The 57,327-nt window shown below is 45.9% G+C and carries 58 protein-coding genes and 3 pseudogenes (2 of these 61 running past the window's edge); 20 read left to right on the top strand and 41 right to left on the bottom strand.

Annotated elements, in window-relative coordinates; all coding sequences use genetic code 11:
* The 3 genes from MST20_RS00655 to MST20_RS00645 all read right to left on the bottom strand — a co-directional run.
* Positions 1-232: the start of an NAD-dependent protein deacylase gene (locus MST20_RS00655; RefSeq protein WP_279599727.1), read on the bottom strand. The gene continues 518 nt to the left of window position 1, outside the view; only the first 232 of its 750 coding nucleotides appear in the window; the start codon lies at positions 230-232; the stop codon falls past the left edge of the window.
* Positions 233-261: 29 nt separating this feature from the next.
* Positions 262-1,338: a mechanosensitive ion channel family protein gene (locus MST20_RS00650; protein ID WP_165426521.1), complete on the bottom strand. Its 1,077-nt coding sequence runs from the start codon at positions 1,336-1,338 to the stop codon at positions 262-264.
* A 182-nt stretch (positions 1,339-1,520) separates the two neighbouring features.
* Complete coding sequence (locus MST20_RS00645) at positions 1,521-1,628, bottom strand: YhdX family protein (protein ID WP_003180159.1); 108 nt, start codon at positions 1,626-1,628, stop codon at positions 1,521-1,523.
* Between the two features lie 158 nt (positions 1,629-1,786).
* Here MST20_RS00645 and MST20_RS00640 point away from each other — a divergent pair, with 158 nt between their 5' ends.
* The 3 genes from MST20_RS00640 to crcB are packed head-to-tail and all read left to right on the top strand — an operon-like array spanning position 1,787 to position 3,294.
* Positions 1,787-2,524, top strand: coding sequence for a glycerophosphodiester phosphodiesterase (locus MST20_RS00640; protein WP_243939361.1), 738 nt, complete (start codon positions 1,787-1,789; stop codon positions 2,522-2,524).
* A 15-nt stretch (positions 2,525-2,539) separates the two neighbouring features.
* Positions 2,540-2,941 carry a fluoride efflux transporter FluC gene (locus MST20_RS00635; RefSeq protein WP_243939359.1) on the top strand — a complete coding sequence of 134 codons (402 nt, stop codon included), beginning with the start codon at positions 2,540-2,542 and terminating at the stop codon, positions 2,939-2,941.
* A complete protein-coding gene (gene crcB, locus MST20_RS00630) occupies positions 2,938-3,294 on the top strand; it encodes a fluoride efflux transporter CrcB (RefSeq protein ID WP_146875162.1) in 357 nt (118 codons plus the stop codon). Before MST20_RS00635 ends, crcB begins: the two co-directional genes overlap by 4 nt.
* Before the next feature lie 184 nt (positions 3,295-3,478).
* Here crcB and MST20_RS00625 read toward each other — a convergent pair whose 3' ends face one another.
* The 4 genes from MST20_RS00625 to MST20_RS00610 form a co-directional block, all read right to left on the bottom strand.
* Positions 3,479-4,156, bottom strand: a complete 678-nt coding sequence (locus MST20_RS00625) for an N-acetylmuramoyl-L-alanine amidase family protein (protein WP_059232080.1) — start codon at positions 4,154-4,156, stop codon at positions 3,479-3,481.
* Positions 4,119-4,406 carry a hypothetical protein gene (locus tag MST20_RS00620; RefSeq protein ID WP_003180149.1) on the bottom strand — a complete coding sequence of 96 codons (288 nt, stop codon included), beginning with the start codon at positions 4,404-4,406 and terminating at the stop codon, positions 4,119-4,121. Before MST20_RS00620 ends, MST20_RS00625 begins: the two co-directional genes overlap by 38 nt.
* Positions 4,407-4,618: 212 nt before the next feature.
* Positions 4,619-5,020: a hypothetical protein gene (locus MST20_RS00615; protein ID WP_020450746.1), complete on the bottom strand. Its 402-nt coding sequence runs from the start codon at positions 5,018-5,020 to the stop codon at positions 4,619-4,621.
* Positions 5,021-5,117: 97 nt separating this feature from the next.
* Entirely contained in the window at positions 5,118-6,491 is a 1,374-nt protein-coding gene (locus MST20_RS00610; protein WP_243939357.1) for a hemolysin family protein, read from the bottom strand.
* A gap of 314 nt (positions 6,492-6,805) precedes the next feature.
* On the opposite strand from MST20_RS00610, the gene MST20_RS00605 reads away from it, so the two are divergent.
* From MST20_RS00605 to MST20_RS00590, 4 genes are all read left to right on the top strand, one after another.
* Entirely contained in the window at positions 6,806-7,231 is a 426-nt protein-coding gene (locus MST20_RS00605; RefSeq protein WP_043925061.1) for a MerR family transcriptional regulator, read from the top strand.
* 60 nt (positions 7,232-7,291) lie between these two features.
* A complete protein-coding gene (locus MST20_RS00600) occupies positions 7,292-8,611 on the top strand; it encodes a hemolysin family protein (protein ID WP_059232071.1) in 1,320 nt (439 codons plus the stop codon).
* A 131-nt stretch (positions 8,612-8,742) separates the two neighbouring features.
* Positions 8,743-9,339, top strand: a complete 597-nt coding sequence (locus MST20_RS00595; RefSeq protein WP_243939355.1) for a TetR/AcrR family transcriptional regulator — start codon at positions 8,743-8,745, stop codon at positions 9,337-9,339.
* Positions 9,336-10,613: an acyl-CoA thioesterase/bile acid-CoA:amino acid N-acyltransferase family protein gene (locus MST20_RS00590; protein ID WP_243939353.1), complete on the top strand. Its 1,278-nt coding sequence runs from the start codon at positions 9,336-9,338 to the stop codon at positions 10,611-10,613. The genes MST20_RS00595 and MST20_RS00590 overlap by 4 nt, the downstream gene beginning before the upstream one ends.
* Before the next feature lie 28 nt (positions 10,614-10,641).
* Here the strand turns inward: MST20_RS00590 and MST20_RS00585 are convergent.
* The 3 genes and pseudogenes from MST20_RS00585 to MST20_RS00575 form a co-directional block, all read right to left on the bottom strand.
* Positions 10,642-11,006: pseudogene (locus MST20_RS00585) on the bottom strand (DUF805 domain-containing protein).
* Positions 11,007-11,164: 158 nt separating this feature from the next.
* Positions 11,165-11,764 carry a lysophospholipid acyltransferase family protein gene (locus MST20_RS00580; RefSeq protein ID WP_243939351.1) on the bottom strand — a complete coding sequence of 200 codons (600 nt, stop codon included), beginning with the start codon at positions 11,762-11,764 and terminating at the stop codon, positions 11,165-11,167.
* A 126-nt stretch (positions 11,765-11,890) separates the two neighbouring features.
* Positions 11,891-12,886 carry an aldo/keto reductase gene (locus MST20_RS00575; protein WP_243939349.1) on the bottom strand — a complete coding sequence of 332 codons (996 nt, stop codon included), beginning with the start codon at positions 12,884-12,886 and terminating at the stop codon, positions 11,891-11,893.
* 155 nt (positions 12,887-13,041) lie between these two features.
* On the opposite strand from MST20_RS00575, the gene MST20_RS00570 reads away from it, so the two are divergent.
* The 4 genes from MST20_RS00570 (at position 13,042) to MST20_RS00555 (ending at position 15,714) form a co-directional block, all read left to right on the top strand.
* Positions 13,042-13,584, top strand: a complete 543-nt coding sequence (locus MST20_RS00570; RefSeq protein ID WP_243939347.1) for a cupin domain-containing protein — start codon at positions 13,042-13,044, stop codon at positions 13,582-13,584.
* A gap of 297 nt (positions 13,585-13,881) precedes the next feature.
* Positions 13,882-14,373 (top strand): RNA polymerase sigma factor SigM, encoded by a 492-nt coding sequence (gene sigM, locus MST20_RS00565; protein ID WP_011197692.1) that lies wholly within the window; start codon positions 13,882-13,884, stop codon positions 14,371-14,373.
* Positions 14,366-15,436 carry an anti-sigma factor gene (locus tag MST20_RS00560; protein WP_243939345.1) on the top strand — a complete coding sequence of 357 codons (1,071 nt, stop codon included), beginning with the start codon at positions 14,366-14,368 and terminating at the stop codon, positions 15,434-15,436. Before sigM ends, MST20_RS00560 begins: the two co-directional genes overlap by 8 nt.
* A complete protein-coding gene (locus MST20_RS00555; protein WP_003180123.1) occupies positions 15,424-15,714 on the top strand; it encodes a hypothetical protein in 291 nt (96 codons plus the stop codon). The genes MST20_RS00560 and MST20_RS00555 overlap by 13 nt, the downstream gene beginning before the upstream one ends.
* A 28-nt stretch (positions 15,715-15,742) precedes the next feature.
* Here MST20_RS00555 and MST20_RS00550 read toward each other — a convergent pair whose 3' ends face one another.
* Entirely contained in the window at positions 15,743-16,177 is a 435-nt protein-coding gene (locus MST20_RS00550) for a GNAT family N-acetyltransferase (RefSeq protein ID WP_243939343.1), read from the bottom strand.
* Between the two features lie 112 nt (positions 16,178-16,289).
* Between MST20_RS00550 and pdxR the strand changes: the two genes are divergently transcribed.
* The 4 genes from pdxR to MST20_RS00530 all read left to right on the top strand — a co-directional run bounded on the left by pdxR (position 16,290) and on the right by MST20_RS00530 (position 21,402).
* Complete coding sequence (gene pdxR, locus MST20_RS00545) at positions 16,290-17,702, top strand: MocR-like pyridoxine biosynthesis transcription factor PdxR (RefSeq protein ID WP_243939341.1); 1,413 nt, start codon at positions 16,290-16,292, stop codon at positions 17,700-17,702.
* Between the two features lie 77 nt (positions 17,703-17,779).
* On the top strand, positions 17,780-18,667 hold the full coding sequence (locus tag MST20_RS00540) for an AraC family transcriptional regulator (protein WP_243939339.1): 888 nt from the start codon (positions 17,780-17,782) through the stop codon (positions 18,665-18,667).
* Positions 18,668-19,391: 724 nt separating this feature from the next.
* A complete protein-coding gene (locus MST20_RS00535; protein WP_023856520.1) occupies positions 19,392-20,981 on the top strand; it encodes a ribonuclease YeeF family protein in 1,590 nt (529 codons plus the stop codon).
* Between the two features lie 7 nt (positions 20,982-20,988).
* Entirely contained in the window at positions 20,989-21,402 is a 414-nt protein-coding gene (locus MST20_RS00530; RefSeq protein ID WP_243939337.1) for a hypothetical protein, read from the top strand.
* Positions 21,403-21,520: 118 nt separating this feature from the next.
* Here the strand turns inward: MST20_RS00530 and MST20_RS21120 are convergent, their stop codons facing one another.
* From MST20_RS21120 to MST20_RS00500, 7 genes and pseudogenes are all read right to left on the bottom strand, one after another.
* Positions 21,521-21,655 (bottom strand): hypothetical protein, encoded by a 135-nt coding sequence (locus tag MST20_RS21120; RefSeq protein WP_023856518.1) that lies wholly within the window; start codon positions 21,653-21,655, stop codon positions 21,521-21,523.
* Positions 21,628-21,824: pseudogene (locus MST20_RS00525) on the bottom strand (N-acetylmuramoyl-L-alanine amidase); the annotation flags it as partial. The gene MST20_RS21120 and the pseudogene MST20_RS00525, both read right to left, overlap by 28 nt.
* Before the next feature lie 5 nt (positions 21,825-21,829).
* Positions 21,830-23,458 carry a pyridoxal phosphate-dependent decarboxylase family protein gene (locus MST20_RS00520; protein WP_243939335.1) on the bottom strand — a complete coding sequence of 543 codons (1,629 nt, stop codon included), beginning with the start codon at positions 23,456-23,458 and terminating at the stop codon, positions 21,830-21,832.
* A gap of 21 nt (positions 23,459-23,479) precedes the next feature.
* Positions 23,480-24,838 carry a sodium-dependent transporter gene (locus MST20_RS00515; protein ID WP_165426508.1) on the bottom strand — a complete coding sequence of 453 codons (1,359 nt, stop codon included), beginning with the start codon at positions 24,836-24,838 and terminating at the stop codon, positions 23,480-23,482.
* A gap of 136 nt (positions 24,839-24,974) precedes the next feature.
* The gene (locus MST20_RS00510; RefSeq protein WP_020450727.1) at positions 24,975-25,844 is read right to left on the bottom strand and encodes an SDR family oxidoreductase; all 870 of its coding nucleotides are present in this window, start codon (positions 25,842-25,844) and stop codon (positions 24,975-24,977) included.
* Positions 25,845-25,926: 82 nt separating this feature from the next.
* On the bottom strand, positions 25,927-26,991 hold the full coding sequence (locus MST20_RS00505) for a PQQ-dependent sugar dehydrogenase (protein ID WP_243939333.1): 1,065 nt from the start codon (positions 26,989-26,991) through the stop codon (positions 25,927-25,929).
* Positions 26,992-27,113: 122 nt separating this feature from the next.
* Positions 27,114-28,205 (bottom strand): citrate synthase/methylcitrate synthase, encoded by a 1,092-nt coding sequence (locus tag MST20_RS00500; protein WP_243939331.1) that lies wholly within the window; start codon positions 28,203-28,205, stop codon positions 27,114-27,116.
* 110 nt (positions 28,206-28,315) lie between these two features.
* Between MST20_RS00500 and MST20_RS00495 the strand changes: the two genes are divergently transcribed.
* Positions 28,316-29,194: a LysR family transcriptional regulator gene (locus MST20_RS00495; protein WP_243939329.1), complete on the top strand. Its 879-nt coding sequence runs from the start codon at positions 28,316-28,318 to the stop codon at positions 29,192-29,194.
* Between the two features lie 47 nt (positions 29,195-29,241).
* Here the strand turns inward: MST20_RS00495 and MST20_RS00490 are convergent, their stop codons facing one another.
* The 3 genes from MST20_RS00490 to hmpA form a co-directional block, all read right to left on the bottom strand.
* Positions 29,242-30,069 carry a C40 family peptidase gene (locus MST20_RS00490; protein ID WP_243939327.1) on the bottom strand — a complete coding sequence of 276 codons (828 nt, stop codon included), beginning with the start codon at positions 30,067-30,069 and terminating at the stop codon, positions 29,242-29,244.
* 406 nt (positions 30,070-30,475) lie between these two features.
* Positions 30,476-31,885 carry a SpoVR family protein gene (locus MST20_RS00485; RefSeq protein ID WP_075755466.1) on the bottom strand — a complete coding sequence of 470 codons (1,410 nt, stop codon included), beginning with the start codon at positions 31,883-31,885 and terminating at the stop codon, positions 30,476-30,478.
* Positions 31,886-31,980: 95 nt separating this feature from the next.
* Positions 31,981-33,195: an NO-inducible flavohemoprotein gene (gene hmpA, locus MST20_RS00480; protein WP_243939325.1), complete on the bottom strand. Its 1,215-nt coding sequence runs from the start codon at positions 33,193-33,195 to the stop codon at positions 31,981-31,983.
* Between the two features lie 258 nt (positions 33,196-33,453).
* On the opposite strand from hmpA, the gene nsrR reads away from it, so the two are divergent.
* Positions 33,454-33,885 carry a nitric oxide-sensing transcriptional repressor NsrR gene (gene nsrR, locus MST20_RS00475; RefSeq protein WP_059230655.1) on the top strand — a complete coding sequence of 144 codons (432 nt, stop codon included), beginning with the start codon at positions 33,454-33,456 and terminating at the stop codon, positions 33,883-33,885.
* A gap of 30 nt (positions 33,886-33,915) precedes the next feature.
* Here nsrR and MST20_RS00470 read toward each other — a convergent pair whose 3' ends face one another.
* Positions 33,916-34,242, bottom strand: a complete 327-nt coding sequence (locus tag MST20_RS00470) for a YqzG/YhdC family protein (protein ID WP_377903630.1) — start codon at positions 34,240-34,242, stop codon at positions 33,916-33,918.
* A gap of 197 nt (positions 34,243-34,439) precedes the next feature.
* Between MST20_RS00470 and MST20_RS00465 the strand changes: the two genes are divergently transcribed.
* Positions 34,440-34,688 (top strand): YhdB family protein, encoded by a 249-nt coding sequence (locus MST20_RS00465; RefSeq protein ID WP_243939321.1) that lies wholly within the window; start codon positions 34,440-34,442, stop codon positions 34,686-34,688.
* Between the two features lie 25 nt (positions 34,689-34,713).
* On the opposite strand, the gene MST20_RS00460 is transcribed toward MST20_RS00465, so the two are convergent.
* The 10 genes from MST20_RS00460 to MST20_RS00415 form a co-directional block, all read right to left on the bottom strand.
* Complete coding sequence (locus MST20_RS00460; RefSeq protein ID WP_243939319.1) at positions 34,714-35,232, bottom strand: NADPH-dependent FMN reductase; 519 nt, start codon at positions 35,230-35,232, stop codon at positions 34,714-34,716.
* A 4-nt stretch (positions 35,233-35,236) separates the two neighbouring features.
* Positions 35,237-35,887 carry a response regulator transcription factor gene (locus MST20_RS00455; protein WP_279599715.1) on the bottom strand — a complete coding sequence of 217 codons (651 nt, stop codon included), beginning with the start codon at positions 35,885-35,887 and terminating at the stop codon, positions 35,237-35,239.
* Complete coding sequence (locus tag MST20_RS00450; protein WP_279599714.1) at positions 35,875-37,023, bottom strand: GAF domain-containing sensor histidine kinase; 1,149 nt, start codon at positions 37,021-37,023, stop codon at positions 35,875-35,877. The genes MST20_RS00455 and MST20_RS00450 overlap by 13 nt, the downstream gene beginning before the upstream one ends.
* Before the next feature lie 118 nt (positions 37,024-37,141).
* Positions 37,142-37,339 carry a helix-turn-helix transcriptional regulator gene (locus MST20_RS00445; protein ID WP_025811818.1) on the bottom strand — a complete coding sequence of 66 codons (198 nt, stop codon included), beginning with the start codon at positions 37,337-37,339 and terminating at the stop codon, positions 37,142-37,144.
* Positions 37,340-37,360: 21 nt separating this feature from the next.
* Positions 37,361-37,819 (bottom strand): DUF6773 family protein, encoded by a 459-nt coding sequence (locus MST20_RS00440; protein ID WP_243939310.1) that lies wholly within the window; start codon positions 37,817-37,819, stop codon positions 37,361-37,363.
* Positions 37,820-38,844: 1,025 nt separating this feature from the next.
* Positions 38,845-40,590: a phospho-sugar mutase gene (locus MST20_RS00435; protein ID WP_243939308.1), complete on the bottom strand. Its 1,746-nt coding sequence runs from the start codon at positions 40,588-40,590 to the stop codon at positions 38,845-38,847.
* Positions 40,591-40,774: 184 nt separating this feature from the next.
* The gene (gene glpD, locus MST20_RS00430) at positions 40,775-42,442 is read right to left on the bottom strand and encodes a glycerol-3-phosphate dehydrogenase (RefSeq protein ID WP_243939306.1); all 1,668 of its coding nucleotides are present in this window, start codon (positions 42,440-42,442) and stop codon (positions 40,775-40,777) included.
* A gap of 146 nt (positions 42,443-42,588) precedes the next feature.
* Entirely contained in the window at positions 42,589-44,079 is a 1,491-nt protein-coding gene (glpK, locus tag MST20_RS00425) for a glycerol kinase GlpK (protein WP_243939305.1), read from the bottom strand.
* A gap of 43 nt (positions 44,080-44,122) precedes the next feature.
* The gene (locus tag MST20_RS00420) at positions 44,123-44,938 is read right to left on the bottom strand and encodes an MIP/aquaporin family protein (protein WP_059230666.1); all 816 of its coding nucleotides are present in this window, start codon (positions 44,936-44,938) and stop codon (positions 44,123-44,125) included.
* Positions 44,939-45,164: 226 nt separating this feature from the next.
* Positions 45,165-45,722 carry a glycerol-3-phosphate responsive antiterminator gene (locus MST20_RS00415; protein WP_020450708.1) on the bottom strand — a complete coding sequence of 186 codons (558 nt, stop codon included), beginning with the start codon at positions 45,720-45,722 and terminating at the stop codon, positions 45,165-45,167.
* Between the two features lie 173 nt (positions 45,723-45,895).
* Between MST20_RS00415 and MST20_RS00410 the strand changes: the two genes are divergently transcribed.
* Positions 45,896-46,888, top strand: a complete 993-nt coding sequence (locus MST20_RS00410; RefSeq protein WP_243939297.1) for a quinone oxidoreductase family protein — start codon at positions 45,896-45,898, stop codon at positions 46,886-46,888.
* Positions 46,889-46,984: 96 nt separating this feature from the next.
* Here MST20_RS00410 and MST20_RS00405 read toward each other — a convergent pair whose 3' ends face one another.
* The 7 genes from MST20_RS00405 to MST20_RS00375 all read right to left on the bottom strand — a co-directional run bounded on the left by MST20_RS00405 (position 46,985) and on the right by MST20_RS00375 (position 54,801).
* Positions 46,985-47,896, bottom strand: a complete 912-nt coding sequence (locus tag MST20_RS00405; protein WP_243939295.1) for an AEC family transporter — start codon at positions 47,894-47,896, stop codon at positions 46,985-46,987.
* A 568-nt stretch (positions 47,897-48,464) separates the two neighbouring features.
* Complete coding sequence (locus MST20_RS00400) at positions 48,465-49,265, bottom strand: formate/nitrite transporter family protein (protein WP_243939289.1); 801 nt, start codon at positions 49,263-49,265, stop codon at positions 48,465-48,467.
* A 245-nt stretch (positions 49,266-49,510) separates the two neighbouring features.
* On the bottom strand, positions 49,511-51,139 hold the full coding sequence (gene abc-f, locus MST20_RS00395) for a ribosomal protection-like ABC-F family protein (protein WP_243939287.1): 1,629 nt from the start codon (positions 51,137-51,139) through the stop codon (positions 49,511-49,513).
* A 335-nt stretch (positions 51,140-51,474) separates the two neighbouring features.
* Entirely contained in the window at positions 51,475-53,013 is a 1,539-nt protein-coding gene (locus MST20_RS00390; RefSeq protein ID WP_020450701.1) for a bifunctional GNAT family N-acetyltransferase/carbon-nitrogen hydrolase family protein, read from the bottom strand.
* Between the two features lie 23 nt (positions 53,014-53,036).
* A complete protein-coding gene (locus MST20_RS00385) occupies positions 53,037-53,699 on the bottom strand; it encodes an HAD family hydrolase (RefSeq protein ID WP_243939285.1) in 663 nt (220 codons plus the stop codon).
* Between the two features lie 138 nt (positions 53,700-53,837).
* Positions 53,838-54,242 carry a CBS domain-containing protein gene (locus MST20_RS00380; protein WP_373368040.1) on the bottom strand — a complete coding sequence of 135 codons (405 nt, stop codon included), beginning with the start codon at positions 54,240-54,242 and terminating at the stop codon, positions 53,838-53,840.
* A 190-nt stretch (positions 54,243-54,432) separates the two neighbouring features.
* Complete coding sequence (locus tag MST20_RS00375) at positions 54,433-54,801, bottom strand: YhcU family protein (protein WP_020450698.1); 369 nt, start codon at positions 54,799-54,801, stop codon at positions 54,433-54,435.
* Between the two features lie 112 nt (positions 54,802-54,913).
* Between MST20_RS00375 and MST20_RS00370 the strand changes: the two genes are divergently transcribed.
* Positions 54,914-55,831: an RluA family pseudouridine synthase gene (locus tag MST20_RS00370; RefSeq protein WP_243939283.1), complete on the top strand. Its 918-nt coding sequence runs from the start codon at positions 54,914-54,916 to the stop codon at positions 55,829-55,831.
* 30 nt (positions 55,832-55,861) lie between these two features.
* Here the strand turns inward: MST20_RS00370 and MST20_RS00365 are convergent, their stop codons facing one another.
* Positions 55,862-56,446 carry a class D sortase gene (locus tag MST20_RS00365; protein ID WP_243939282.1) on the bottom strand — a complete coding sequence of 195 codons (585 nt, stop codon included), beginning with the start codon at positions 56,444-56,446 and terminating at the stop codon, positions 55,862-55,864.
* A pseudogene (locus MST20_RS00360) lies at positions 56,443-57,327 on the bottom strand (DUF6359 domain-containing protein) (it continues 2,732 nt past the right edge of the window). The gene MST20_RS00365 and the pseudogene MST20_RS00360 overlap by 4 nt, the downstream one beginning before the upstream one ends.

Below are 57,327 nucleotides of genomic sequence, written 5' to 3'. Positions count from 1 at the left end.
CGGTCATTTTCATTTGAAAAAGCTCTTTAAACTTCGGCCAAAACAATTTTGGATATCGTTCGTAATAATCACGGCTCATCGCTTCCATTCTCGACAGATCTTCCGTCCATATGCCGCCGGCTGAACGAAAATCGGGAATACCTGATTCCGTGCTCATACCGGCGCCTGTCAAAACGGTAATGCGCTCGGCATTTTCGATCATCTCCGCAAATCTCAGGGCTTTTTCCTCCATTTGGCTTGTCTCCCTTCCAAAACCGTTACCTAAGCATTTCCTTGCTGATCTTTCATTTTCTTTAACTCAAAGAGGCTGTGCCCCGGAGAAACAAAATCAACCTGCTCCTCTTTCATAATATCAAGAATGCGGTAGTTGACATCCTGTCTGACGTCCAAGTTTTCGGCCCAGACCGTCGTATTGGTATAGTAGTTGAAGAAGATGCTTAAATGCGTATCCTTCAGGACATCGAAATTGACCATAATGACATCCGGGTTGACCCCTTCGTGCGACTTGAGCATTTCTTTGAAACGCTCCACACATCGTTCGACTTTCTCGCGCGGGGTGGACGGATCGATTTCGAGCGTAAAGGTGACCTGACGCTTTCGCATTTTCGTCCAGTTCATGATCGCTTCGTTAGCCAGCACCGAGTTGGGGACGGTCACGAGAGCTTCTCCGGCCGTGCGGACTTTCGTGCTTCTGAACGAAATATCTTCAACAGATCCGGTGACGATATTTGTTTCAATCCAATCGCCGATTGTAAAGGGCTTCTCCATAATAATGACAATTCCGCCGAAAAAGTTGCCGACAGTGTCTTTTGCCGCAAGAGCAAAAGCGAAGCCGCCGAGCCCGAGTCCGGCAACAAATCCGTTGACATCATAATTGAACTCTCCGGCGATGACACTGATTCCGAGCGCTACAATGATGAAGCGGAGAATCTTGGACAAAAACGGCGCAAGAATATCATCCATATCAAGCTCAAGCCGCTTATTGATTTTATCGAATAAAACCGACGAAGCCGCCGTTAAGTTGTATAGGCCGCTTACAATGACCAAAATCACGGACACTCTGTACAATTTATGAACGATCGCCATATGCCCATCAAAAAACGGGGAATAAATGATGGCCAGATAAATACCGAGTATCGCAAAAAACCACCGGGCCGGCTTTTCAAACGCCAGCGCCACCTGATTGAAAAAGTCTGTTTTCGTCTTATTCGTCAATTTCAGTATTAAGTTGAACAAGTACTTCGTAAATATTTTTCGAAACGCGAAAAATAAAAGAAGGATACCGATGCTGATTCCGATATCGGCAGCGAAATCCATTGTCATATACTTTTCGAACATTGCTTTCTCTCCCTTATTTCACTCATCAAGCTTTTATTATACTAAAACGAGAAAAAAATTTCTCACTTTATTGTGCGCCAAAAATATCCGTCGACACGCATAAAAGGCTGCCGAACACTTCGGCAGCCTGATGATCATCATATTTTATTGTTCCAGAGACAACGTGATTCGGGCCAACACCGCTATTTCTTCTTCTGAGACTGTGTTTGATCAAGGAGAGTCGCTTTAAACATTTCAGCATCAGTTTCGATCTTAATCCGTTCTTCCACTTTAATTCTCCCTTTACCCATCATCTCGCCTCCTTTTGTCCATTATAAAATATCAGAATTTTTAGTGAATGATCCTTTTGTACCATTTTGCCGAAATTTGTCGCACATCTCTTTTCCCTGCCTTTTGTCCGCTTCAGTCTAATGATTTACTTGCATCGCCAAAATCGGGTATCCTTGTGATGGAAAGATTTTATCAAGAGGAGCTGACATGTTTGCATATTATCGCACATCGCGGAGCCTCGGCTTACGCCCCTGAAAATACGTTTGCCGCTTTTGAAAAAGCGGTGAAGCTCGGGGCTGATTTTATCGAACTCGACGTACAGCTGACAAAAGACGGCAGACTTGCCGTCATCCACGATGACAAAGTTGACAGAACGACAAACGGTACCGGTTTCGTTCGCGATTATACGATGAATGAGCTCGAAAAGCTTGATGCGGGAAGCTGGTTCGGCCCGGATTTTCAAGGCGAAAAAATCCCTTCACTTGAAGCTGTTCTGGGGAAGTATCACAACAAGACGGGCCTACTCATCGAAATCAAGTCGTCCAAAACCCAGCCCGGAATCGAAAAAGCGGCGGGACAACTGATCAGCCGGTTCGGCCATTCGATGAACACGATTGTCCAGTCGTTTGACGCAAACGCCATGAGGGCACTTCATCACATGTATCCTTCGATTCCGACCGCCGTTTTGATCAGGCCGCGATTCGGAATGCTGCCGCGCGGCCGGCTGCGGCAAATCGCGGAGTTTGCCCGGTACGTCAGCCTGAAAGCTACGATGGTCAGCCCTTTTCTGATCAAATCGATTCACAGCTGTGATTTGAAGGCGCTGGCCTGGACGGTCAACGGACAGAAAACGGGACGCCGCCTCAAAAGCTGGAAAATCGATGGGATCATTACCGACTACCCGGATTATTTTTGAGAAAGAAGGAAAAGTATGAAATCATCTGTTGCCGTTTTTATCGGGGGAGCCCTCGGCTCGCTGCTGCGCTACTTCGTCAATCTGCATGGCGGCACTGCCGGTTTTCCTTGGCCGACTTTTATTGAAAATGCGTCTGGAAGCCTTATCCTCGGCCTTTTGACAGGTTTTTTTGCGGCTCGGGCAAAAAAGCCGCTCGTCCAGTTATGTTTAGGAACGGGATTTTGCGGAGGGTATACGACAATGTCTGCTTTTTCTAAAGAGACCGTATTTTTGCTGCAATCGGCCGCTCCGCACATCGGAGTTCTGTACTTGATGGTGTCGCTCGCCTGCGGGGTGTGCTTCGCATTTTTGGGTATCATGATCGGCAAAAGGATCAGCGGAGCGTCAGGGAAAGAAAAGGAGCGGTATCAATCATGATGGCAGTTGGATTTATGATCGCGGGAGGAATCGGCTCCGTTTTAAGATTTTGGCTCGGCAATATGCTCATGGCGATGTTTCCGCGCCCCCGCATTCCTGTCAGCGTGATGGTGGTCAATATTGTGGGCTCATTCGCCCTCGGCATATTCGTCAGCCTCGGCATTGACAATCAAACGGTCTCTATCGTGGTCGGAACTGGATTTTTCGGAGGCTTCACAACATTTTCCACATTCAGCGTCGAAGCGGTTCAGCTTTTGGCTGCAAAGCGTGTAAAGGATTCAGCGGTTTACATGCTGCTTACAATGGCATGCTCACTCGGGGGGTTCTGGGCCGGCTGCATGCTGATTTTGTGAAAAGATGGTGTTATGATGAAACAATGATGCTCGTTCGGCTATGAACAGGCGCTCGTGTGAGTATTTCCGTTTTTTCTTGCGCCCGCCGTCACAAAAGCGGTGCCCCGCTACGTTTGATTTTAAGAAACACCACGTACACATTAAAGAATCCATTTTGAAGCATTCAAAATGGATTCTTCCCTTTTCACCCTTTTTCAATGGCCGCTGTTTGAAAGCTGTCCCAATTCGCAGAAATCACGTTCAAAACATCGTCTTTTTCTTGGTAAGCTCCAATTTGTCCCCCGTCCATCGTCACTTTATACAGGGGAAACTCATTGTGTGTCAGACCGAGGCAGAGCGCGATGCCGGCTGCATGTCCCCGCGCCGTCTGTTCGATCCAGGCGGCGCTTTTCATTTTTGCCGAATCTTCGGGATGATCGATAAAGCCGTTCTCCGTCAATATGGCGTGCATCGCTGTTTCCCGGAGAACATGAAAGTTCGCCTTCTTCATTCCCCTGTCCCTCAGTCCGTTCTGTTTAATCACTTCGCCGTGAATGATCCGTTGATAAAGAGCGGTAACGGATTCATCGGCCAAGCCGCTGTAGATATAATCTTCATACCCGTACGCCGTACCGTCAAAAGCGTTTGTATGAATGGAGACAAACAAATCGGCCCCCCACGAATTGGCATCGTCTGTGCGCTCCTGAAGCGTGACCGTTTTGTCTGTTGTTCTGCTCAGCCTTGTCTCTGCGTTATCATACTCTTTTAATAGAATCTCATTCATTTTGAGAGCAATGGCAAGCGTCACGTCCTTTTCCTGCAAACCGTTTCCCGATGCTCCCGGATCACTTCCGCCGTGTCCCGGATCCAAATAAATCTTCATGTTCAATCTCCTCCTTTGATAATGGTTTCAAGACGTTTTTTGAACCGGAGTAAAATCCAACCGATGACAATCCAAGCCAAGTTCCGATCATCATATCTTCCTTCCAGTCCCCTGCGGTAAACAAGAGAGAAATCGAGATGCCGAAGACAATTGCACAGATGGGGAGAAATCGTTTCTGAATGCCAACAAGCTTTACCGTATGCACCAATCCCGTAATCAGCGGAACGAGCGCAATTTCAGAAAAATCCATGTTCTTCCTCTCCTTTCCTGAAGCGTTTGTCTCAAACAATGACCGGCATTTGCTTCATCACATGTGTCAAACCTCCCCGCTGTTTAAAGCTTGTCTTTATCATAAAAGAAAAGCTGCACTCCCCCGTGTCATCATCGCGTCAAGAACCTGAAAAAAAACTGAAGCGGCGCAGAAAAGAAGGGCTTGTTTGAAACAAGCCCTTCCCGCATCCGTTAAATATTCGTGATCGCCGCCAAGCTGACAAGCAGCTTGTCCAGCAGCGATTTCTTCATTAAAAACAGCGTTTTTTCGCTGTAGCCGATTTCCATCGCGCATTTTCCCATGCTCCAATTGTGAATATACCGGCATTCCACCAGCTTCCGCTCGAGCTCATCCAATTCGGAGACAGCGGTTTCCATTGAATCAAGCAAAAATTGATAGAGCCTTTTTTCCGCGTCGATCTGATATTCAGCGTTTCTTTCTTTGACGGCGAGCCCGTTCTTTTGCTCCTTCTCCATCCTCCTTTCTAAATTGAGCACGGCGGCTTTGTAATTTTTCCAATTCCGCAAATGAAATTCGATCCGCTTAATATACGTTTTCCTCTCTTCCTCCGAAATGATTTCGTACCACAGCAAATCAATCACTCCTCAAACAGAACATTTGTTCCCATTATATACGAACGAATGTTCCTGTTCAAATGACTTTTTTCTTAAAATCAAAAATCACCTTGAGCTATTTTTCGCTCAAGGTGACTTCGTTAACGACGACCGGATTTGCCGGTGCCAGCTCTACATGTTCTGTTGTTTGTTCCCGCTTCACTTCGACGTGCTTAATCAGACGCCCTTCCATTTCGAGAACCGTTATCGTGTAAGAGCCGATATGCACCGCCTGGCCTTCCGCGATATCTATGTTTTCTTTCAACACAAGTCCGCCGACTGTTTCGACTTCCTCTTCTTCGAGATCGTCTTCAAACAGCTCATTGACCTGATCGATTCTCACTTTTCCATCCATGATGTATTCATGATCGGAGACTTTTTCGATGAGCGGTTTTTCGTCTTCATCGAATTCGTCCCTGATTTCTCCGACGATTTCTTCAAGAATATCCTCGGCCGTCACAAGACCCGATGTTCCCCCGTACTCATCCGTTAAGATCGCCATGTGAATCCGCTCCCGCTGCATTTTGATCAGCAGCTTTTGAACAGGCACGGTTTCAATGACTTCAATAACCGGTCGGACATAGGCTTCAAGGGACAATCGCTTTTTCTCAGCCTCTGACATCATGAGCATATCCGTAAACAGCTGTTTCGTATTGATCATGCCGATGACATGATCCTTATCGCCTTTATAGACAGGCCAGCGCGTATACTTTTCCTGCAGCATGACCGAAATGGCCTCAGCGATCGGCATATCCAGCGGGACAGAGGCGATTTCCGTACGCGGCACCATTATTTCTTTGGCGATCCGATTGTCGAATTCAAAGATTTTATTAACGTATCTATATTCAGACGGATTGATTTCTCCGCTTTTGTAGCTTTCTGATAACAGGATTCGCAGCTCTTCCTCCGAATGGGATTCATCCTTTTCCGAAGCAGGCTTCAAACCGAATAACCCGGTCAGCACTCTGGCTGAGGCATTCAGCGTCCAAATGAACGGGAACATCACAACATTGAAAAAGTGCAGAGGTCCCGCCAGCCACAGTGTCATCTGTTCGGCTTTTTGAATCGCGATGGTTTTTGGGGCAAGTTCTCCAACCACGACGTTCAGGAATGTAATCACTAAAAATGCAATGGCAACTGAAAGAGCGTGCGATACAGCGCCAGAAACATGCAAGCTTTCAAAGACCGGATGCAGCACCTTTTTAACCGTCGGTTCCCCCATCCAGCCGAGTCCAAGTGCTGTAATCGTAATGCCGAGCTGGCAAGCTGAAAGGTATTCATCCAAATCTGACACCACTTGTTTTGCGCGAACCGCCTTTTTGTTTCCTTCAGCAATCAGCTGATCAATACGGGAGCTTCTGACTCTGACAATCGCAAATTCCGATGCCACGAAAAAAGCGGTTAATGCAATCAGAATCCCGATGATTATCAGACTAACAATATCGTCCATTTAACCTTATCCTTCACAAAGGACAAGGAGTCACCTCCTGATGAATTCAAATTCCCTTAATAAGGCTGATGTGCGTTCTGTAAAAATGACTATGCAGAGGGCCCCATCTAACCACCTCCAAGCCAAATATATACTATTATCTTACTTTATTAAAAAAGAGTCAGTCAAATGTCTAAACTTTAAATCCAATAATATTTTCTCGAATATTTAGATAAATAAAGGTTTTCGCATCAATTTTACGCCTTTTTTTGATCAATTAACTTGTATAAACAGCTTCTAATATATTAAAATGTTTTATAACTATAACGTGATGGTTGAGGAGGGATGCAGATGGGGCAGAGAAATATCGCATTGGCGAATTAGCAGCTGCTGCAGGCGTAACAAAACGGACTGTCGATTATTATACGAATCTCGGGCTGTTAACGCCTGACAGATCATGTTCAAACTACCGTTATTACGATGAAGCCGCTCTCAAACGGCTGAAGTTTATTATGGACTGCAAGCAGCAGAGATTGGCCCTGTCCGACATTAAAGTAAGGCTGGAAAACCAGTTTCCCTCTTCAACTGTGAATGATGATGAAATTGGAAGCCTGACAACGGAAATTGATCATGTCAATGACAATATTTCCGTGATCATAAACAGATTGAAACGGCTGAATCCCGATGAACGGAAGATTCTGAAAAGCCGGCTTTCTCCTGAAAAAATGACGGTCATCCAGTCCTTTTTACTGCTGCTTTAGTTAATCTTTTACTAAACAGGAGGTGTTACCTTCATTCTCACGCTAGAGTGAAGGTCCTAATTGGAAATAGTTAATTTGGTTTTTGTTGCTGTATTAATTGCTTTAACAGCATTTTTCGTAGCGTCTGAGTTTGCGATTATCAGAATCAGAAGCTCGCGGGTTGATCAGTTGATTGCTGAAGGAAACAAAACAGCGGTTTCGGTGAAAAAAGTCATTACACATTTAGACGAATATTTATCGGCCTGCCAGCTCGGCATCACTTTGACGGCTCTCGGTCTCGGTTGGCTCGGGGAGCCGACGGTCGCCCGGCTGCTTGAACCGCTATTTGTGAAGTGGAACATTCCGAGCTCTGTATCACACATCGTTTCAGTCGTGATCGCCTTCAGCTTCATTACGTTTTTGCATGTGGTTGTCGGTGAGCTCGCTCCGAAGACGCTTGCGATCCAAAAAGCGGAAGCCGTTTCCTTCCTTTTTGCAAAACCGTTGATCTGGTTCTACCGCATCATGTTCCCATTCATCTGGGCGCTGAACGGATCAGCAAGGCTGTTAACGAAAGCGTTTGGCCTTGAAGCAGTTTCTGAAAATGAAATGGCGCACTCAGAGGAAGAGCTGCGAATTATTCTGTCAGAAAGCTATAAAAGCGGCGAAATCAATCAATCTGAGTTCAAATATGTCAACAAAATTTTTGAATTCGATGACCGTCTTGCCAAGGAAATCATGATCCCGAGAACAGAAGTCGTCAGCTTTCCAAATGATATGAAAATCGCCGAGATGATCGACATCACGAAGGTCGAAGGCTATACCCGCTATCCCGTCGAAGACGGAGATAAGGACAACATCGTCGGCGTCATCAATGTTAAGGAAATACTGACGGCCTGCATCAGCGGAGAATGCTCCAAAGAAGACACGATTGAACAGTTTATCAATCCGATCATTCATGTGATCGAGACCGTTCCGATCCACGATCTGCTTCTGAAAATGCAGAAAGAACGCGTTCATATGGCGATCCTTTCTGATGAATACGGCGGAACGGCCGGACTCGTGACGGTCGAAGACATCATTGAAGAAATCGTCGGCGAAATCCGTGACGAATTCGATATTGATGAAATTAATGAAATCCGCAAGATTGGCGAAAACCACTACATTCTCGACGGTAAAGTGCTCGTCAACCAAGTCAATGATCTGCTCGGCATTCAGCTCGACAATGAGGAAATTGACACGATCGGCGGATGGTTCCTGACGCAAAAATATGACGTCCAAAAAGGCGACATGATCACCGATCAGGGATTTGAATTCACGATCAACGAAATCGACGGCCACCACGTTTCATACGTTGAGGTGAAAAAAGCTGCGGAAACGCTGCTTGAAGAAGCAGAATAACATAGTGAACAAACCGGAGGATACAATGCATTTGTATCCTCTTTTTTTCGCATTCAAAATATGTAACCACTTGATTACACAGCGAAATTCAATTATCATGTAATCAAGTGGTTACATTTCAGGAGGGACTTATGTCAGCACAATCTACAAGGGATCAATTAATCGAAGCGGCGCTTGCCCTTTTTAAAGAAAAAGGATATCAAGCCGCATCCACCAGAGAAATTGCCCAAAAAGCAGGCGTCAATCATTTAACCCTTTTTAGACACTTCGGAAATAAACAGAATTTATTTCGGGAAAGTGTGATTCAACATGTTGCATCAGGAGATTTTATTGGAGAACTTGAAGCAATATTAACCGGCGATTTACGTAAAGACCTCTCATTCATTGCGAAAGCGTATTTAAAAGAAAACCTGGAAAAAGGGACTGTTTTTTTACTTTACTTTAATGATGCCGTACAGGATAAGGAAGTTTGCGAATTAATCATGGATATTCCCCGCCGTCTCAACCGCTTTTTAGAGACTTATTTTGCGAACCTCTATGCCGAAAAAAAAATTTCAGGCGGCAATTTTCAAATGTTAAGCCAAATGTTTTTCGGTTTGCTGAATCAATACATTATGTTTCAACATTTGCCCGCATTCAAGGAGTCGTTCGATGATCGTATTGATGACTATGTTGAGGAGTGCGTCGATTTATTTTACACAAAACTTGAAAAGGAAGTGCCGTCTTGATAACTCTGCAACCGGTTTTGCACATACCTGCAGTTTCCAAATGGGATGAAAAAATAAACCTGAAGATAAGCGGACTCCGACCGTTTGACATCATTGAAATCATCGTGACTGTGAAAGATGAAGCTGACGCAGAGTGGAGATCACACGCTGTTTTTCAAGCGAATCGATTGGGAGAAGTCGACCCTGCAGCAGCAGCCCCAATAAAAGGAACCTACCAGTCTAAAGATCAAATGGGGCTTTTTTGGTCAATGCAGGCGGTTGAATCCTCCTGCTCGTTCCATAAAAAATCGGTTGACCCCTCCGTTTACAGGATTGAGGTGAAGCAAAAAGAACGCACGATCCTGAGTAAAGAAATAAAACGAGTGCTGCTTTCTGAAACAGTAGAGAGGCAGGAAGTAAGCGAAAATGGATTGTCCGGCACTTTTTTTCGTCCGCTTGCTGTCAACCGGCCTCCCGCAATCATCGTATTAGGGGGATCTGACGGCGGCCTTGATGAAACAATGGCAGGCATGTTAGCAAATTACGGATATGCAACATTTGCAATCCCTTATTTTCAATACAAACAGCTTCCTAAAAAACTGGTTGAAATCCCGCTTGAATATTTCCGGAAAGCGATAGATTGGCTCGGACGCCAAGAAGGACTTCATCATCGTCAAATTGGAATATGCGGACGGTCAAAAGGCGGCGAACTGGCGCTGCTGATAGGTTCCCATTTTCCTGAAATCCGTTTTGCGGTTTCTCATGTAGGCGGCGGAGTCGTCTTTCAAGGGGTTGGATTAAAAAAATTTCGGCAGACATCTTCCTGGAGTCTGGACGGCGCACCGCTCGCCTTTGCTCCGCTGCCAATGTTTTCACTTCCTCAGCTGTGGAATATGATGAAACATAAGCTCACAAGACGGCCTCATGCTTTTCTTGATCTTTACCAAAAGGCTTTACGAAAAGTGAAAGAGGATCATCCAGCAATCATAAAAGCGGAACATATTAATGGGCCTATTCTGTTAACTTCAGGTACTGATGATTTGGTATGGCCCTCCGCCTCTATGAACGAGAAAATCGTTGAACGGCTGAAAAAGAAGAGATTTCCCTATTCTGTTAAACATCTATATTTTGAAGATGCCGGCCATAATATCAGGCCTCCATACTTTCCGACATCCGGGCGGAAAAGCCGAAAAATAGCCTATGGGGGAAAAACTGAAGCCGATGCCATTGCAGCTCAAACATTTTGGCGGGAACTGCTTTTGTTTTTAGAAAAAGCAACTGCCGCAAGCAACTAAAAACCGCCTGGGGACAGGCGGTTTTCGCTTAGATAGCTGCCTTCGGGTTCGGCCCGTATTGATTTTCCTCTTTTACACTGTTTTGACAAAGCATGATCAGCAAAATGATCTTTCCAATGAGAGGATCAGACCGATGCAGATCCAGTATCCGCTTTTACCTGTATCATGCAATCTGCGGATCGTGACAGCCAAGCCCGGCACAAGGATGGCGAGCAAATAAACCATCCCTAAAAATGTCTCTATTTCATATTCCGGAAGATGCAGAATGGCTTTTAAAAAACCGTAGATGACCAGAACCATGTATGAGAAAAGACAAAACAGCCAAAATTCCTTACGCCTCGCTCTTCCTGTAAATCCTGCATAGTTTTTTATTGCTTTCAAATACCATTTCATAATATAAGCTCTCCCACCAATAAACATCGTTCTAACATACTGCACAAAAAATAAAAACGCTGCTATTTTACCATAAAAATAGAATTCAAGGTGAATTTTAGAAAAATAAAAAACAGCTTCTTTGCGTGAGAAGCTGTTTTTCCTTGCGTATGTTTGAATTATAGCTGCTCCAGCTTTTTCTCTAAAGATTTAATACTGTCATTCAAAGCTTCCGTCATTTTGACCAGCTTTTCTTTTGACGAATATTGAGCGAAAGCTTCCTGTTTGAGCGGTTCGCCGATGACCAGTTTCATTTTGCCTCTTTTGAAAAGCTCTTTTTCGTTGGAAGGACCGCTGTATGCGGCCGGCACAAGCGGCGCTTTTCCCATCTGGGCGATCGTGACAGCCCCTCTTTTCAATGGAACGTCTTCAGATGACCGCGTTCCGCTTGGAAAAATGCCGACGATTTTTCCTTCTTTCAACAGCTTGATCGGGGTTTTGATGCTGCTTGGCCCGGGATTTTCCCTGTCGACGGGAAATGCGTTGATGCTTGATAGAAAAGAACCGCTTAATTTATTTTCAAAAAGCTCTTTTTTCGCCATGTAATGAATTTCCATAGGCAAAATGCCGACACCCAGTGCGACGACATCCACCCATCCTGCATGTGTGCACGCAATAACGAAACCTGTGTCTTTAGGAAGATTTTCTTTATTGTATACTTTAATTCCGCCGCGCAAAGAAAGAATCGCTTTTGCAGCATAACCAGTAAATTTATACATATGGCACTTCCTTTATTGATGTAGTCGTATGAGGTTTCCCTTTATTATTATAACAATTTTTTTTATTACCTGGTACTAAAAAATGATTTTTCATAAAAAAACCGGGGAATTTTCTCCCCGGTACTTTCAGACTTTTTCTTTTGTCGGCGGAGCCATGAATTCAGGCCCGATCTGTTCTGAAATCGTATTGTCCAATATGTCGTCAATTGCTTTTCGATCACTTTCTGTTAAGCTCCAGCCGGTGATTTCGCTGACGGGACGGATTTGATCAGGGCGTCTCGCTCCCCATAAAGCAATGCTTGCGCCGGGCTGATCAAGCACCCACCTTGCTGCCAGATGAAGAACGGATTTGCCGAAGCGCTCGTTTGCAAACTCATCAAGCTTCCTGACGGCCTCCAGATATTCTTTAAATCGCGGCTTTTGAAACTTAGGGTCCCGCTTTCGAAGGTCGTCTCCTTTGAACGTGTAGTCTACATTCATTTTTCCCGCCAGAAGCCCCCTGCACAAGCTACCGTATAATAACGTCGTCAACCCTTGATCTTGCGCATACGGAAGAATGTCTTGCTCGATTTCCCTTTCAAACATGTTGTACGGCGGCTGTACGGTATGAAGCGGGGCCGCGGCTCTGAATGTGTCCATCTGCTCCGGGGAAAAATTACTGACGCCGACCGCTCTGATTTTCCCCGCATCATACAAGTCTTTCATCGCTTCCGCTGTTTCTTCGATCAGGACGAGCGGATCGGGCCAATGCACTTGATACAGGTCGATGTAATCCGTATTGAGCCTTTTCAGCGAATCTTCAACTTCCTTGATGATCCGCTCCCTCGATCCGTCGCGGTACAGCTGTTCCTGCTTCCAATCAAGCCCCGATTTTGTCGCGAGAATGACTCGGTCGCGCTCTCCGTATTGCTTTACGGCCTTGCCGACGATTTCTTCTGACTGTCCGAAACCGTATGCCGGAGCGGTATCAATCAGGTTGATTCCTTGATCAAGCGCAGCATGAATCGTTTGAACCGCTTCTTTTTCATCGCTTCCGCCCCACATGAAACCTCCGATGGCCCATGTTCCGAGACCGATGCACGACGATTCGATCGATGTACCGGATATGTTGGTGTATTCCATGCTCCTCTCCCTCCTGTTGTGAGTCTGATATCATGTTTTCCCGGAAGCTTTTTTTAAAAAACGTGTTTTGACTAAAAACCATCTTTAAGCGGGACACTTCATATGCCTATTGCATACGATGATCCTAATAAAGCTAATGAAGGGACCTAGAACAAATGAATCCAAATCAATTCCCATATTATATTCCTTTTTCTTATAACCCGGTTCGGTTTCACGAATCAGACTATGCAGGCGCTTTTCGAACACCCGGCAGCGAAGAACGCATCGTCTTAAGAGATTATGGACAAAAGCCGTTTGCCGCGAACATCAACGAAGCGGCAAAACAGAACAAAACGTTTCGGACCGCTTTATGGACGGGAAGGCATTTACAAGTTACCTTGATGAGCCTCAACCCCGGCGAAGACATCGGATTGGAAATGCACCCTCACGTTGATCAGTTCCTTCGTATTGAACAAGGCAGGGGAATTGTACAGATGGGGCCGAGCAAATATCATTTGCAATTTAAAAGAAATGTCTATGATGACACCGCTATCGTCATCCCTGCCGGAACATGGCACAATCTCACCAATACAGGCCATACTCCGCTGAAACTCTATTCAATCTATGCTCCGCCCAACCACCCGTTCGGCACCGTCCATCGAACGAAAGCCGATGCGCTGGCCGCAGAAGGTCACCGCGGTCACGGCCAATATTTTTAACAGACGATAAAAACAGCGATAATGAAGGATGTCCTCTAATCAAATAGCCTTTTTGCATATAATAAAGATCTGATATGCTAAAAGGCTTATTTTGCTGCTGTGTTTTATATTTCGGCCGTTTAGTCGTTAAAATCGTCTTTTTACACCATGAAGATTAGTTTTTTTGGACGTGTTCAGTTATTATATAGGATAGATGATTTTAAAGGTAAGAAATTGGAGGAAAAATGAGCCGTGGGCATATTTAGTGCAACTTCAAACCTTTCTTATGCGTTTATAACATAGAGGGGAGAAAAGGCAGTGACTATCGACGAAATTTACCAAATGTATATGAATGATGTTTACAGGTTCCTGCTCTCCATGACGAAAGATAAACATCTAGCAGAGGATTTGCTTCAGGAAACCTTTATGAGAGCTTACATACACATCCATTCTTACGACCACAGCAAGGTGAAGCCATGGCTTTTTCAAGTGGCGCGCAATGCGTTTATCGACTATGTCAGAAAGCATAAAAAGGAAGTGACGATTTCTGACGACATGATCGGAAACCTGTTTCAAAACGCGGTGCAAAGCCCTGCTCACCAGGTCGAAATCAAGGAAGTGTTAACCTTATATATGAACCAGCTCCCCGATAACTACCGGGAAGCGCTTACGCTGTACTATTTAAAAGAATTGAACTACAAGGAAGCGTCAAGCTTGATGAATATCTCAGAGGCTAATTTTAAAAGTGTTTTATTTCGTGCCAGACAGCGGCTGAAAGCACTTTACAACAGAGGTGTTAACGATGAATGAAGATTTTAAAAAACGTTGGGAAAAATATAAAAACGGCGAACTTTCCGAATCGGAAATGCTCCGGGTCGAAGAAGAGCTTGAACAGCTTGAAGAATACCAGGACATGCTGGACCAGGAAATGAAAGACGAAGACTGGGATTTGGCGATCAGTCCTGAAAAGCAAAAAGCGATTTTAAGATACGGAAAAAATAAATCATATATGCGGATTTCCACCCTTGCTGTTATTTCTACGCTTATTATTCTGCCGATCTGCACACTCGGCAGCTATCTATACTACGGGTTGGGCGGGCATGAAAGCAAAGGGAATGAACTGGTGCAAACCGCTTCAATGACAGTTGCCGTCACAAATCCGAATATTCAAGTCGATACCGAAGCCCTTGTCAACAAAGTAAAACTCTTTGGAATCGAAACACAGTTCCCGTTAAAGAAGCAAATCGGAAACGTTACAAAAGTAGTTGGAAATGAAGAAGTGGAAATGTTCTTCGATCAGCTGAAGTCTCCGCAGATTCATCAATACAATCAGGAGCTTTCAAAAGAAGAACGTCATTTTGTCTACCCTGACGGCATCAAAGAAAAATCAGTGTCCAAAGCCGAGTCGATTTTAAAACAGCTGCCTGACGGAACCGTAACCGAAGCTTTCCTTTCCTTTGAAAGAGCATATCCGACAAAAGAGCTGTATGAAAAATTAAAAGGCTATGATGTTCGCGTTCTGTGGAATGCGATTGAGACAGAGGACGATTTAAAAGATCATCCATACGCAGAGCCAATCGGTTTTCCCGGAAAAGATTCAAACCGGATTTTTGAAATTCAGCATCCTGCCGAAAACGATGACGAGCAGTTTAAAGCGGCACTTTCCTACATGATCAAGCACAATAAATGGGCTGAAACGATTTCAGGCAGGAAAAACCTGAAGCTTTCCAAAAGGCTTGACTATGTGGAACGAAACGGTGTGAACGTGTATGGAGCCGTCATTACCGGCCCGTCAAAAGAGGTTGAACGGCTGATCAAAAAAGGGCCCGTCAAAGCAGCTAAAGTAGGTGAGGTGGAATTATGGAACTGGTAAGAATCTTTAAGGAGCACAACGTATTTGGATGGGTGTCTGTCGGAACGGCCATTCTGTCCCTGTTCGTCTTAAACTTGGCTATTTTAAGCGACACGATCGCATATTCGTATAAGATGCTTCCTTTTGCGATGGCCGCCGTTCCGCTCGGAATTATCGAGCTGTTCATAAAAAAAGGACGGACCGGTCTCGGATTTCTCGGTGTCGTCCTGAACATTTTCATTCTCGTATGCGTATGGACCATCGTCTCTATCGATACGAATCTGCAGCTTGGCTTTTAATAACTCCCCGGTTATACCGGGGAGTTTTTCATTTCAGAGCCTTGCGGAATAGGTAGCTCGCTTTTTCATACCTCATTTTATCTTCATAAAAACGGTGGGCGTCTGCGCGCTGCAAGCCTGATGATAAAGCGACTGAAGCCAATCCGTTCCGTTTGGCCCACTCTTCAACAGCGCCTAAAAGTTTCTTTCCATAGCCTTTTGAACGGTGTTTTTCACACGTCACCAGGTCTGCTACCCAAACATGACGGCCTTGATTCAAAGAGACCCTCGGCAAAAAGCCGGCCAAAGCCACCGGAATATCGCCGTCGTACAGCGCAAATAACGTGTAGTTTTCAGCCTCCCGCGCTTCTTTGACGAGCTCCAAAAAAGACGTTTCATCCAAATGGGGGCGGAGCTGTCTCATAATCGGATAGACTTCCTTGAGTTCTGTTTCACAATGCAATTCCCTATAATCAAGCAACATCGTCATTCCCTTCTGTTGGTTATGAAACTACTTTAACCCGGAAACTGGTCTTTTTAAAATGGCCAGTTTTGATAAAATAAAACATACCAGATGAATTGAAAGGGCTGATCGAATGGATATAACCCCTTTTTTAAACCGCAGCGGCAGCGAGCCGCTTTATCAGCAGCTGTACACGTTTTTCAAACGCAGCATTCATTCGGGACACATAAAGCCTGGAACAAAGCTACCCTCCAAACGAATGCTTTCCAAACATTTAAATGTCAGCCTGACAACTGTTGAACACGCGTATGAACAGCTGGCTGCTGAAGGATATTTGCTCAGCAAGCCTAGAAAGGGCTGGTTTGCGGCTGAAGCGGAAGGAGACTTTGCACAGGCTGCGCCTCCTCCCCCTGCCGAAAAAGAACTGGAAGAACATGAGACGGCGGCAAACATGATCGATTTTCACCACGGCCATGTAGACCTCGCGTCATTTCCTGTTTCCCAATGGAAAAAAACGCTCGCCAAAACCGTTGGTGAATCGGGGCATGAACTTTTTCAAAGCGGCCCCCCGTCCGGAGACTTTCCGCTGCGGAAAATGATTGCGGTTTATCTCAGAGAGTCGCGCGGCGTGGTCTGTTCACCCGAGCAAATCATCATCGGAGCCGGCACACCGGTTTTGCTGCAGTTGCTGTGCCATCTGTTTCCTAAAGGCACCACTGTCGGTTTTGAAGATCCCGGATTTCATCGCTCGAAAACGGTCCTGAAAACCGGCGGCTTCAATGTGGTGCCTATAGCAGTCGATGAGAGCGGGATTTCCGTGCAAGATCTTGAACAATATCAGCCGCAGCTCGCATACACCACCCCGTCCCATCAGTTTCCGCTCGGAATGATCATGCCGGTCGGCCGCAGGCTGCAGTTGCTTGACTGGGCAGCATCGACTGGAGCATATATCATTGAAGACGATTATGACGGGGAATTCCGCTATGCGGGACAGCCGATCCCTTCCCTTCAAGGGCTTGACCGGAACCACCGGGTCATCTATTTAGGAACCTTTTCAAAATCGCTGATTCCCTCCCTCAGGATCAGCTATATGGTTCTCCCCTTTCCGCTCGTCAAAGAAGGGCTCAACATGGCATCTTTATTTAAACAAACGGTTTCCCGCCATGTGCAGCATGCCATTGCTCTTTTTATGAAAAACGGGGATTATCAAAGACACTTGAACCGAATGAGAACACTCTACCGAAAAAAACGAAAAACGCTCCTAGACGCCATCAAGCGTGAATTTGGCGCTCAAGCCGCAGTCAGAGGAGAGAACGCCGGTCTTCACATCATCCTTGAGGTGAAAAGCGCTCCGAGTGAAGAGTGGCTGACTCAAAAAGCACTGGAAAAAGGAGTAAAAGTATATCCAGCCTCTGTCTCGTATGTGACTCCTCCTGAAACACACGCGGTGCTCCTCGGGTTTGGCGGACTTTCTGAAAAAAGCATCGCAGACGGCATCAAAAAGCTGAAGACAGCGTGGTTGAGCGGCGGACAATCTCTGAAATGATCCTGCACAATCGGGCAGGGAAAGTCGGATGCCGGGATTCTGTTTCTGCTATTTTTGTAAACAGAGGAGGTCATCAAATGGATTTGCTGAAGAACATGAATCAAGCCATGGCGTATATTGAAGAACACCTGACGGACAGAATCGACTTTCAAACGCTTGCAAAGCTTTCTTACTGCTCTGAATATCATTTTAAAAGGATGTTTTCTTTTCTTGCAGGGATTTCGTTGTCCGAATACATTCGCCGCAGGCGGCTTACCCTTGCAGCGTTTGAATTGAAAAATACAAATCAAAAAGTGATTGATATCGCGGTGAAATACGGTTATCACTCGCCGGATGCTTTTACGCGCGCATTTCAAAAGCTGCACGGCATTACGCCGACAGAGGCCCGGCACGATATCAGCACACTGAAAGCATATCCTCCGATGACCTTCCAGTTAACAATTAGAGGAGGAAACGAAATGAACTACCGAATTGTAGAAAAGAAAGCATTTCGGATCGTCGGAATCAAAAAAAGGGTCCCTGTCGTCTTTCACGGAATCAATCCGGAAATCGCCTCGATGTGGAAAGCTTTAAGCAATGAAAACATCGCTGAATTAAAAGAGCTGTCAAATGTCGAGCCGCTTGGACTGATTCAAGCATCGGCGAACTTTTCCGAAGGCCGGATGGAAGAGCAGGGAGAGCTTGACCATTATATCGGTGCAGCGACAACGAAGGAATGCCCGGACCGATATGAACAGCTTAAAGTTCCCGCCTCGACATGGGCTGTCTTTGAAGCGGCCGGTCCGTTTCCGGACACCCTTCAAAATGTCTGGGGACGCATTTATGCTGAATGGTTCCCGTCTTCACATTACGAGCAAACAAAAGGGCCGGAAATCCTCTGGAATCAGGATCAAGATATCAGCTCCCCAACGTTTAAAAGCGAAATATGGATACCGGTTCAAAAAAGAACGGCATGTAAGGATTAAAGTTAGAAAAAAACAAAAGCTCGAGATATCAGTTCTTTTTACTTCACAATACCGCTTCAGAAGAAAAAGAGACAATGACGCTGAGAGTGACGATATAACATTGAAGAAAATGACGTAGAATACCCAGATAGCATTTAATTTCAGCCTTGAAGAATTTGCACAGGCGTACAAATAAAGCAGCGCAAGACTTTGAAAAACGATGAAGAGATGAAAGCTCCTATTCATAATCGGATTCATCAGGGTGGGAATTACTCTGTTCATTTGGCTAATGTTCCAAAAACGACATTAATAATAAAAAATCGAACCGTTAATATGAGAAACAACCAAGTGCATTCATATTGACGGTTCGCTTCCTCAACAATTTTACACCCGTTTGTATGATCTCCTGGAATTTTTTGAATCCCTATCTAAGAGGAGTCAAGAACAGAGTGATAAAAAATATGAGTTTATATGGTAGATTGGAACACTCCTCATGCTTCTAGTGATGATTCTTAATACTGTCTTTTTAAAAATTGACCCTTTGTATAAATATCATCGTTGTATTAATTTACATTTTGTTCATGGGGGTTATTAAGAGCAGATGGAAAAAAAGCTAAAGACTAGCCCTAATAACCTAAGTAATTTGATTCATTTTCATGGATGAACAGGATTTATTCCCCAATTGGTTTCCGTAAAGTGGTAAACTCTATACTGATTGTAACCAAAAGGATTAGAGGAGAATGTCATGAAGACGCTGGATGTTCAAGCGTTGCACAATGCGATAGATCAAACGCTCGAACAATTAAAACAACAATCAGACGAATTTTCTAAAGTCAAAAAAGCCGTTGAAGGCATCACATCGCTTGATGATGCTTTAAAAGGAAAAGGCGGCGACGCGATCCGCGCGTTTTATGAGGAATGCCACACCCCTTTTCTACAGTTCTATGATACTTTTATAGAGGAATACAGTTCCACGCTGAAGAAAATGAAAAGCGCGCTGAATTCTCTGGAACCAAACCACAACGGATTTATTTCACAATCCTTTCTTGAACACGAACTAGAGAATGGCTTAAATGCTGCTGATCGAACAACGAAACATTTGGTTTCGAAGACCAACGCTACAATTGCGAAGGTCAGTCATATCGTTGATTTGCCGGATTTGAACGACAGCGGTTTTCATGAACAGAAACAGAAAGCGTTAAAGGAAATCAGCACGACCCTTGAAAAGCTGCATGCGTTTGACCGCGAACAAACAAACGCGCTCAAAACGGCCGAAAACGACCTTGAGACGATGCAGAAATATATCGCGCGGCTCGAAAAGATGTATACCGGACCAAAAATTGAAATCACCGGCTATCAAAAAGGTTCGATTTTAAAGCCGGATGAGATGGATAACCTGAGTGGAAATCAAGAAACAGCGATGGGTACCATGCTGAAAAAAGTCGGAGACAAAGAAGATGTTGACGTAAACACTCTTGCCGATCCAGATCGATTAAAAAAATTGGCGACACAAAAGGTTTCCACCAAAGAGTACACTCAAGAGGAATTGAATAAACTAAAAAAAGATTATAGAGTATTTAACGATACGCTTTACCGGGCATACATAGATGGTGATACAATCGTTAAGATAGAACCCGCCTACACCCTTCCAGAGAATGTGGAAAAAAGCGATTTTGATAAATATTTCGATACGGCGATGGAATTTACAGGTGTGTATGATGCAGTAAGAGCAGCGTTTGGATACGACCTTGCGACAGGCGAAATCGTTAAAGGTAATGGTGACCGTTTGATGGCCGGATTGAGTGTCACACCTTTCGGAAAGGCATTTAAATACGGAAAGCGCGGCTTCAAGTTATTTAAAGGTGAAGAAGCGGGAAAGAAAGTTGCAAAGGTAGATAAAGGATCGAAAGCAGCTAAGGATGTTGGAAAAGTTGAGCAAAACCCTTCTAAATCAGCAAAGGAAACGCCAAAAAAAGCTTCTGAGGGAAAAGACAAAGTTAAAGATTTTGATCTGAGTTTTGCGACTAGCAAGCTCAAGAATGGAAAAATTTCCGCTAATGATTTAGAATCCATGATACCAAAGGGTACACCAAACAATTTTAAAGCAAGTGAAACTATAAAAAAAGGATACAAATACAACTTTGAAATTGACGGAAAAAAAGTAGAGGTAAAGTGGCATTCACCGGATTTAAACGCAAAAGAGAAATTTCCGGACAGTAATTCCGGAAATATGTGGACTGCCCAAATAAAGATACAGAAAAAACTTCTAGGACAAGATGGTAAACTCCATAAAAAACCGAGTAACATAACACACATTCCAGTTGTAGGAGAGTGAAACGAACATGGATTTTTCTAAGTTTGATGAATTACCCGATTCTTTATCTGAAGATACATTAGAGAAGTATTTCAATCAGATTGTTGATATTTATGAAAGTGCAAAAGATAATGTCAATTATATTGAATTATCAGAAGCAATATACCAGCTTTCAGAAAGACAATGGAATACTTATAAAATTCTGGACGACAAAATTAAACATAAAATAGATATTTTAATAAAAAATATATTGGATGCAAATTCTTATGATCTAATAGACAATGCTACATCAATAATAGCTTATTTGGGACTTCCAGAAAGCTTTAAAGCATTACAGGAAATGATTAAAGAAAACCCTAGTGAAGAAGTTAGAGAGCTTATAGAGGAAACTATTGAGGAATTAGAAGGAAACGTTGAAAATCCATATTCAGGATTAGAATAAATATAAATACTTTTGGAGGGCGCCACAACTGGCCCCTTCTTTTTTAATTCAACGCAGAAATGGTGCTCTTAATGAAGCGAAAAAATGTGGCCCTTTACATAAGAAAGGGCCTTTTTGATTACTTCAATAAATCTTCAATTTTCGCCTTTGTTTTTGGCCCGTAAATACCGTTTGCAGACAGCTCATGCATCAGATTGTACAGCAGAGCATCGACTTTTTCCTGAATTCTGTAGAAAGACCATAGCGCTTGCACAGATCGGCGACCAATTCAGCGGTATTCTGAACCGCTTCACCGTGAATCTTGTCATTTTTTTCGACATACGTTTCCACGCTGATCGATTTTGCATTGGCGTCCGGTTTAAGGAAACTCACATATCAACTGAACATTTTTTATGATGTGCATGGTATGCGACTTCATGTTCAAATTTTATCCGGCTGCTACATCGGACGGTTCAACATGCGCTTTTAAAAAGGCGATATAATGGTCAATTGTATCAACCGTTGTGTAAGGCGAGACACTGTAGAATTTTTGGACATAAAGCGGCACGGGCAAACGGCTGTCAGCAGGATAAACGTATGTTTGCTTTTTCGTGCTGCCAAAATAGGTGTGACTGCGGTATCTTCCCAATGTTTCGGCGATTTTTTCATTGAATTTGTTAATATTCCGCACTTCTTCCTCCGTGATGGCGCCGCTGATTTCTTCATGATAGCGGACATTTCCCGGATAGAAGCGGAATGTCGTTACAGGTGATACATCATTGGTGACGGCTGCATTCGGAAAAGCCTGCAGGAGTTTTTTTCGAAACGCCAGGTTAACTCTGATGTAATTGGCCAAGATCTCCTGGTAGCCTTCGATTCCGAATGCGAGCAGAGAAGCATAAATCGGTATGCTGCTTCCCATTCGCGAGCACTCTAGCGTATAGCTCGTATGATAGCTGCCAAACCCCCTGTTACCGACATAAGGCGTCTCATCCGGATCCAAATCAACGGCTTTCAGTGCCTCACGGTTTTTCACCAAGAAAAGGCTTGTGATATACGGCGTTTGTCCAAGTTTATGAAAATCAAAGACCAAGCTGTCCGCCAGGTGCAAATGCTGAAAATGTTTTTTGTAGCGGGCAAGCGTCTCAAGCACCTCATCTTCAAGATGAAGCGGGTTTCCGGTGAAATCGTATCCATTAAAAAAACCGTACATCCCGCCCATCGCTGTATCGGCATGAATATAGACAGGAGGCAAACCGTAGGCGGCCTCTATTTCCTCAGTCACTTTTTTGATTCCGGCCAAATCATCGATGCCAAATGAGTCAGTTGTGCCAAGCGTTGCCAAAACATAAATCGGATGTCCGCCTTTTTCAATCACGGCTTGCATTTTTTCACGCAAATCGGCCAGATCCATCGAATGATCGCGATTCGTCTTGACCTTGATCAAATGGTCCGTCCCGATTCCGGAAGCTTCCATCGATTTGTAAAGACTGAAATGCGAAAGCTCTGAACAGAACGCGTACAGGTGATGCGGTGTTCCTTGCTGATTCGCTTCAGGATACGCGCTTGCGATCGCCAGCCTGAGCGACTGAAAAACAGCGCCCTGCCCTCCCCATGTGGTAAAACCGCCGCTCTTGTGCCTGTCATAGCCGACAATGTCCGAAAGCATCGCCGTGATCTGCACTTCCGTCCTTGCTGCAGCCGTGCCGTCTACATCCCATAAATTGTTTCCGTTTAAAAGGACCATTAAAAGATTCCCGGCGATACTGGCGTTGTTCGGCAAAGGTGTCGCGTTGGCCACATAATGCCTGTTTAAAAAACGGTGGCCGTCAAGCAATTTCAATAGCTCTTCAACGCTTTTTTCCGCCCCGAAGCCTTTTTCCGGCAAGGCGGCCTCTTCAATGACGCTTTGATAGTAGTCAGAGGAAACTTCAGACTCGCGGCCAAGCGTCATCCGGGCGGGATCCTTCAGCCTGTCCATTCCGGCCAATACTGCTTCAAGCAATGCCAGCAGCTGATACCGCGCCTCGTGATTGCCATCTTCGCTCGGAAACATCTGTTGAAAGTCTAACACCATATTCACCCATCTCCTGATCTTTTAAAATGAAAACACTCCGATTAAATTTAAAAAGACAAGTACAATTGCAAGCGGCACAAGGAAACGGAGAAGATAAAACCACACGATAAAAAAGCCTTTCCCCGCTTTTGATCCGCTTTTCATTTCTTCATATAGATCGTGTTTGGACAATTTCAGCGGAATAAAAATCGAAATAAAAAGCGCGCCAAGCGGCATCAAAATATTGCTGACGACATAATCCGCCGCATCAAAAAACGTCTTCTTAAAAATGAACGGCTCATCGAGCACTCCGTAAGACAAGCAGGAAGGAATGCCGACGGCAAAAATCAAAAGGCCGATCGCCCACGTCCATTTCCCCCTTTTCGTTTGATCGCCTTTTGTAATAGCGGCAACAATGATCTCGATCATCGAAAAAGCCGAAGTCAGCGCGGCAAATAAAAAGGCTGTCAAAAACCCGATAAAAAACAGCATCCCGAATGGAAGCCGGTCAAAAACTGCCGGCAGAACCGCAAATAATAAAGTCGGCCCCTGATCGGGCTGAAGCCCGAATGAAAAGACGGCCGGAAAAATCGCCAAACCGGCAAGCAGCGTGACGGTAAGGTTCATGATCACGATCGAGACCGCCGACTTCGGAAGGTTTTGTGACTTTGACAAGTAGGAGCTGTACGTCACCATCACAGATACGCCAAGCGTCAGCGTAAAGAAAGCTTGTCCGAGCGCAAAAAGAATCGCCTGCGGCGTCAGGCTGCCAAAATCGGGCACAAGCAGAAAACGCACGCCGTCGATCGCATGCTCAAGCGTCAGAGCCCTTAAAACGAGCGCAATAAATAAAATAAATAATAGCGGCATCATAATCGAACTGACGCGCTCGATTCCTTTTTGCACACCCTTCGCCACGACGAGGATCGTCATGATGATAAATGCAAGCTGCGCTGCCAGCGTCTGCAGCGGATCTTGGATGATCGAACCGAATAGCTCCCCGTATCCGGCCTGCGTGAGACCCGACAATGAACCGGTTACAGCTTTGATGATATAAAGCAAAATCCAGCCGCCGATCACACTGTAAAACGACAGGACAAGGAAGCAGGCGGCGATTCCGATCCAGCCTGTGATCACCCAAGGCGTCCCCGGCGCTATTTTTTGATAGGTGCCGATAGCATCCGATTGGCTTTTTCGGCCTAATATAAATTCCCCTAAAAGCAGGGGGTATCCCAGCAGTATCGTAAATAGGACAAATACAAGGAAAAATGCGCCTCCTCCGCTCGTTCCCGCCACATAGGGGAACTTCCAAATCGCCCCCAGGCCGATGGCGGATCCCGCTGCAGCGAGAACAAATCCAAGTTTGGATGCCCATTTTGCTGTCATTCTGCGATCGCTCATTCATACACATCCTTTCTCTTTCTGCTTCTATTATCTCTTACGGGGCAGCTTTTTTGAAAGTGATCTTTCAAATTCTTATTTTTCCGAAAAAACAAACAGAAAAAACCGGCTGCCTTACAATAGCAGCCGGTTGAAATTATGTCGTCACATATCTTCCGCCGTTGATGTGGATCGTCTGTCCTGTCATATAAGAGGAGTCGTCTGAAGCGAGCAGAACATACACTGCAGCGTGTTCAGAAGGCTGTCCGGGCCTTCCCATCGGCGTATTTGTACCGTGTTTTTCCGTTTTTTCCGGCGAAAAAGTAGCCGGAATGAGCGGCGTCCAAATGGGCCCCGGCGCTACCGCGTTGACGCGGATTCCTTTTTTGACAAGAGATGCAGCCATCGAACGGGTAAACGCGACAATCGCACCCTTTGTGCTCGAATAGTCAATCAGCGCCGGACTGCCCTCATAAGCTGTGATCGATGCGGTATTGATAATCGCGCTTCCTTCCCCTAAATGCGGGAGCGCGGCTTTTGTCATGTGAAACATGGAGAAAATATTCGTTCTGAATGTTTGTTCAAGCTGTTCGGTCGAAATATCTTCGATCCCTTTTTGCGGATGCTGTTCGGCAGCGTTGTTCACGAGAATGTCGAGTCCGCCAAAGTGATTCACCGCTTTTTCGACAGATGTTTTGCAATGTGCTTCATCCCCGACATCTCCGGGAATCAAGAGGCATTTTGCGCCTTCTTGTTCGATCCGTTCTTTCGTTTCCTCGGCATCCTTGTGTTCGTCCAAGTACATGACGGCAATGTCGGCACCTTCTTTGGCGTATGCAATGGCGGCCGCTCTGCCGATTCCGCTGTCTCCTCCGGTAATAATGGCGGTTTTTCCTTTTAATTTGCCGCTTCCTTTGTAGTCGCGGTCTTCCGAGAGCGGAAGGGGCACCATCTTGTGCTCAGCCCCGGGTTGTTTTTCTTGTTTTTGCGCTTTCTGTCCATCCGTCTGTCTGTTTGCCGGATTCATTCGTCTCACCTCTTCACCATTGTTTAGTGCACAGTTACCACGATTCCGGCATCCTTAAACGCAAGAACTCAGCGAGACAGGTTTACTGATCAGACAGAGGCACGCGGATGAGCCGGTCGTCTGTCTGTTTTTTTTCGCCTCTTCCGTCGCCATTGTTCGTAATGAAATACAGATCATCCCCGATTACTTTTACATCCCTGATTCTGCCGTATCCGCCAAGCCATTTGACCGCTTTGGCTTCCGCCGGATCGATCCGGAAAACGCCCTCACCCCGCAGCCCGGCCATATAGAGGACATCCCCTTTCTGCGCTAAACCGGATGGGGCCCACGTTTCTTCTCCCGAATGGATGAACGGCGCTTTCATTCCCCGCTTCTCATCGCTTCCTTCAATCACCGGCCAGCCATAATTGGCTCCGGCTTCTATTTTGTTCACTTCATCATGTCCAGACTGCCCGTGTTCGGAGCTGTAAAGCTGCCGGCCGATCCATGCGAGGCCTTGCGGATTCCGGTGTCCAAAGCTGTATACATAAGACGAGCGAAAAGGCTGATCAGCAGGGATCGCACCATCAAGCTCCATCCTTAAAATCACCCCCGCCAGCTTTTCAGGCTGCTGGGCCCATTCCCTTTCCCCCGCATCACCTGTCGTGATGTACAGCTTTTGATCGGGCCCGATCGCCATCCGGCCGCCGTTATGAATCACACCTCCGGGCAGATCGGCAAGCAGCTCCTCCGTTTCCGTCCAAGTGAGGCGGTCAAGCGTCAATTTTACGATCCGGTTTTTCAGATGGCCCCCGTCTTTGTATGTATGGTAAACGTATGCCTCCTGATTGTTTTTGAAATCAGGATGAAGCACAAATCCAAGCAGTCCGCCTTCTCCTTCTTGATGAACGGGCTTTTTCAGCTGAAGCTGCATGCGCTCCTTTTTGCCTTCGGCAATGGACACGATTCCCCCGTTTCTTTCGGTCACGTAAAAAATCTCGCCAGTGTGAGCGATCGTCCAAGGCACATCCAGACGCTCTGCGATGACTTCGGCGCCGCTTCCGCCTTCTTTCGTCGCCGCCGCTTCATGTTCAGCATCAAAATCCCGGTCTTCCGAGCATGCACCTAGAAAAAAAAGCATGATCAACATCAGGAATCCTTTTTTCATCGTCTCCCCCTTAAAGGACTTTCTTGATGAATACATTCAAGAACACCGGCATAATTCCCTACTTAAACATTCTAAAATCTATTAAAAAAACACGCGCTTCGCTGAGAAGGCGTGTGTCCGCATTACTGAGAAACCAATTCTCCGATATATTTAGCCGACGGCCTGAAAATCATGTTGTTATCAGCCTGCTCCAGCACATGGGCGCACCAGCCGACCATTCTCGCAGCCGAAAAAGTAGGCGTAAACAATGCGGCATCAAAATCGATCGCCTTCATGACAGCCGCTGCGTAAAATTCGACATTCGTATAAAGCTTTCGGCCCGGCTTGTATTCTTCCAAAAGGCGGATAGCCGTATTTTCAACATGAAGAGCAAGGTCGATATCCCGGTCGCCCCCGGCAATTTCCTCAGCTTTCACCCTTAAAGCCTTCGCTCTCGGATCATGCGTTTTATAGACGCGGTGTCCAAATTCCATCAGTCTCTCGCCTTTTTCAAGCTTTTCTCTTATATAGCTTTCTGCATGCTGTTTTTCCCCGATGCCTTCCAGCATATCGGTCACCGCAGACGGCGCTCCGCCGTGCAAAGGTCCTTTCATCGTGCCAAGTGCAGATGTGACGGCAGAAACAAGATCGGATTCCGTAGACACCGTAACTCTTGCCGAAAAGGTTGAAGCGTTCATGCCGTGTTCCATCGCAAGAATCATGTACGTTTCGAGCGCTTTTTTCTGAGCTTCTGTCGGACGCTTTCCTTTCAGCATGTAAAAATAATGTTCCACAAAGCCAAGCTCATCCAGCGGCTGAACAGGCTCTTCTTCGTCAGTCAGCCTTTTTCTGAACGCGATAATCGACGGGACGGCTGCAATCAGTCTGAGAGCCTGCTCCATTGTCGGCTTGAACGCAAACGATTTGTCCCCGAATGAAGAGACGACCGTGCGAAGAACCGCCATATCGTCTAATTCGGCCGGAAGGCAGCGGATCAATCGCTTGCATGCTTCTGGCAGCACACGGAATGAAGCGAGCATCTCATTGAATCGGCTGAGTTCCGCTTCCGTCGGAAATGCCCCGTTGAGAATCAGATAAGCGACTTCTTCAAATGTAGATGTAAGCGCCAGTTCATCAGCATTGTACCCTCTGTAGATCAGCTTTCCCTCTTCACCGTCAATGCGGCTGATGGCTGTTTCAACACAAGTAATCCCTTTCAATCCATGATAAACCATATCAATTCCTCCTTTTTCCTTTGTAAATATCATTATAGTTGATATAATATTTAAAAAATATTGAATTATATTGATGTCTTTGATTAACAAAATTAATCAGGAGGACTGCAATGGATTTTAAATGGCTTCATACCTTTGTTACTGCCGCAAAATACGAAAATTTCAGAAAGACGGCGGAAACCTTATTTATTTCTCAGCCGACCGTCACCGTCCAAATTAAACTGCTTGAGGAAGAACTCGGGTGCCAGCTGTTCACCCGCAAAGGAAGAAGCATTCATTTAACGAAAGAAGGCCGCGCTTACCTTCCTTTCGCCCTTCGCCTGCTGGAAGACTATGAATCGAGCATGGCAGAGCTTCACAAAATCAGACAAGGCTATTCACAGACATTGAATCTAGCGGTTTCACCGCTTATCGCCGATACGATTCTCCCATTTGTATTAAAAAAATACACGGCGCTGCATCCGAATTCGGAGATCAAAGTAAAGATCGCCGAATCAGCTGAAATCGCTCCCCTGATTTCAGCCGGCCATGCAGATATCGGATTAAGCTGCTTAAACGTGCAATCGTCAAACCTGAACTGCTATTCCATGTACAGCGATCCCGTGATTTTGGTCGCCCCTCATGACGGCCGCGATTCAGAACAAGCGCCGCCGCTCGATGTCGAAGATTTGCTTGAAGAATATTTGCTGTTGACCCATAATCACCCCGAATACTGGGACGACCTTGTCAGGCAGCTGAGGATCAAATTTCCGTTTGTCAGAACGATGCTCGTAAGCCAGACGCATATTACGAAACGATTTATTTCAGAAGGACTCGGTATATCATTCTTGCCGCTGTCGACTGTGCGCCGCGAGCTGATGGAAGGAAGATTAATAGAGGTGCCGTGCGATTTCATGAAGCTTCCTGTTGCAGGGGGATATGCGATTAGTCTGAAAGATAATGAGAAGGTCGAACACTTTTTGGCGTTTTTAGCCGAGTTCCGTTTCTAAATGGAAAAAACCCGTTCATCATGATGAACGGGCTTGTCCCTGCAACATTAGAAGCGTTTTGCTCCAAGATAGCGGGGCTTCCAATAGCTGTTTGTCATATCGCTGATCGTTACGCCGTCAGAACCGGCATGAACGAATTGATTGTTTCCGATGTAAACCCCCATATGCGAAGGTCCCGGCTGATATGTCGTGAAGAAAACGAAATCGCCTACTGCAGGGCTTGATACGCTCTTCATCGAATTCCAGTAACCGGCTGTGTTCGTTCTCGCCACATTCGTCTGTTTGTTGAGGATGTACCAGACAAATCCGCTGCAGTCAAATCCTGATGCAGATGTTCCGCCCCATTTATAAGGCGTTCCGATAAGGGCTTTTGCATCCGAAACTAGTTTTGACGTATTCAGCGCTGAAGAGGTTTGCGCAGGCGCCTTGCTTGTCCCGCTTGATGCAGAAGGCTTTGTCGTTGATGCAGCTTTTACGCTTTTCGTCCCTTTAACTTTTAATACTTGTCCGATCCGGATTAAATCTGTTTTTAAACCATTCAGAGACTTCAGTTCATTGACGGTCATGCCGTATGTCCGAGAAATTTTCCAAAGGCTGTCTCCTTTGACCACTTTATGCGTAGCTGATGAAACTTGCGACGCTTTTGCAGACGAAGAGCTGCTTCCATTGATCGACAGCCTCTGCCCTATGTAAATGATATCGGATTTCAGCTTGTTTTCCTGTTTAATCTTGTTGACACTTGTGCCGTACTTCTTCGAAAATCCCCATAACGTATCCCCTTTTTTCACCGTTATGGTTTGCGCGGAAGCCGCTCCCGCAAATAAAGTCGATCCTAAAACAACCGCTGATGCTGCTGTTATGACTTGTTTTTTCATGTTGTCCTCCCAATAGCAGAATATTTTATATTTTCAAAGGCGAAAATTAGCAGTTTCATTTTTTTTGAGAACGGCTGCTTTAGCCCTTCCTCTGTTTCTATTATAAGGAGGGAATTCCATCAGGTATAGTCTTGACTTACTATGTCAAATTCCTTAATTATTCGTTTTTAAAAAAAGTTTTTAAGGGTAGATAATATTTCATTTACATTTCAAAGGTAACTTAAATACTACATTTTCGCACTTTCCTGCAGCCAAAATTACAATTTTAGAAAGAGTGTTAAATACTTTATTTTACATTTTTATGATTAACTTATAAAACTGGACAAACGTTCTTTTATTTGGCATAGTGACGGTCGTCGTTGCGCTTTAAAATAAAAAAGGCTGCCCGAATGCAGCCTGAAACTTTTTATAAATATCTGCGATGGACAGCCTTTCCATCATAGGAAAACATGACGGGCTTATCTTCGAGCACGGTTTCGACATGCACGCTTCTTCCCCATAGCTGGTGAAGGTAAGGCAGAACTTTTTCAAGATACTTTAAATCGAGTTCGATCCCTTCATACCAATGCTTAATGTATAATTCATTGTTCTTTAAGTAATCTCCGTCCTCAACTGTCAAATAAGGAAATCCTCCGTTGACTCTCATGCTGACAAGCTGATCGCGCACAGCCTCCCAATCCTTGTCAACGATTTTATAATCCCTTCCCTGTTTTTGAAACAAGTAGAGATCTTCCCGCATCACGAGATCTTTCGTTAAATAGTTTCTGATAAATGAAATGTCTGACTCGATCTCCCTGACTTCAAATATTTTTTCTCTCCCCGAGTTCGGCTTTACACCCATCTTCTTCATATCTTCTGTCGGGTTGTTGTAGCGCTCCTCTATGTCCTCAAATATTTTCAATCCGAGATAATAAGGATTGATGCCCGTTTTGGACGGCTGAACCACTCCCGCGTTGAGCTTGGCGAATTCGATCGCTTCACTTGATGTCAGCTCAAGCTCGCGGATGATTCGCTGATGCCAATAGGACGCCCATCCTTCATTCATGATTTTCGTTTCAAGCTGCGGCCAGAAATACAGCATTTCCTCTCTCATCATCGTTAAGATGTCGCGTTGCCAAGGCTCCAGCTCCCGCGAATGTTCTTCAATGAACAGCAGAATGTCTTTTTCCGGCTTCGGCGGAAACTTTTTTTTCGTCCTTTTCTTCTTCTCTTTCGATCCTTTATGATCCAGTTCCCAGAGGTCGTCATAAGGAGTGGGCGGCGCGTCTGTTTCTTCTTCCTCTTCATCATCTATGCTCCACGACAGCTTCGGCCTCACGAGCGAAGGGTCAATGTGTTCTTCAATCGCCAGCACCGCATCGAGAAATGCTTCGACTTCTTTTGAACCGTGGACCGTCTCATAATGTTTAATCCGCTCTGCTGTCGCTGACATGCTTTCAACCATATCGCGCTTCGTATTTTGGAAACGGCAGTTATTTTTAAAGAAATCACAATGAGCCAGGACGTGTGCGACAATCAGCTTATTTTGAATCAATGAATTGCTGTCCAGCAAAAACGCGTAACACGGATTTGAATTAATGACAAGCTCATATATTTTGCTCAAGCCAAAGTCATAGTGAAGCTTCATTTTGTGAAATTGCTTGCCGAAACTCCAATGGCTGTATCTTGTCGGCATCCCGTATGCGCCGAATGTATAAATGATTTCAGCCGGACAAATTTCATATCTCATCGGATAAAAATCCAGGCCGAATCCTTCCGCGATCTCCGTAATTTCTGCTATCGCCCGCTGCAGCTCTTTTTGCTCCCGTATGCTCAATACTCAAATCCCCCCCGGTTGGACTTCTCTTTATTGTATGAGCCGGGTTTTGAAAAGATGAAAGGCAGCTGTCGGTTTGACAGCTGCCTCTTTGGTCAGTTCGCTATTTGCATATCAAGGGATGAAGCAAAGCTCTCATAGCGGATGTTTTCCATCGAAACGCCAAGATTTTGCAATCCTTCAATCACGCTTTTCATAAATGAAAGCGGACCGCAAACATAAAATTCGCCATTTGGATCTTTCACGATCGATTTCAAAAGCTCTTCATTCACCCGGCCATTTACAATATGATCTTCCGTCGCTTCAGCATCCCTGCTGTAGACAAACAGGAGACGGTTCGCCGGATTGGCGCTGAGCAGCTTCTCCGTTTCTTCCTTGAAAGCGTGATGCTGTTCAGATTTCGCCGCGTGCACGAATGTGATCTCGCGGCTGCTTTCTTTTTGAGCCAATGTTTGCAACATGCTCATGACAGGCGTGATGCCTGATCCGGCGCTGATGAAGTAAACCGGACGATCCGTTCCTTCGGAAAGGGTGAAATCTCCGGCCGGAGCGCTCACTTCCAAGCTGCCACCGATTTCCATGTTCTCATGCAGATAGCTTGATACCCTTCCGACCGGTTGCCCTTCCTCCGCTTCCAGTTTGACTGAAATGCGGTAGTAGTCTTTATTCCAGGCATCTGACAAGCTGTACTGCCTTGTTAAGAAATACGGTTCGCCGGGAATTTTAATGCGGACAGATACGTACTGTCCGGGACTGAAAGCGGGCAAATCCGTTCCATCGGCAGGCTTCAAATAAAAGGAAGTAATCGTAGCGGATTCCACCCGCTTATCCATGATGACAAACGGTTTAAATCCTTCCCAGTTTCCATCCTGCTTTTTGTCTTCTTCATACATTTGTTTTTCGACTTCAATAAATACGCGGGCGATCTCTTCATAGGCTTCTGCCCATGCCTGGAGAATGTCCTCTGTCGCAGCTTCGCCGAGCACGATTTCAATGGCTTCCAAAAGGTGCTGACCGACAATAGGATAGTGCTCTGGTTTCACATGCAAACTTTTGTGTTTATGTCCGATTTGTTTGACAACCGGCAGCAGGTCTCCGAGCCGGTCGATGTTCTCAGCCGCCTGCAAAACAGTAAAAGCCAAAGCTTTCGGCTGTCCGCCGGTTTGCTGGCGGGACATGTTGAAGATATTTTTCAATTCAGGGTGCGCATTAAACATCCGCTTGTAAAAACAAGTGGTGATCTCTGTTCCCTTTTCTTTTAAAACAGGGGCGGTCGATTTGACAATTTGCATGGTTTTTTCAGATAGCATAACGCTTTCTCCTCTCCAGTCACTTTAAAAATGTATTTGAAATACATCTTTAAAGGTGCAATAAGATCTTTTTTTTAATGGGACTGTTACTTTTGATTAAAGATGTATTTAAGATACATCTTTATACTAGACTTTTAATGGAATTAAAGCAATATTTCCAAGGAATGTTTTATATTTTTGTAACAATTTCCGCTCCACCCTCATAACTGAAGGCAAATGTGATAAGATAATGGAAACTTGTTTGATTGAGGTCATGCGATGAAATTAACAAATTATACGGATTACTCATTAAGGGTACTGATTTTTCTAGCAACCAAAAACTCAAACGAGCTTGTCAATATTAAAGACATCGCCGATTCTTATTCCATTTCAAAAAACCACCTTATGAAGGTGATTTACGAGCTTGGCAAGCTTGGCTACGTTGAAACGATTCGGGGCCGCAACGGCGGGATTCGTCTCGGAAAAGCGCCTGAACTGATTAATATCGGTGAAGTCATAAGACATACAGAAGATGATTTTAACCTTGTCGAGTGTTTTAACGGAGAAAAAAACCATTGTATACTTTCTCCGATCTGCGGATTAAAGCATGTTTTAAACAAAGCCCTTTCCGCCTATTTGGACGTATTGGATCAATACACTCTGCAGGATATTATCGTTAATCAGGACCATATACGTAAATTATTGAGTTAACGAAGGAAGCCGCTTCCTTCGTTTTTTTTGCTATAAGGTAAAAATATTCACATTGATGATCGCATTGGTCACCGGGTGAAAATACACCTCAGCGTGCGCCGAAAATGATTTACCTTTCTGATTGACGGTTACCCTGAAGACATCTTTTGTCTCTTCATCATTGACTTGAGTTCGCCCTAAATATTCATAATCCTCGAACTTTGCGCCTTCGTATTTTTCTTCAAGCGCGCTCCAGGCGATTCTCTCCCACCGTTCAGGCGCATCGGAAACACCTGCTTGAAAGTGGCTTTTCGCCGGGAATGATAAAAGCGTTAGTATGCAAAAAAAGTACGTGCAATATCGTTTTTTCATTTCCATTCGCTCCGCATGTATTGTACATACGTTAGCTTGACCGGAAACGGCGAATGTCATGCAGACATTTTTCGCGGTCTAGCGTATACCATCCTCATATTTCTAGGCCGCCAAACAAGGGAGACCAAGTTTTGCCCGGAGAAAAAAACATCCCGCCACATAAAATAATCATGACTCCTCAGAAAGAAGGGAGAGTGGCGAAATTGAATTACGCTGATTATGACAAAGCTTTGTACTATACGCACCGCTCGCAGTGGGACAACCTGCTGATCCTGATGGTGCGGACAGAAGACGATTTATTATCAAAGCGGATCGAACATTTTTTGCACGCCTACAATTTTGAAAGAGATGACACCATTGTCGAGAAAAGGCTTTATGATCTGCTGCAGTACATTGATCACGCCTCATTTTCGGGACACGAACACGAAAACGGCGTGCTTGTTTTTACGTAAAATAAGCCTGGCGCTCTAATCGGCGTCAGGCTTTTTGAAATTCGGCAAAGAGCAGAAGCTCTTCCATTACACTTTTGATATTGGCTTTGGCTGCTTCAGTAACCGTTTGGTGTTCCTCATCAATATGAATCGGATCGAGCACAAGCTGCTTTGTGATGACGTTCGCATAAACGCCGCGCGCGACAATGCGCATATTGGCGAGCGCGTTCATCCCGCCTTTGCCGCCTCCTGCACAAGCAAAAAGCGCAACCGGTTTGCCCGAGAACTGTTCATTGCTTAAAAAATCGAGCGCATTTTTCAAAGCGCCGCTCATACCGCTGTGGTATTCGGGAGATAATAAAACAACAGCGTCTGCTTCTTTGACAGAAGTTTTCAGTTTTTGAACATTTTCCAGCGAGCTCTGCTCTTCATCTCCGTTGAAAATCGGTAGGATGAACTCGCTTAGATTGATAAGCTCCGCCTGATACGTGCGGGCGATATAGGAAGCGGCGATCCGCGTTCTGCCTTGTTTTCTCGCGGTTCCGCTGATTACGGTTATTTTCATTTGATCATCTCCCGTTATTTTGGTGTAGTCCGTGTTTAACTGCAAAGAGCGCGGCTTGCGTGCGATCGGATAAGCCTAGCTTTGACAGCAGATTGGATACATGGGTTTTCACTGTTTTTTCGCTGATAAATAAAGATGCGGCAATTTCCTTGTTGCTTTTCCCTTTTGTAATTTCCAATAAAACATCTTTTTCTCTATTTGTCAATTGATGTATTTTTTCTTTCTCATCAGCCTGTGACACATGGTGAAAGACGTGGGACATAATGCTTGGATCCAAGGAATATCTCCCTCCATAAACAGCGCGTATCGTCTCGACAAGTTCATCAGGCTCGGCGTCTTTCAGCTGATAGGCAGAGGCTCCCGCCTGGATGGCAGGAATTACATAGCTTTCGTCCGCATAGCTTGTCAGCGCTATGATTTTGACAGACGGATATTCTTTTTTTATTCGCTTTGTCGCCTCAATTCCGTCCATTTCAGGCATTGATAAATCCATTAATACGATGTCTGCCTCCCGTTTTCGCAAGACATCGAGCGCCTCGATTCCTGTCGATGCCTCTCCGACAACGTCAAAATCGCTTTTTGTTTTGAAAAAAAACAAGAGGCCTTTTCTGACAATATGATGATCATCGGCAATGATGATTTTCACCTGTTCCATCCTGCCTCCCCCTTCTCCTTCAAAGGCAAAACCGCCCGGATTTTCGTCCCCTTACCGATTGCGGAGTTGATCAAAAACGTGCCGCCCGCTTTTTCCGTCCGCTCCTTCATTCCTTTCAGCCCAAGCGTCGGGAGCCCCGCGTCAGGATCGTACTGAAACCCTTTGCCGTCATCTTCGACTTCCAAGACGGCAGACGACTGGAATACATCGATTTTCACTTGTATACGGCTTGCACTGGCATGCTTTTTGCAATTGTTGAGAGCTTCCTGGCTCAGCCGCCACATCAATTCCTCAGCAGAAGGCGGCAGACGGAGCACACCGCTGAGCTTGAAAATCACCTGAAGGCCGAGCACTTCCGCATATTTTTCAAGTGCCGCCGCCAACCCTTCTTCCAAGCCCTGGGGCCTGAGCTGCCAAATTAACGCCCGCATCTCAAGCAGCGCTTCATGAGAAAGATGTTGCATAAACTCGAGCATTTCCCTGATCTCAGGCTGGTCTGTCATTTCACCCGCCGCTTTAGCGGTCAAGCTGAGCGAAAAAAGCATTTGATTGACGGAATCATGCAAGTCCTGAGCCAATCTGTTTCTTTCGGTCAGCAGCATGTGTTTTTGCTGTTGTTCAGCAAGCCGCATCCGTTTGATCGCCATCCCGATTTGCAGAGCAACAGCTTCGAGGAGCGCCAGTTCCCCGCGGCTGAAATGAATTTTGTCCGGAGCCGCAACGTTCAGCAAACCGAACCGTTTCTTCTGATCGCTGAGCGGGACGGTTGCATGGTGTGTGATACCTTCCGGATCTCCGGTTTTCTGTTTCATGGCCGTCGTAATCCGCTGGCAATGAATGATATTTTTCGCCCTGTCCAGCTTTTCATCCCTATATTGTTCAAGACAGTAGCAGCTTCCTTCGCATAATAAACGGTTGTGCCGGTAAGAAAGCGCCTGGGGCAGGCGGACCGAAGCGGCCAGTTCAAAGCTCCCCTTTTCATCGATCAGAAACAGCCACGCCGTTTTGAGCCCTGTTAAGCGGAGCAGCTTTTTTAAAACAGCATGAAGCGTTTCTTTTAGATGGTTCCCTTCGTTTAACGTTTCCGCTATTTCTTTGAGCGTTTTCAATTTTTCAAACTGCGTGTCTTCCCGCAAAAGCTTCATCCCCTTAAACCGGAGTTTCTTTTATTATATCGATATTTGATAAAAAAAAGGCCACCTCATGAGATGAACTTTTCTAAGACTTTTGACCGAGAAGGGACAAAGCGAATCGTTAAGCTTCTTCCTCCCAAAACAAATCGTCAAGCGTTTTGTCCAGCGCCTTTGCGATCGCGATGCAAAGGTGCAATGTCGGATTGTATTTATTTTTTTCGATCAGCCCGATCGTCTGTCTTGTCACATTGACCCGCTCGGCAAGCTGGGCTTGTGTCAAAGACTTTTCGACCCGGGCGAGTTTGACCCGGTTAACCATATGCTCACCCGCCGTTTTCATTTAATCATCTAATAGATCTTGATTTTTCCGAAAGGATTTGCGCAACGAGATAAAGTTGATCAGAAAATGAAAAAATACAAACAACATCACCATCATAATAAAGTCAAACCAACTGCCGGGGTGTTTTGGTATGCCGGTAAAAATAAGCACTAAAATGGCAAATATGAGGCCGGAAGCGAGGCTGAGAGCCGTGATCTCTTTTCTTTTTTTCCTGTACGCCGCTTGACCTGCAATCTCCGGATATTCAAACCCCGACAAAAGATAGCGGAACAATATCCAGCCTGCATAGACTGCAAAACCGATGGCACTGACAATGTATTCGGATGCCGGTCTCCCTAAAATGAGGCCCCGGATGATCATATCCAAAAATAAGATAGCAGCGACAATCGTACCGGCTTCGCTAAAAAATTGCGTCATTTTCTTTTCTACGTATTCATCCCCGGTTTTGATCCATTTCATGTCAGCCATTTTCCCCTTTCAAGATGCAATTTATATCTAACTTATTGTTATATATATATTACATCATGTACTGCCGCTTATCAATAAAAATTGAAAAACCCGCCATTTAACAAGGAGGGTTTTCAGCGATTATGATTTAAAGTCGCTTTTACTTCCTTATGTCGACCACCAGACCATAGGACAGCTTGTATTGATCAGATGGCACCACTTGCCTATTGAGTTAAAGTATTTGATCTTTGAGCTGCCTTCAGCTTATTTTCATCACCCTTTTTCAGCCAAATTAGAAGAGTTAGCTCCTGTCGTTGGCTTTTGCTTCTTAGCTATGATGGGGTAAGTCTGTGTTAAGGAAGAAAAGATGAAACAAACCGAAATCATTTCTATATCTATGGGCAAATCCAGCTGCAATGAGTGCTGGAAGACAATTTAGGTTACTAAAGAGTGCTGCACTCTTGAGCTGTGAAGAGAAACTTATATATCCGGTGAAAATATCCGGTGAATGTTGTTCTGAGGGATGTCCCTTCCGTGAGGATGCTGGACACCGAAGATATTTAAATTTAAAAAGGACCCTCGTCATTTCACTGACAGAGGGTTCGATTTAAACTATTCGTTATTGGGCGGTCTGTTTTGATTTTGTGATTTTGTGAATTTTGTTGAATAACCAGCAGCCAATAAAAAGATAACAGCAAGGATATATCCTAAAATGCCTTGATTGAATACGAATATCGATATCAAATTAGATGCTATCGCCAAAATGATGAAGATGATTGTATATACGTTTAAACGCATTTAGGGAAACCTCCCTCATAAATATTTCTTGAATATTGTATCATCTATGAACTCAAAAAAAAAGAAAGCCATAGTAACTAGGATACTTGGTTTCCTCATCTCTTTGGTTAACTACTCGGCCCACATTCTTTTAAACAGTTTGTGATTTGCACACTATAGACAAGCAACGGCTCCTCTATACAAGCTGCACAAAACAAATGAAAAACCCGCCATTTAACAAGGCGGGTTTTCAGCGATTATCAATTTGAAGTCGCTTTTACAATATCATCGATTTTTTTCATCACTTCATCTGTTAATTGATGGAGAAGCGCTTCACTGTCTTCATTGGTTCGGCCTTTGACCGCGAAATAAAATTTCACTTTAGGCTCTGTTCCTGATGGACGGAGGCAGAACCATGAGCCGTCTTCAAGGAAATATTTCAAAACATTGGATGTCGGAAGATCGATCGTTTCTGTTTTGTTTTCCTTCAGCAGCGTCCGCTTCCCTGTCAAATAGTCTTCTGCGGATACAACGTCTTTTCCGGCGATGGAAAGAGGCGGCTGTTCTCTGAATGTGCTGAGGATGGCTGCGATTTGCTCCGCTCCCTCTTTTCCTTTTAAGGTCAGGGACTTCAAGCCTTCTCTATAGAAGCCGAACGATTTATACAATTCGAGGAGTCCATCATACAGCGATTTTCCCTGCTTTTTATAGAAGGCGCATACCTCAACCGCAAGCAATGCGGCCTGGACGGCATCCTTGTCCCTTGCGAAGTCGCCGATCAAGTAGCCGTAGCTTTCCTCATAACCGAATTGGAAAGCGTATTCGCCCGATGCTTCAAATTGTTTGATTTTTTCTCCGATGAATTTAAAGCCGGTCAGCGTGTCGATCGTGTCCAGTCCGAAAGAAGCGGCGATGTCGCGCCCCATTTCGCTCGTCACAATCGTTTTCAGAACGACTCCATTATCAGGCAGCGTGCCTTTCTGCTGTTTTTGCGATAGCAGATAATGCAAAAGCAGCGCGCCGGTTTGATTTCCTGTCAGCACCGCGTAACGGCCTTCTTGATCCTTTACAGCGACGCCGAGGCGGTCCGCGTCGGGATCGGTTCCGATCAGAATATCGGCTCCTTTTTCTTCACCGAGCCTGATCGCATATTCAAAAGCGGCGTGCTCTTCCGGATTAGGAGAAGACACGGTCGAAAAGTCAGGATCAGGCAGCTCCTGTTCCGGGACGACTGTGACATGTTCATATCCGAGAGCTTTCAAGCCGCGTCTCACGGATTTGTTTGCCGTGCCGTGCAGCGGGGTGAAAATGACTTTGACTTCAGTTTCCTTCGCCAGATCAGGGTTGACAGAAATCGATGTCAGTTTATCGAGATACGCTTGATCGATTTCCTCGCCGATTATTTTGATCAGCCCTTTTTCGGTTAAAGCAGCTTCATCGCCGGCTTCGATCTCCAGTTCGTTTTCAATCGCATTGACATAGCCGATGAGTTTGTCGGCATCAGCAGGCGGAAGCTGCGCGCCGTCTTCTCCGTAGACTTTATAGCCGTTGTATTCAGGCGGGTTATGGCTCGCCGTGATGACAATACCTGCAAACGCATTCAGTTCTCTTACCGCAAAGGAAAGTTCAGGTGTCGGGCGCAGTTCGTCAAACACGTACGTTTGAACGCCGTTTTCTGCGAGCGTTTTAGCAGCTTCCATTGCGAATTCAGGCGATTTGTGGCGGGAATCGTATGCGATCACAACGCCGCGCTTCTTTGCTTCTTCGCCGTTCGCTCCTATGTATGCGGCAAGGCCCGCCGATGCTTTGCGAACCGTATAAACGTTCATGCGGTTCGGACCGGGTCCGATCTCTCCGCGCATACCGGCTGTACCAAACTCAAGTTTTTTATAAAAGCAATCCTCTAGTTCTTTTTCATTTCCTTCAGCTTCCAGAAGAAGCGATTTTAATTCGGAATCTAAGTTTTCTTTGTTTTTCCAGCGTTCATAGCTCGTTCTCCAGCTCATGATTACCTCCAATATTCCAGCTAAATAATTGCAGCTTTTCTTTTATCATATCGACAAACAGCCGCTTTGTCCAAATTTAGCATGCCGAACGAAAAAAATGAGGCTGCCTGATCAAGACAGCCTCACGTTAGGCCATTCGATTGATTTTCAACGAAATTTCATCAAGGTCATTTGACCCGATACATCATCTGCTTTCCAGCGGGACAACAGCGTCGTGAAGAAGTCCTTCCAAGGCCTGGACATGCCGGGCCTTCGTTTCGCCATCCCAGTTCAGCCTCTCACTCATGTAGTCCGTAAGGCTGTCTTTGTAAGTGCGGACCCAATTGATGTCAAAGAACAGCGCACCCGTTCTGCGTACGAAGAAGTCTGCCGGGACGGCAGCCATTTCTTCCTCGATCCCGTAATCCATTTCTGCCAGTACATGGACAGGAATGCGGCGTTCTGCTGCTTCATCTTTTAGGGATGGAACACGATCAAACAGGCGGTCTGCGTTCGAACCGTATCGTGCGGCGATCTGTCTGGCCGTCTCTTCGGACAGTCCAGCCTCGATTCCTTCGGCTGCTTTCGCTTGAATAAAATCCTCCAGATTTTTGGAGCCGCCGATATGGCCGCCTGAGATCGGCATCGTTTTTGTTCTGCAAGGACCGAAGTCTCTGCCGCCCTCTTCTTTTAATCGGTCTCTGACAAGATCAACGATATGCTCAGCCATTTTTCTGTACCCGGTCAGCTTTCCGCCGGCAATCGTGATCAGTCCGGATTCAGAAGTCCAGATCTCATCTTTCCGGGAAATCTCGGACGGGTCTTTTCCTTCTTCATGAATCAGCGGTCTGAGCCCCGCCCAGCTTGATTCGACATCTTCGGCCTTGATTCCCAGTTCAGGGAACATATAGTTGATGGCATTAATGACATAATCCCTGTCTGCAGTCGTCATTCGAGGATGTTCCAAATCCTCGTTGTAGACGGTGTCCGTTGTGCCGACATATGCCTTACCGTCTCTCGGAATCGCGAACACCATGCGGCCGTCAGGCGTATCAAAATAAACGGCTTGTTTTAAAGGAAAGACCGATTGATCAAAAACAAGATGCACGCCTTTTGTATGCTGAAGGTGTTTGCCTTCTTTTGAATGGTCTTTTTCCCGCAGACGGTCAACCCACGGACCTGCAGCATTGACGATTTTTTTCGCGTGGACGCGGTATGTTTTTTTCGTGAAGACGTCTTCAATAACCACGCCGGTGACCTTGCCGTTTTCATAAATAAAATCGCTTACTTTCGCATAATTGACGGCCTCGGCTCCGAATTTAACCGCTTCTTTCATGACTTCGATCGTCAGCCTGGCATCATCCGTCCGGTATTCGACATAATAGCCGCCGCCTTTCAGGCCGTTCTTTTTCACGAGCGGCTCTTTTTGAAGCGTTTCCTCGGCATTCAGCATGCTCCTCCGCTCAGCTTTTTTGACGCCTGCTAAAAAGTCGTACACCCTCAGTCCAATTGACGTGCTGAATTTGCCAAAAGTACCTCCCTTATGCATCGGAAGCAGCATCCATTCGGGCGTTGTCACATGCGGTCCGTTTTCATAGACGATCGCCCGCTCTTTGCCGACTTCAGCTACCATTTTCACTTCAAATTGCTTTAAATAGCGAAGTCCGCCGTGTACGAGTTTCGTGGAGCGGCTTGACGTTCCGGCCGCAAAGTCCTGCATTTCACAAAGCGCCGTTTTCATCCCGCGCGATGCGGCGTCCAATGCCGTCCCTGCACCTGTAATCCCTCCGCCGATAATAAACACGTCATACTTCTGCTTCGTCATATTCTGTAAAATATCGTCCCGTTTACGACTTGAAAATAATGATTCCATGTTCATGTCCTCCCTTGTTGTCACGGTAAAAAAATAGAAAAAGAGACCACAAACATCCAAAGCGCTGATTCTGCTTTGGTGCCTGCGGTCTCTCCTCTTCTCCAACCGTTTCTATTAACTTAATTAGATTGTAACATACATGCGGCTTATTTAAAAGCCCTAGCTGCATTTACAGCTTTCTTCCACCCGCTGTACAGACTCTCGCGCTCTTTTTCTTCCATTTTCGGTTCAAAACGTTTGTCAAGCTGCCACTGGTCTTTGATCTCGGAACGATCACTCCAGAAGCCGACAGCAAGACCCGCTAAATAGGCTGAACCGAGCGCGGTTGTTTCATTGATTTCAGGACGTTCTACAGGGACATCCAAAATGTCGCCCTGAAAATCCATCAGGAAGTTGTTTTTGACAGCTCCGCCGTCGACTCTCAGCGTTTTCACCGAGATCCCGGAGTCTTCCATCATTGCGTCAAGCACGTCTTTCGTTTGATAAGCAAGTGCTTCAAGCGTTGCTCTAACAAAATGCTCTTTCGTCGTACCCCGGGTCAGTCCGAATACAGCGCCGCGGACATCGCTGTCCCAATAAGGCGTGCCTAAACCTACAAATGCAGGAACCACATAAACACCATCGGCAGATTCTGCTCTTACAGCGTATTTTTCACTTTCTTTGGCGTCTTTAAACATTCTCAGCCCATCACGGAGCCATTGAATAGCGGAACCTGCGACGAAGACGCTGCCTTCCAGCGCATATTCCACCTTTCCGTCGATGCCCCAGGCGATTGTCGTCAGCAGGCCGTGCTCTGATTTGATCGCTTTTTCGCCGGTGTTCATTAGCATAAAGCAGCCTGTTCCATACGTGTTCTTAACCATTCCCTCTTCAAAGCAAGCCTGCCCGAACAATGCTGCCTGCTGGTCGCCGGCTGCACCTGCAATCGGAATGTTTTTCCCGAAGAAATGATAATCGACCGTTTCAGCGTATACATGCGATGAAGGCTTGACTTCCGGAAGCATCGATTTCGGCACGTCGAGAATATCGAGAAGTTCCTCATCCCATTTGAGGTCATAGATGTTGAACATCAATGTTCTTGAGGCATTTGAATAATCTGTCACATGCGCTTTTCCGCCGGACATTTTCCAGATCAGCCAAGAATCGATCGTACCGAAGAGAAGGTCGCCGTTTTCCGCTTTCTCCCTTGCCCCTTCCACATGATCTAAAATCCATTTCACCTTCGTGCCTGAGAAATAAGGATCGATTAAAAGTCCTGTTTTCTCTCTGATCGTCTCTTCATAGCCGTTCTCTCTCAATTCCTGGCATATTTCCGCCGATTGGCGGGACTGCCACACAATCGCATTGTAGACCGGTTTACCGGTATGTTTATCCCAAACAACGGTCGTTTCCCGCTGGTTGGTGATCCCGATTCCGGCAATTTGTCCGGCTTCGATCCCCGATTCTGAAAGCGCAGAAGCGATCACCGACAGAACGGAGCCCCAGATTTCATTTGCATTATGTTCAACCCAGCCGGGGTTTGGAAAATATTGCTGAAATTCTTTTTGCGCAATATGGACGATTTCGCCTGCTTTGTTGAAAACAATCGCCCTTGTGCTAGTGGTGCCTTGATCAAGAGACAAAATGTATTTTTCCATTTTTTAAAACTCCCCCTTATATGTCTGTTAAGATTGCGTTTTTTTAAATGTTGACCGATTGATCAACCGATTGTTTTTTCATATGAATATAGAAACCTAACAATATCACAACTAATATAACGCTTACAATCCAAAATGTGTTGGTGATGTGTCCTTTGAATGCGGCATTGTAAAAAACGCCTGCAAATGAACCGCCGAGCGCCGGTCCTAAAACAGGAATCCACGCGTACTTCCAATTTGAACTCCCTTTGCCTGCAATCGGAAGGACAAAGTGGGCGATTCTAGGCCCCAAATCGCGGGCAGGGTTAATCGCATATCCTGTTGTTCCGCCGAGCGAGAGCCCGATCGCCACGATCAGAAATCCGACAACAAGCGGATTCAGTCCGTCAGTAAACTTGTTTGCACCGATCGCTAAAAGTCCGAGAACGAGAACAAAAGTCCCCAATGTTTCACTGAACAGGTTTGCAAATGTATTTGGAATCGCCGGACCTGTCGAAAATACTCCCAGCTTCGCGCCTTGATCTTCGGTTTCTTTCCAGTGCGGCAAGTAGTGAAGAAAAACGAGCACCGCTCCTAAAAATGCGCCGATCATCTGTCCTAAAATATAGGAAGGCACTTCTTCCCAAGGAAAATCTCCGACAAATGCCAGCCCTAATGTCACGGCGGGATTTAAATGCGCTCCGCTGATGCCGCCGACGGCATATACCGCCATGGCCACGCCGAGCCCCCAGCCGAAGACGATCACAATCCATCCGGATTGATGGGACAGCGATTTTTTCAAATTAACTCCTGCACAAACTCCAGCTCCAAAGACGATGAGCAGCATCGTTCCGATAACTTCCCCCCAAAATGCTGTCAAGGCTATCCCTCCTAAAATCTATTATGAAGTGTTATTTTAAAGATGAACACCATGGGCTCACCTTTTCCACTGTGTCTATAAGACCATAAAAAAACACAGCAAACTTTCTTTACATCATTGAGTAAAGAACTGCTGTGGTCTCCGGGTCTCCGTCACAATGTATTAACTTAGTAAAATCGTATCGTATAGTGAAAGCGTTGTCAATAATTTTTCACATTTTATATTTTTACTTCCAGTATTTTTTCCATAAATCAGTGTCTGAGGTGGTGACTGCGGACGCCCCTGCTGCAAGCGCCTGCTCGACGTCTTTTTCAGTACGGATAAACCCGCCCGCAAAGATCGGAATGCCGGTTTTTTCTTTGACTTCCTTGATCAATTCCGGCACCACTCCGGGAAGCACTTCTATATAGTCGGGTCTGTGCTTTTTCACCAATTCAATACTCTTCTTCATGGCGCTTGTGTCTATTAAAAACATGCGCTGGATCGCATACACTTTCTTCTGCTTTGCTTTGGCAATAACGCTTGATCTTGTAGAAAGAATCCCCGCCGGCTTCATTTCCTGGCAAATGAATTCCGCACCGTATTCATCATGCTTAATTCCTTGGATCAAATCGACGTGCACAAACATTTTTTTCCCATGGGATCTGGCCGCGCTGATGACACCCCCCAGCTGTCCAAGGTGGATGTCAAGCAGAACCCCGTATGAAAATGGGCTGTCCAGGAATGTATCAAACTGCTTCATATTACGTACCGCAGGTAAAATTTTTTGATCGTGAAAACTCATGTTCCATCTCCTTCACTTGCTATCTTGCTTCTGTATTACACTAATGGAATTTCCGCCTCATTGCAATCCTTTATAAACAGAAGCCGCTCGCGGTCCCCGGGCAAATCATTTTACATTTACCTTCATTCATGTCCATAATTTAACACAACCAACTCGAATGGAGGGAATTTTTTATGAAAGCGATCATCCATGAAGGAATCAAGGGCCTTTCAGGGCTGAAATATACAGATGTTTCCGACAAAACGCCCGGTCCGGGTGAAGTCAAAATCAGACTGAAAGCGGCCGGGCTGAACCACCGTGACTTGTTCCTCTTTCAATCCAGGGAGGCGGGGGATTCCCCGTTTATACCCGGCTCCGACGGAGCAGGCACGATCGAAGAGACAGGCGAAGGTGTTCAGGGCCTCGCCGTTCATACAGAGGTGATCATCAATCCGAGCATCGGCTGGGAATATACGGATTCTGTTCCGCAAGTACCTGACATTCTCGGCGGCCCATCTGACGGAACCTTCGCAGAGCATGTCATCGTCCCGGCGAAGCACGTGTTGAAAAAGCCGGCGCACCTTTCCTGGGAGGAAGCAGGCGTCCTGCCTTTATCCGCTCTGACCGCTTACAGGGCTTTATTTACAAAAGGCCATTTAAAAAAAGGTGAACATATCTTAATACCGGGAGTCGGCGGAGGCGTCGCCACAAATGCGGTACTCATGGCAAAGGCAGCGGGCGCGCGGGTGACTGTAACCTCCCGAAGTGAAGAAAAAAGAAAAGAAGCGCTCCGCTATGGGGCGGACCTCGCAATCGAAAGCCGCGGCCTGTGGAAAGAAAGCTTGGGCGGGGAACAGGTTGATTTGATCCTCGACAGCATCGGCCCGGCAACTTTTGCGAATTATTTCGATGTCATCGAGCCGAACGGAAGGATCATCAATTTCGGCGCCAGCTCGGGAGACAGCATCCAGCTTCCGCTGCGCTCGCTCTTTTTCCCGCAAATCAGCATCATCGGCACTTCGATGGGCAGCCTCGAAGAATTTCGGCAAATGATTGATTTTATCGAACGCCATTCGCTTAAGCCGGTGCTTGATCAAGTGTTTCCTTTATCAGAAGCGGTTGCAGCCTTTAAACGGATGAAAGACGGGGAGCAGTTTGGAAATATCGCTTTGCAAATAGGCGGGTAAACTCTGGGGGGAACGGCGGCTTGCCATGTCATCAGCCGCCGTTTCAAGCTGCCTTTTTGGTTTCGCCGGAAAAAAAGGCCGCCTGAAAGATTCAGGTCAGCCCCATAAGGAAAGCAGCCACAGCACGACCGGAAGGGTGACGATGCTGAGCATTGTACTGATAAAAGTCGCGCTTGAAACGATTTCCGGCTTTGTTTCAAACTGCACCGCCATCAAAGTTGTATTCGCCGCCGTCGGCATGGCCGCCGCCAACACCATGATCTGTTTGACCAGCCCGTCGACGGGAAGAATCAGCGCAAACCCCAAGGCAATGAGCGGAGACACGAATAATTTCAGCAAGAGCGAGTAAGAAATTTTCCGGTATTCGATATGTTGAAAGGAGATCACCGCAAGCTGCATGCCAAGAATAATCATGATCGTCGGAATCGCGGCATCCCCCACCAATTTAATTCCCGTCATTAACTGTTCGGGAATCGAAATATACCCCAGCTGAAAGCATATGCCGAGCAGCGCACCGTATGCGACCGGCATCCGGATAACCCTTGTCATCACGATTTTAAATCCGCCCGCTTCAGGGCTTCCTTTCGCTGCGTAATATATGCCGATCGTGCTCATGACAAGCTGCTGAAGCACCATCAGCACAACGGCGATATCAAGCCCGGCCGTGCCGTAGACAAGCAGGACGACGGGAGTGCCGTAGTTTCCGTTATTCATGAAAGCGGATGATAAAACGAGAGCGCACCGCTCCTGATTGGAATACCCGTGAACATATGAAATGAGGTAGACAAATAGAATCAAAGTGAAACAGAGGCCGAGACAATAGACAGACATATAGAGATAATCCATCGTCAGCTTGTTCTCATAAAACGTATCAAATGCTAAAAACGGAGACATTAAATACAGGGACATTTTAGATAGGTTCTGAATATCAAAATGAAGCAGCTTTTGTCCGATGAACCCGATCGCAAATATCCCGAAAACCGGCAGTAAAACAAGCACAAACTCCATGATGCACCTTCTTTTTATGTATAACCGTTCTCATTAATACTATCAATCATATAGAAAATTCCGTTTGTTTTCAACGGGGTTTCCAGCCCATTTGCAGAAAAAGAGCTCCCGTATACCCGGCCCTTCTTGGCTAGGTGTGCGGCAATCTTCTTCATGTTCTGGGATGCGGCTGTGAGGAGAACTTGTTCACTTCCTTTCAAATCCGCTTCAAGCGAAATAACTCGGCATCATTTTTTCTGCCGCGGGCAAATAAAAACCGCAGACAAAAGAAGACAACCAATGCCTCTACTGTCTGCGGGGAGTTGCGGATGTCCGTCTATTCCGATTTTAATGGGTGCGATAAGCATTGGTTAAGGAAGGACACGAACTCTTCCGCAGGCTGAATGAGCCTTGAGCTTTTCCTTATGTATCACATTCAGGTTGACATTGCTGTCTCATTGTCATGTTGTTCAGCCTCCGTTGCTTTTTTCTTACTTTGTAAGTACACCCGCCTAATCCCATTTCATCATCATCTTTTTCCAAAAACGGACGACATTTGTATGTTTCATCGAGTGGATTTGTCCTTTGTTTATGATACCCGCTTTATTTCTTGTCTGGAGCGGTCTTTCTTGTGGTATCCAATAAAATAAATGAGACCGACAAACACGGCTCCGCCAATGACATTGCCGATAAAAGCCGGAATGATGTTTCCGATAAACTGCCCCCATGTGAACGAGCCTGCAAAAATGGCTGCGGGAATCACAAACATGTTGGCGACAACGTGCTGAAATCCGATTGCGACAAAAGCCATAATTGGGAACCAGATGCCAAGAATTTTTCCTGCTCCGTCTTGGGCGCCGAAAGAAAGCCATACCGCAAGACATACAAGCCAGTTACAGCCGATTCCGGAAATGAGAACCTTGCCGAAGCTCATATCTAGTTTTCCTTGTGCAACGGCGATCGTTTTTTCTAAATAAGGGCCTGTTTCAGTCAATCCAACCAAATGTCCGAAAAAGTAAGCAACAAACAGTGCGCCGATTAAGTTCATCATCGTAACGATTCCCCAGTTAACCGCCAATTGTTTCAGTGATATTTTTCTTGAAAATAAAGCCATCGCAACAGACATCATATTCCCTGTGATCAATTCAGCTCCAGCGAGCACCACAAGGATCAGACCGACAGGAAATACGGCAGCTCCGATCAGGCTGGACAGGCTTCCCCATTCTTTCGGCAGATCGGCGATTACCCTGATATCAAGCAAGTACCCAAGCGCGATAAATGCGCCGCCTAAAAACCCCAATACAAGCAGAGACGGCAGTGGGAGCTGTACTTTTTTCTTTCCTGCTTCAATTGCCGCATCCGCTATTTCATCCGGTTTTCGAAAAGCCATACTAAACCCCTCCATGATTTCTTCTTTTCTCACAGTTATCGCAGAAAGACAATAAAAAAAGGCAGCACTCAAATAACCTGTGTCAACCAGGCGTTTGAATGCTGCCTAACTTGTATGCATACCCATACAACAAAATCAAGCAGAATTAAGATATTGAAAGAGAATATATACAGTCCGTGCATACATTCCATTGCTTTTGCCTTCTATAACTGTAGCAATATCCTATCAAATGTGATAAAAATGTGTCAACCCTGCCGCCGCTTCTCTCTTGCGAATGTATAGTTCCCTTCATACTTGACGAGTTTCCTGCCGTCAAGCCACCAGGTGACATTGAAAAGCCGGTCAAGAAAGTATCTGTCGTGCGAAACCGCAATAATCGTCCCTTGAAATTGGCTTAATGCTTCTTCAAGCATCTCCTTCGATTCGATGTCCAAATGGTTTGTCGGCTCATCGAGGATCAGCACATTATGGTTTTGGTGAACGAGCTGGGCCAAGCGGAGCCGCATCCGTTCGCCTCCGCTTAAATTTTTCACTTTTTGAAAGACGGATTGGCCGAAAAACAAAAACTTTGCAAGCATCATTCTGGCTTCGCCTTCTGATGCAGAAACATGTTCACGGAATTCGGCTAAAACCGTACGCTCTTCCTCCATTTCGCCGACATGCTGCGTCAGATATGCGGCCGATAAATTGCTGCCAAGCTGCACGTCACCGCTGTCCGGCGTTTCCTTTCCGCTAATGATGTTGAGCAGCGTCGTTTTGCCGCTGCCGTTCTCCCCGACGATGGCGGCGCGCTCCTGAAAACGGACATGCATACTAAGATTGTCAAAAAGCGCCCGCTCACCGAAGCTTTTGCAGACATCCTCAAGCTTGACGACATCTTTTCCGCTTCGTTCATCCATGCTGAAAGCTAAATCGATCTTTTTGCGTTCCAGTACGGGTTTCTTCACCTTCTCCATGCGTTCCAAAGCTTTTTCCATGCTTTTCGCTCGCCGGTGCAGGCCGTCATTCGGAGGATTGGCGCGATTCGCCCATTCCTTCAGCCGCTTGATCGTTTCCTTCATTTTTTTGATTTTCTTCTGCTGATCCTGATAGTCATGAAATTCTCTGATGAGGCGCTCTTCCCGTTCATCGGCATACTGTGTATAGCCGCCTTTGGAAAAGTGAAGCTCTCCCTGGTCGATTTCAAGAATTGAGGTGACCGCTTCATCCAGGAAATAGCGATCATGCGATACAATGACTGCTGTGCCTTTATACTGCTTTAAAAAAGATGTCAGCCATTCGATCGCTGTCAAATCCAAATGGTTTGTCGGTTCATCCAGCAAAAGCAGATCCGGAGCTGCCAAGAGAAGCCTGGCAAGACCCGCTTTCGTCCGTTCTCCTCCGCTTAACTCCCGCCACTCGGCATCGAGTAGCCGCTCGATATTCAAGCCGTGCGCCACCCGTTCGATTTGCGCACTGATGCCGTAGCCGCCTTTTCGCTGAAATTCATCTTGCATAGCCCCGTACTTTTCCAAAAGGAGACTGAGTTTTTCCGCGTCCTTTTCAACCGCCAATTGCCGTTCAATCCGGGAAAGCTTCTGCTGTGTGTCCCATAATGATGAAAAAACGTCATAGAGCAGCTCTTTTACCGTTTTCCTGCCGTCCCATGCGGGATTTTGCTCCAAGAGCCCCGTTGATAATCCTTTTTTCCAAGTCACAAGGCCTTCATCAGGTTTCGCTTGGCCGCCGATCAGCTTCAACAACGTCGTTTTCCCTTCCCCGTTTCGTCCGATCACACCGATTCGCTCCCCTTGGTGCAGGTCCCATGACAGCCCGCTGAAAATCGTATGTCCTCCGTATGTTTGCCCGACATGTTGCAAACTGCATATTATCATCTATCTTTCCTCCGCACTCCATGAAGAGACACCGAGCATAAAAAAGACGGCAGAGCTTACACCCCGCCGTCAGCATCAGAAAATCCGATTGTGGGCAGATGTCTCTCACTGGTATTTTTTCCAATTGAATGTGTAAAAAAGGGCAGACTGATCCCGTAATACGCATTCCCCGGAAAAAATCGCGCGACAAATATACAGATGAGCTTGCATATCCGTCATGCGCTTACCAGTTTGATTCATCTTTTCCACCTCCTTTTAATAGTTACAATATATGAAAAATAAAGATAAAAGTCAACATGAAAAAGCCGGCCTCAAGCGGCCGGCACACGAATCTGCTATTTTTGATAATGAATCCGGTAGATGTCATGGCGTCTGTCCTTGAGCTGCCGGACCGTTCCGTCCTGCCGCTGTCTTCTGAGAATTTCCAGGTCGACATCGCCGATGACCACCATTTCAATGTTCGGATTGCATTCGCCGACGATTCCATCCCTTGCAAATTCAAAATCTGAAGGAGCGAAAATCGCGGATTGCGCATATTGGATATCCATATTTTCGGTTTGCGGCAGATTGCCGACCGTACCGGAAATAACCGTGTACACCTGATTTTCAACAGCTCTTGCTTGAGCGCAGTATCTGACTCGCAAGTAGCCTTGGCGGTCTTCCGTGCAGAAAGGGGTGAAAATAATCTTGGCCCCTTTTTCGGTTGCGATTCTGCCGAGCTCCGGGAACTCGATGTCATAGCAGATCTGGATCGCGATTTTGCCGCAGTCTGTGTCAAAGACGCGCACTTCGTCCCCCCTGCTGATGCCCCACCATTTTCGTTCATTCGGGGTAATATGAAGCTTATATTGCTTTTCAATCGTTCCGTCTCTTCTGAACAAGTAAGCGATATTGTAGATCTTCCCTTCTTCTTCAACGAAGTGAGAACCGCCGATAATGTTGACATTGTATTTAACGGCAAGGTCTGTGAACAGGCTGATATAGTCTTCTGTATATTCGGTAATCCGCTGAACGGCCAGGCTCGGTGAGCGCTCTTCAAGAAACGACATCAGCTGCGTCGTAAAGATTTCGGGATAGACGGCAAAATCCGCTCCCGCGTCTGAAGCCACGTCTGCATAGTATTCGACTTGGTTGGCAAACTCCTCGAAGGAATGAATCTGCTTCATCTCATATTGAATCACACAGATTCTCACCGGAAAAGCTGATTTGTAATAGCGCTTCGTCTGCGGCAAGTAGTCGACATTATTCCACTCCATCAATGTCGCATATTTGCTTGATGCTCTGTCATCCGGGAGATAGTTCGGGTTGATCCTCATCATCGTAAATCCGTTCAGCAGCTGAAACGAAAGGACCGGATCATAGATCTGGTGGTGGATGACTTGTTCGACATACTCCCTCGGCGTCATCTCGGAAGCGTACTTATGATAGTTCGGAATCCTGCCGCCGATGATAATGCTCTTTAAATTTAAGCGCCTTGCCAGATCTTTTCGCGCTTCATAGAGACGGTGGCCGATCTTCATCCGTCTGTATTCAGGATGAACCATGACCTCGATCCCGTACATGTTTAAGCCGTCGGGATTATGATTCGTAATATACCCGTCGTCTGTAATATCCTGCCATGTATGTCTGTCATCATATTCATCAAAGTTGATCAACAGGCTTGAACAGGAACCGATCACTTCTCCGTCAAGCTCTGCGCAAAACTGGCCTTCCGGGAAGTGTTCCAAATGGCTTTCCAGATGTTCCCGTTTCCATGGGATCATTCCCGGAAAACATAGCTCTTGAAGCCCGATGATGCTGTCGATATCTTTTTCTTCAATATTGCGGATGACAATCTTTTTTTCAAAGCGGGAAAGATCCAGTTTTTCAGACACGTCCCATTCCTCCTCTGCCTTCTTTATGATGGGTCGGAAATTTTTTCGATCAGCTGTTCCAGCTCGATTTCCGCCATTGATTCCAAACGGTGGTCATAATGCTCGAACAGCAGGCTTTTCGTTACTTTATTCGGTACAATGACACATTTCATTCCGGCTCTTTTCGCGGCGATTGATCCGTTGACAGAATCTTCGAACGCAATGCACTCTTCAGGCTTCACACCGAGACATTCCGCCGCTTTTAAATAGAGTTCCGGGTTCGGTTTGACTTCCTCAACATCATCGGCCGTTCTGATGCACTCGAAATCATCGTACAGGCCGATTTGTTTCAAATGCTGAGACACCCATTTATAATCCGAGCTTGACGCCAGGCCGATTTTTAAACCGAGCTCTTTCGCCGCGGACAAATAAGCTTCCACACCGGGACGCGCTTTTTCGCTTTCCATTCTTTTCGTAAAACGCTCTTGCCTCAATTTCGTCAATTGCTCATGGTCCAGCTTTTTTTGCAGCTGTTCCTCCAAATAAGAGAACGGCCGGAATCCGGCGGCCGTGCCGATGACATTTCCCCAAACCGACATTGGCAGCTCTGAGCCGTGCTCTTCAAAAATTTCCTGGAGCACTTCATATTCGCGCGTTTCTGTATCTAAAATAAGACCGTCAAAATCAAATATCACTGCTTTAATCATCGCGCTTTAGCCCAACTCCTTTTGACTGTTTGCACCATTCATTGTATCCTTCTTGCCGCCCCTTGAAAAGAGAAGACACTAAAAACCGGTATGTATAAATGAAGAAGAGCCTGCTGTAAGAGGCAAGCTCTTCCGTTCTTACTGAGTCCGTGCCGGAGTGGAAATGTTCGTAAGCGCCTGTCCGGCAGATTCATTGGACATTTCGTTTACCGCCAGATCCCCGAGCGCCAAAATCCCGACTAAATGGTTGTTTTCGACGATCGGCAGACGGCGGATTTGACTCTGAGCCATCATCTGTGATGCTTCTTCAAGGCTCATGTTCGGATTCCCTGAAACAACATTTGTTGTCATAACGTTTGAAACAGGTGTCTGCCCATCCTGGCCTTCCGCTGTCGTTCTGAGCGTGATATCACGGTCTGTGATCATTCCTTTTAACACGCCTTGATCTACAACCGGGATCGCCCCTATATTATGGCGGCTCATCAACTCAGCCGCTTCTTGAACCGTTTGATTGGAAGAAATTGTAGCCACTTGTCTAGACATCGCATTGCTGATTGTCGTCAATAGACTGCACCCCTTTCGATTGTTAGTATGTACAGGTCATGCACATGCTAAAATGGAAGTTGGCACCATTTCATTGTGTTTTCCGCTTATTTCTTATATTATCTTTTCATAAAAAGAAGAGCTTTTCCGAAAAACGGAACAAGCTCTATCAGCTCAGACAAACCCGGCTTTACATCAGCATTTTATTGTCGGTATTCACGATATGAAAGTCGGCAGATGTCAGAGGGAAGTACAAACCGCAGTCATTCAGCTTGCGGCAGTTTTTATCGAACAAATCACGGTCTTTCAGCACCCACCGGCGCTTCGCCTTAGTTAATAAGGCATGAATCAATTGCAGGCTTGTCATAATCTGAAACGCTTCATCGAGCGTTCCTTTGTATTCATCCTCTTTCAATTCAAGCACGCCCTGCTTTTTGAGTTCTTTTATTTTTTGTTTATTCAAGTACAATGGAAATATTTGATACAGCTCTGATACAAGCTCTTCTATATAAATTTCTTGTTCTTCAGTTGCTGCCTTTACAATTCGCAAATTGATCACCCTTCATCCCTTGTTCAAATCTCTTCAAACAGAATAGCATACATAAACAATGGGCTGTGAAGGTAAGTGTTTCCTAATGGCTGAACGCTTTTTACAGAAAGGAGCAGTAAAAATGAACCAAAAAAATCACGGCTTAATCTTCAGTGCAGGCAGCCGGCATCACGGCGAACATTTATTTGCATATTTAAAAAGAGAAGCGAAAGCATCGAAGCCTGTCATTCAATACTGGATCGCAAATGAGAAAATTAAAGTGAATCATAAACCCGTGGATCATAACGTTCAGCTTGAGAGCGGAGACAGCGTGATGATCGATCTCAGAGAGGAAGAAGAAAGCGGAATCGTCCCTGAATACGGGGAACTTCCCGTTCTGTTTGAAGATGATCATATGCTCATTGTCAATAAGCCGGCGGGAATGGCAACACATCCGAATGAAGCTGGCCAGACCGGCACGCTGAGCAACCTTGTGGCGTTTTATTTTCAAATGAACGGGGAGGAGCGAAAAGTCCGGCACGTCCACCGTCTTGACAAGGATACGAGCGGCGCTGTCGTTTTTGCAAAGCACCGCCTCGCCCACGCCCTTTTAGACGAACAGCTGCAAATAAAAGAACTGGCGCGTACATATCTAGCCGTAGCGGAAGGGAAATTCAGAAAAAAAACGGGATCCATTTCGGCGCCGATCGGCAGAGACAGGTACCATCCCGTCAGAAGAAGGGTGTCCAATTCCGGACAGCCCGCCGTCACCCATTTTGAATCAAAAGGGTATGACAGCCGGCACGATGTTACACTATGCAGCCTGCGGCTGGAGACAGGCCGAACCCACCAAATACGTGTTCACCTTGCGAGCATCGGTCATCCTTTGTCAGGCGACACTTTATACGGCGGTTCAGAGGGGCTTTTTCCGAGGCAGGCTCTTCACGCGATCGAAATCAATGTCACCCATCCGATCACAAAAGAACGCGTCACTGTCACAGCACCGCTTCCGGATGACTTGAAAGACGAAATCGGACGACTGTTCGGCACGATTGTTTAAACATAAAAAGGCTGTCCATTAAGGACAGCCTTAAAGCGGTTTTGCATACAAAATATAGCGCTCAGGCGCATTTCCGACATAAGAAAACGGATAGCATGTCGTTAACAGCAATTCTTCTTTTTCGTGCTGCAGCGTGATGATGGATGTATCATCTTGATCAACAATTTTCGTGTGTGTGATTTCATATTCGAAGCTTCCGTATGGAAGCTCGATTTTCAGCTTATCTCCGATTTCCAGCTCTCCTGTTCTGCGAAAAACCGTATCCCTGTGCCCCGAAAGAACAATTTGCCCGTTTTGTTTTGGATAATAGCTGTCTTTATAATGACCGACGCCTTTTTCCAAATCATCGGGACTTGTTCCTTCAACGATAGGAAGCTGAGCGCCCAGTCTTGGAATATGGAGGATGCCTGCCGCTTCGCCGTTGGCGGGCTTAAACGATGCAGGCGCTGAGGGGTTCTTTACTGAACGGACAGATTGACTCGATGCAATGGCTTCTTTTGCTTCAGTTAAAGAAATATCGGTCTGTCTGTTCATATCGAATATTTTCCAGCCGCCGTATGCAAAAATGGCAAGCCCCGCCGTCATCAGCAGAAACGATAACATCTTCACTTTCATAGTTTTGCAATACCCCTTTTCCGCATATAAAGAATCGCTCCTAACATAAACGTCAGGAAGCCGTACAAAAGAAAACCGCCGTAAGAAGCCGCCGTATCGGGCAGCTTGTGCTCTTCACGTGTATCTGACAGAAACGCATCATTTGACAGACCGTCCATCTTCTTCTCCGGCGCATCCGCCCCTTCACCGATCGTCACGCCTGCAACAGGAACAGCACCGCTCTTTGACGCATCGCCGGTATCGCCATGAACCGGCTTTTCTCCGCTGTCATTGCCTGGCTTTTCTCCATTGCCCTTATCTCCAGCCGGTTTTTCTTCGTCATTCGGATCAGCTCCGCTTCCGGGCTTTTCTTCATCATCAGGATCAGCTCCGCTTCCGGGTTCTTCTCCCGGACGTGAATCATCTTCTGCTAATTTTTTGATTCGTCCTTCGGCAGCATAAGCGATCGGTTCTTTAAAGCTTTTGACAAACTTTACTGTGGCTTCGATATCTTCCGGCCCTGTGACCGGATTTTTTCCAAGCCGCGAAATCGGCAAATACTTGCTGCCTGAAGCAGATGCCATAAAGTTGTTTACTGTCAGCGTATATGTCCGGTCTAAATCAATCGGCGTTCCGTCCTCAAGAAAAATATCCGCGGTTTTGTTTGTTTTCGGGTCCCACGTGTAGGTAAAGCCGCTGATCGAGTAATCCGGGCCGTATGATGGGGATATTTGCGCGTCTATAATATCGTATAGATCCCTGCCTTTTATTTCAAGCCGGACGAGTACATTGCCGAAGGGCTGGATATTGAACAAGTCTCCCCATGTAATCGTTCCTTTTTTTAAATCTTGACGGATGCCGCCCCCGTTCATTAATGCAAAATCTGAATTCATCGCGCTCCG

It is taken from the genome of Bacillus sp. B19-2 (assembly GCF_022832475.1).
Taxonomy (GTDB): domain Bacteria; phylum Bacillota; class Bacilli; order Bacillales; family Bacillaceae; genus Bacillus; species Bacillus paralicheniformis.
Note: the sequence above shows the minus strand (reverse complement) of the source record. Positions and strands in the feature narration are given on the sequence as shown.

Excerpts from the sequence above, each read along its gene's own strand:
- MST20_RS00445 (WP_025811818.1), bottom strand. The coding sequence starts at position 37,339 with ATGGTTAACCGGGTCAAACTCGCCCGGGTCGAAAAGTCTTTGACACAA.
- MST20_RS00495 (WP_243939329.1), top strand. The coding sequence starts at position 28,316 with ATGGATTTTAAATGGCTTCATACCTTTGTTACTGCCGCAAAATACGAA.
- MST20_RS00625 (WP_059232080.1), bottom strand. The coding sequence starts at position 4,156 with ATGAAGATTTATTTGGATCCGGGACACGGCGGAAGTGATCCGGGAGCA.
- MST20_RS00385 (WP_243939285.1), bottom strand. The coding sequence starts at position 53,699 with ATGATTAAAGCAGTGATATTTGATTTTGACGGTCTTATTTTAGATACA.
- MST20_RS00505 (WP_243939333.1), bottom strand. The coding sequence starts at position 26,991 with ATGAAAAAAGGATTCCTGATGTTGATCATGCTTTTTTTTCTAGGTGCA.
- abc-f (WP_243939287.1), bottom strand. The coding sequence starts at position 51,139 with ATGATAATATGCAGTTTGCAACATGTCGGGCAAACATACGGAGGACAT.
- MST20_RS00490 (WP_243939327.1), bottom strand. The coding sequence starts at position 30,069 with ATGAAAAAACAAGTCATAACAGCAGCATCAGCGGTTGTTTTAGGATCG.
- MST20_RS00635 (WP_243939359.1), top strand. The coding sequence starts at position 2,540 with ATGAAATCATCTGTTGCCGTTTTTATCGGGGGAGCCCTCGGCTCGCTG.
- MST20_RS00440 (WP_243939310.1), bottom strand. The coding sequence starts at position 37,819 with ATGAAATGGATCAAAACCGGGGATGAATACGTAGAAAAGAAAATGACG.
- MST20_RS00370 (WP_243939283.1), top strand. The coding sequence starts at position 54,914 with ATGAACCAAAAAAATCACGGCTTAATCTTCAGTGCAGGCAGCCGGCAT.
- MST20_RS00560 (WP_243939345.1), top strand. The coding sequence starts at position 14,366 with ATGAATGAAGATTTTAAAAAACGTTGGGAAAAATATAAAAACGGCGAA.
- MST20_RS00460 (WP_243939319.1), bottom strand. The coding sequence starts at position 35,232 with ATGAAAATAACCGTAATCAGCGGAACCGCGAGAAAACAAGGCAGAACG.
- MST20_RS00455 (WP_279599715.1), bottom strand. The coding sequence starts at position 35,887 with ATGGAACAGGTGAAAATCATCATTGCCGATGATCATCATATTGTCAGA.
- MST20_RS00520 (WP_243939335.1), bottom strand. The coding sequence starts at position 23,458 with ATGGTGTTAGACTTTCAACAGATGTTTCCGAGCGAAGATGGCAATCAC.
- MST20_RS00575 (WP_243939349.1), bottom strand. The coding sequence starts at position 12,886 with ATGGAATACACCAACATATCCGGTACATCGATCGAATCGTCGTGCATC.
- MST20_RS00620 (WP_003180149.1), bottom strand. The coding sequence starts at position 4,406 with ATGGATTTTTCTGAAATTGCGCTCGTTCCGCTGATTACGGGATTGGTG.
- MST20_RS00535 (WP_023856520.1), top strand. The coding sequence starts at position 19,392 with ATGAAGACGCTGGATGTTCAAGCGTTGCACAATGCGATAGATCAAACG.
- MST20_RS00530 (WP_243939337.1), top strand. The coding sequence starts at position 20,989 with ATGGATTTTTCTAAGTTTGATGAATTACCCGATTCTTTATCTGAAGAT.
- MST20_RS00365 (WP_243939282.1), bottom strand. The coding sequence starts at position 56,446 with ATGAAAGTGAAGATGTTATCGTTTCTGCTGATGACGGCGGGGCTTGCC.
- glpK (WP_243939305.1), bottom strand. The coding sequence starts at position 44,079 with ATGGAAAAATACATTTTGTCTCTTGATCAAGGCACCACTAGCACAAGG.
- MST20_RS00640 (WP_243939361.1), top strand. The coding sequence starts at position 1,787 with ATGGAAAGATTTTATCAAGAGGAGCTGACATGTTTGCATATTATCGCA.
- MST20_RS00610 (WP_243939357.1), bottom strand. The coding sequence starts at position 6,491 with ATGGACGATATTGTTAGTCTGATAATCATCGGGATTCTGATTGCATTA.
- MST20_RS00570 (WP_243939347.1), top strand. The coding sequence starts at position 13,042 with ATGAATCCAAATCAATTCCCATATTATATTCCTTTTTCTTATAACCCG.
- MST20_RS00510 (WP_020450727.1), bottom strand. The coding sequence starts at position 25,844 with ATGAATCCGGCAAACAGACAGACGGATGGACAGAAAGCGCAAAAACAA.
- hmpA (WP_243939325.1), bottom strand. The coding sequence starts at position 33,195 with ATGCTATCTGAAAAAACCATGCAAATTGTCAAATCGACCGCCCCTGTT.
- pdxR (WP_243939341.1), top strand. The coding sequence starts at position 16,290 with ATGGATATAACCCCTTTTTTAAACCGCAGCGGCAGCGAGCCGCTTTAT.
- MST20_RS00540 (WP_243939339.1), top strand. The coding sequence starts at position 17,780 with ATGGATTTGCTGAAGAACATGAATCAAGCCATGGCGTATATTGAAGAA.
- MST20_RS00595 (WP_243939355.1), top strand. The coding sequence starts at position 8,743 with ATGTCAGCACAATCTACAAGGGATCAATTAATCGAAGCGGCGCTTGCC.
- MST20_RS00650 (WP_165426521.1), bottom strand. The coding sequence starts at position 1,338 with ATGTTCGAAAAGTATATGACAATGGATTTCGCTGCCGATATCGGAATC.
- MST20_RS00405 (WP_243939295.1), bottom strand. The coding sequence starts at position 47,896 with ATGGAGTTTGTGCTTGTTTTACTGCCGGTTTTCGGGATATTTGCGATC.
- MST20_RS00515 (WP_165426508.1), bottom strand. The coding sequence starts at position 24,838 with ATGAGCGATCGCAGAATGACAGCAAAATGGGCATCCAAACTTGGATTT.
- MST20_RS00410 (WP_243939297.1), top strand. The coding sequence starts at position 45,896 with ATGAAAGCGATCATCCATGAAGGAATCAAGGGCCTTTCAGGGCTGAAA.
- nsrR (WP_059230655.1), top strand. The coding sequence starts at position 33,454 with ATGAAATTAACAAATTATACGGATTACTCATTAAGGGTACTGATTTTT.
- crcB (WP_146875162.1), top strand. The coding sequence starts at position 2,938 with ATGATGGCAGTTGGATTTATGATCGCGGGAGGAATCGGCTCCGTTTTA.
- MST20_RS00415 (WP_020450708.1), bottom strand. The coding sequence starts at position 45,722 with ATGAGTTTTCACGATCAAAAAATTTTACCTGCGGTACGTAATATGAAG.
- MST20_RS00470 (WP_377903630.1), bottom strand. The coding sequence starts at position 34,242 with ATGGAAATGAAAAAACGATATTGCACGTACTTTTTTTGCATACTAACG.
- MST20_RS00400 (WP_243939289.1), bottom strand. The coding sequence starts at position 49,265 with ATGGCTTTTCGAAAACCGGATGAAATAGCGGATGCGGCAATTGAAGCA.
- glpD (WP_243939306.1), bottom strand. The coding sequence starts at position 42,442 with ATGGAATCATTATTTTCAAGTCGTAAACGGGACGATATTTTACAGAAT.
- MST20_RS00555 (WP_003180123.1), top strand. The coding sequence starts at position 15,424 with ATGGAACTGGTAAGAATCTTTAAGGAGCACAACGTATTTGGATGGGTG.
- MST20_RS00645 (WP_003180159.1), bottom strand. The coding sequence starts at position 1,628 with ATGGGTAAAGGGAGAATTAAAGTGGAAGAACGGATTAAGATCGAAACT.
- MST20_RS00435 (WP_243939308.1), bottom strand. The coding sequence starts at position 40,590 with ATGAGCTGGAGAACGAGCTATGAACGCTGGAAAAACAAAGAAAACTTA.
- MST20_RS00580 (WP_243939351.1), bottom strand. The coding sequence starts at position 11,764 with ATGTATAAATTTACTGGTTATGCTGCAAAAGCGATTCTTTCTTTGCGC.
- MST20_RS00500 (WP_243939331.1), bottom strand. The coding sequence starts at position 28,205 with ATGGTTTATCATGGATTGAAAGGGATTACTTGTGTTGAAACAGCCATC.
- MST20_RS00380 (WP_373368040.1), bottom strand. The coding sequence starts at position 54,242 with ATGTCTAGACAAGTGGCTACAATTTCTTCCAATCAAACGGTTCAAGAA.
- MST20_RS00550 (WP_243939343.1), bottom strand. The coding sequence starts at position 16,177 with ATGTTGCTTGATTATAGGGAATTGCATTGTGAAACAGAACTCAAGGAA.